This window comes from Corynebacterium meitnerae (assembly GCF_027570075.1).
Taxonomy (GTDB): Bacteria; Actinomycetota; Actinomycetes; order Mycobacteriales; family Mycobacteriaceae; genus Corynebacterium; species Corynebacterium meitnerae.
The window spans coordinates 1-57,255 of record NZ_JAKMUS010000013.1 but is presented as its reverse complement, the minus strand read 5'-3'; the positions used below and the strand labels follow the sequence as shown (position 1 = coordinate 57,255).

The 57,255-nt window shown below is 60.1% G+C and carries 55 protein-coding genes (1 of these 55 only partly in view); 24 read left to right on the top strand and 31 right to left on the bottom strand.

Annotated features, from left to right (window positions below; genetic code table 11):
- A protein-coding gene (locus L8U60_RS08520; protein WP_269965943.1) for an energy-coupling factor ABC transporter ATP-binding protein crosses the window boundary here: on the bottom strand, positions 1-81 show its beginning. Its footprint begins 612 nt before the window's first position; the window shows 81 of its 693 coding nt (coding positions 1-81); it begins with the start codon at positions 79-81; the stop codon falls past the left edge of the window.
- Between the two features lie 9 nt (positions 82-90).
- Positions 91-678, bottom strand: a complete 588-nt coding sequence (locus L8U60_RS08515; protein WP_269965942.1) for a biotin transporter BioY — start codon at positions 676-678, stop codon at positions 91-93.
- 78 nt (positions 679-756) lie between these two features.
- Between L8U60_RS08515 and L8U60_RS08510 the strand changes: the two genes are divergently transcribed.
- The 6 genes from L8U60_RS08510 (at position 757) to L8U60_RS08485 (ending at position 6,415) form a co-directional block, all read left to right on the top strand.
- Positions 757-972, top strand: a complete 216-nt coding sequence (locus tag L8U60_RS08510) for a DUF3046 domain-containing protein (protein ID WP_269965941.1) — start codon at positions 757-759, stop codon at positions 970-972.
- 192 nt (positions 973-1,164) lie between these two features.
- Positions 1,165-2,274 (top strand): recombinase RecA, encoded by a 1,110-nt coding sequence (recA, locus tag L8U60_RS08505; RefSeq protein WP_269965940.1) that lies wholly within the window; start codon positions 1,165-1,167, stop codon positions 2,272-2,274.
- Between the two features lie 3 nt (positions 2,275-2,277).
- The gene (locus L8U60_RS08500) at positions 2,278-2,877 is read left to right on the top strand and encodes a regulatory protein RecX (protein WP_269965939.1); all 600 of its coding nucleotides are present in this window, start codon (positions 2,278-2,280) and stop codon (positions 2,875-2,877) included.
- A 107-nt stretch (positions 2,878-2,984) separates the two neighbouring features.
- Positions 2,985-4,511: a tRNA (N6-isopentenyl adenosine(37)-C2)-methylthiotransferase MiaB gene (gene miaB / locus L8U60_RS08495; RefSeq protein ID WP_269965938.1), complete on the top strand. Its 1,527-nt coding sequence runs from the start codon at positions 2,985-2,987 to the stop codon at positions 4,509-4,511.
- 10 nt (positions 4,512-4,521) lie between these two features.
- Positions 4,522-5,151 carry an Rv2732c family membrane protein gene (locus L8U60_RS08490; protein WP_269965937.1) on the top strand — a complete coding sequence of 210 codons (630 nt, stop codon included), beginning with the start codon at positions 4,522-4,524 and terminating at the stop codon, positions 5,149-5,151.
- A gap of 217 nt (positions 5,152-5,368) precedes the next feature.
- The gene (locus L8U60_RS08485; RefSeq protein ID WP_269965936.1) at positions 5,369-6,415 is read left to right on the top strand and encodes a Fic family protein; all 1,047 of its coding nucleotides are present in this window, start codon (positions 5,369-5,371) and stop codon (positions 6,413-6,415) included.
- Here L8U60_RS08485 and L8U60_RS08480 read toward each other — a convergent pair.
- Together L8U60_RS08480 and L8U60_RS08475 are read right to left on the bottom strand one after the other, a co-directional pair.
- Entirely contained in the window at positions 6,407-7,465 is a 1,059-nt protein-coding gene (locus L8U60_RS08480; protein WP_269965935.1) for a GNAT family N-acetyltransferase, read from the bottom strand. The two genes, L8U60_RS08485 and L8U60_RS08480, sit on opposite strands and share 9 nt — an antisense overlap.
- Before the next feature lie 2 nt (positions 7,466-7,467).
- A complete protein-coding gene (locus L8U60_RS08475) occupies positions 7,468-8,808 on the bottom strand; it encodes a DUF349 domain-containing protein (protein ID WP_269965934.1) in 1,341 nt (446 codons plus the stop codon).
- Positions 8,809-8,944: 136 nt separating this feature from the next.
- On the opposite strand from L8U60_RS08475, the gene L8U60_RS08470 reads away from it, so the two are divergent.
- Genes L8U60_RS08470 through dapF form a run of 3 tightly spaced genes read left to right on the top strand, consistent with a single transcriptional unit; the run spans position 8,945 to position 11,320 of the window.
- On the top strand, positions 8,945-9,553 hold the full coding sequence (locus L8U60_RS08470; protein WP_269965933.1) for a hypothetical protein: 609 nt from the start codon (positions 8,945-8,947) through the stop codon (positions 9,551-9,553).
- Entirely contained in the window at positions 9,546-10,466 is a 921-nt protein-coding gene (gene miaA / locus L8U60_RS08465; protein ID WP_269965932.1) for a tRNA (adenosine(37)-N6)-dimethylallyltransferase MiaA, read from the top strand. Before L8U60_RS08470 ends, miaA begins: the two co-directional genes overlap by 8 nt.
- The gene (gene dapF, locus L8U60_RS08460; RefSeq protein ID WP_269965931.1) at positions 10,463-11,320 is read left to right on the top strand and encodes a diaminopimelate epimerase; all 858 of its coding nucleotides are present in this window, start codon (positions 10,463-10,465) and stop codon (positions 11,318-11,320) included. The genes miaA and dapF overlap by 4 nt, the downstream gene beginning before the upstream one ends.
- Here the strand turns inward: dapF and L8U60_RS08455 are convergent.
- Positions 11,285-11,794 (bottom strand): hypothetical protein, encoded by a 510-nt coding sequence (locus L8U60_RS08455; protein ID WP_269965930.1) that lies wholly within the window; start codon positions 11,792-11,794, stop codon positions 11,285-11,287. The genes dapF and L8U60_RS08455 overlap by 36 nt on opposite strands.
- A gap of 9 nt (positions 11,795-11,803) precedes the next feature.
- Positions 11,804-12,577, bottom strand: coding sequence for a hypothetical protein (locus L8U60_RS08450; protein ID WP_269965929.1), 774 nt, complete (start codon positions 12,575-12,577; stop codon positions 11,804-11,806).
- A gap of 89 nt (positions 12,578-12,666) precedes the next feature.
- Here L8U60_RS08450 and hflX point away from each other — a divergent pair, with 89 nt between their 5' ends.
- The 3 genes from hflX (at position 12,667) to L8U60_RS08435 (ending at position 16,859) form a co-directional block, all read left to right on the top strand.
- On the top strand, positions 12,667-14,235 hold the full coding sequence (gene hflX / locus L8U60_RS08445) for a GTPase HflX (RefSeq protein WP_269965928.1): 1,569 nt from the start codon (positions 12,667-12,669) through the stop codon (positions 14,233-14,235).
- 3 nt (positions 14,236-14,238) lie between these two features.
- Positions 14,239-15,564, top strand: a complete 1,326-nt coding sequence (locus L8U60_RS08440) for a uracil-xanthine permease family protein (RefSeq protein WP_269965927.1) — start codon at positions 14,239-14,241, stop codon at positions 15,562-15,564.
- Positions 15,565-15,767: 203 nt separating this feature from the next.
- Entirely contained in the window at positions 15,768-16,859 is a 1,092-nt protein-coding gene (locus tag L8U60_RS08435; protein ID WP_269965926.1) for an HNH endonuclease signature motif containing protein, read from the top strand.
- A gap of 71 nt (positions 16,860-16,930) precedes the next feature.
- Here L8U60_RS08435 and L8U60_RS08430 read toward each other — a convergent pair whose 3' ends face one another.
- The 5 genes from L8U60_RS08430 to lexA form a co-directional block, all read right to left on the bottom strand.
- The gene (locus L8U60_RS08430) at positions 16,931-17,200 is read right to left on the bottom strand and encodes an HPr family phosphocarrier protein (protein WP_269965925.1); all 270 of its coding nucleotides are present in this window, start codon (positions 17,198-17,200) and stop codon (positions 16,931-16,933) included.
- 64 nt (positions 17,201-17,264) lie between these two features.
- Positions 17,265-19,277 carry a PTS fructose transporter subunit IIABC gene (locus L8U60_RS08425; protein WP_269965924.1) on the bottom strand — a complete coding sequence of 671 codons (2,013 nt, stop codon included), beginning with the start codon at positions 19,275-19,277 and terminating at the stop codon, positions 17,265-17,267.
- Between the two features lie 6 nt (positions 19,278-19,283).
- A complete protein-coding gene (locus L8U60_RS08420) occupies positions 19,284-20,270 on the bottom strand; it encodes a 1-phosphofructokinase family hexose kinase (protein ID WP_269965923.1) in 987 nt (328 codons plus the stop codon).
- 143 nt (positions 20,271-20,413) lie between these two features.
- Positions 20,414-21,193, bottom strand: coding sequence for a DeoR/GlpR family DNA-binding transcription regulator (locus L8U60_RS08415; protein ID WP_269965922.1), 780 nt, complete (start codon positions 21,191-21,193; stop codon positions 20,414-20,416).
- A 111-nt stretch (positions 21,194-21,304) separates the two neighbouring features.
- Complete coding sequence (gene lexA / locus L8U60_RS08410) at positions 21,305-21,979, bottom strand: transcriptional repressor LexA (protein ID WP_269965921.1); 675 nt, start codon at positions 21,977-21,979, stop codon at positions 21,305-21,307.
- A 233-nt stretch (positions 21,980-22,212) separates the two neighbouring features.
- Between lexA and L8U60_RS08405 the strand changes: the two genes are divergently transcribed.
- Positions 22,213-22,584 (top strand): hypothetical protein, encoded by a 372-nt coding sequence (locus L8U60_RS08405; protein WP_269965920.1) that lies wholly within the window; start codon positions 22,213-22,215, stop codon positions 22,582-22,584.
- A 60-nt stretch (positions 22,585-22,644) separates the two neighbouring features.
- Entirely contained in the window at positions 22,645-23,109 is a 465-nt protein-coding gene (nrdR, locus tag L8U60_RS08400) for a transcriptional regulator NrdR (RefSeq protein ID WP_269965919.1), read from the top strand.
- Here the strand turns inward: nrdR and hrpA are convergent.
- The 4 genes from hrpA to L8U60_RS08380 all read right to left on the bottom strand — a co-directional run bounded on the left by hrpA (position 23,106) and on the right by L8U60_RS08380 (position 31,764).
- The gene (hrpA, locus tag L8U60_RS08395; RefSeq protein ID WP_269965918.1) at positions 23,106-27,032 is read right to left on the bottom strand and encodes an ATP-dependent RNA helicase HrpA; all 3,927 of its coding nucleotides are present in this window, start codon (positions 27,030-27,032) and stop codon (positions 23,106-23,108) included. The two genes, nrdR and hrpA, sit on opposite strands and share 4 nt — an antisense overlap.
- Before the next feature lie 33 nt (positions 27,033-27,065).
- Entirely contained in the window at positions 27,066-28,028 is a 963-nt protein-coding gene (locus L8U60_RS08390; RefSeq protein ID WP_269965917.1) for a hydrogen peroxide-inducible genes activator, read from the bottom strand.
- Between the two features lie 61 nt (positions 28,029-28,089).
- On the bottom strand, positions 28,090-30,642 hold the full coding sequence (locus L8U60_RS08385) for a DEAD/DEAH box helicase (RefSeq protein WP_269965916.1): 2,553 nt from the start codon (positions 30,640-30,642) through the stop codon (positions 28,090-28,092).
- Between the two features lie 45 nt (positions 30,643-30,687).
- Positions 30,688-31,764, bottom strand: coding sequence for a PAC2 family protein (locus L8U60_RS08380; RefSeq protein ID WP_269965915.1), 1,077 nt, complete (start codon positions 31,762-31,764; stop codon positions 30,688-30,690).
- Positions 31,765-32,008: 244 nt separating this feature from the next.
- Between L8U60_RS08380 and L8U60_RS08375 the strand changes: the two genes are divergently transcribed.
- Positions 32,009-33,193, top strand: coding sequence for a DUF4192 domain-containing protein (locus L8U60_RS08375; RefSeq protein WP_269965914.1), 1,185 nt, complete (start codon positions 32,009-32,011; stop codon positions 33,191-33,193).
- Here L8U60_RS08375 and galE read toward each other — a convergent pair.
- The 6 genes from galE to L8U60_RS08345 all read right to left on the bottom strand — a co-directional run bounded on the left by galE (position 33,190) and on the right by L8U60_RS08345 (position 38,705).
- A complete protein-coding gene (gene galE / locus L8U60_RS08370; protein WP_269965913.1) occupies positions 33,190-34,152 on the bottom strand; it encodes a UDP-glucose 4-epimerase GalE in 963 nt (320 codons plus the stop codon). The genes L8U60_RS08375 and galE overlap by 4 nt on opposite strands.
- A 4-nt stretch (positions 34,153-34,156) precedes the next feature.
- On the bottom strand, positions 34,157-34,849 hold the full coding sequence (locus L8U60_RS08365) for an iron-dependent transcriptional repressor DtxR (RefSeq protein WP_269965912.1): 693 nt from the start codon (positions 34,847-34,849) through the stop codon (positions 34,157-34,159).
- A 145-nt stretch (positions 34,850-34,994) separates the two neighbouring features.
- Positions 34,995-35,999, bottom strand: a complete 1,005-nt coding sequence (locus tag L8U60_RS08360; RefSeq protein WP_269965911.1) for a sigma-70 family RNA polymerase sigma factor — start codon at positions 35,997-35,999, stop codon at positions 34,995-34,997.
- A 162-nt stretch (positions 36,000-36,161) separates the two neighbouring features.
- Entirely contained in the window at positions 36,162-36,596 is a 435-nt protein-coding gene (gene dtd, locus L8U60_RS08355; RefSeq protein WP_269965910.1) for a D-aminoacyl-tRNA deacylase, read from the bottom strand.
- Between the two features lie 15 nt (positions 36,597-36,611).
- Complete coding sequence (locus L8U60_RS08350) at positions 36,612-38,147, bottom strand: class I SAM-dependent methyltransferase (RefSeq protein ID WP_269965909.1); 1,536 nt, start codon at positions 38,145-38,147, stop codon at positions 36,612-36,614.
- 57 nt (positions 38,148-38,204) lie between these two features.
- On the bottom strand, positions 38,205-38,705 hold the full coding sequence (locus L8U60_RS08345; RefSeq protein WP_269965908.1) for a DUF3099 domain-containing protein: 501 nt from the start codon (positions 38,703-38,705) through the stop codon (positions 38,205-38,207).
- Between the two features lie 57 nt (positions 38,706-38,762).
- Here L8U60_RS08345 and L8U60_RS08340 point away from each other — a divergent pair, with 57 nt between their 5' ends.
- Positions 38,763-39,017 carry a DUF3039 domain-containing protein gene (locus tag L8U60_RS08340; protein ID WP_420840183.1) on the top strand — a complete coding sequence of 85 codons (255 nt, stop codon included), beginning with the start codon at positions 38,763-38,765 and terminating at the stop codon, positions 39,015-39,017.
- Positions 39,014-40,753, top strand: a complete 1,740-nt coding sequence (locus L8U60_RS08335) for a DEAD/DEAH box helicase (protein ID WP_269965907.1) — start codon at positions 39,014-39,016, stop codon at positions 40,751-40,753. Before L8U60_RS08340 ends, L8U60_RS08335 begins: the two co-directional genes overlap by 4 nt.
- A gap of 57 nt (positions 40,754-40,810) precedes the next feature.
- On the opposite strand, the gene L8U60_RS08330 is transcribed toward L8U60_RS08335, so the two are convergent.
- Positions 40,811-42,412 carry an RNA polymerase sigma factor gene (locus L8U60_RS08330; RefSeq protein ID WP_269965906.1) on the bottom strand — a complete coding sequence of 534 codons (1,602 nt, stop codon included), beginning with the start codon at positions 42,410-42,412 and terminating at the stop codon, positions 40,811-40,813.
- A gap of 258 nt (positions 42,413-42,670) precedes the next feature.
- On the bottom strand, positions 42,671-43,447 hold the full coding sequence (gene ppgK / locus L8U60_RS08325; RefSeq protein ID WP_269965905.1) for a polyphosphate--glucose phosphotransferase: 777 nt from the start codon (positions 43,445-43,447) through the stop codon (positions 42,671-42,673).
- 64 nt (positions 43,448-43,511) lie between these two features.
- Between ppgK and L8U60_RS08320 the strand changes: the two genes are divergently transcribed.
- The gene (locus L8U60_RS08320) at positions 43,512-44,378 is read left to right on the top strand and encodes an inositol monophosphatase family protein (protein WP_269965904.1); all 867 of its coding nucleotides are present in this window, start codon (positions 43,512-43,514) and stop codon (positions 44,376-44,378) included.
- A gap of 55 nt (positions 44,379-44,433) precedes the next feature.
- On the opposite strand, the gene L8U60_RS08315 is transcribed toward L8U60_RS08320, so the two are convergent.
- Positions 44,434-45,483, bottom strand: coding sequence for an LLM class flavin-dependent oxidoreductase (locus tag L8U60_RS08315; protein ID WP_269965903.1), 1,050 nt, complete (start codon positions 45,481-45,483; stop codon positions 44,434-44,436).
- Positions 45,480-46,094 (bottom strand): NADPH-dependent F420 reductase, encoded by a 615-nt coding sequence (locus L8U60_RS08310; RefSeq protein ID WP_269965902.1) that lies wholly within the window; start codon positions 46,092-46,094, stop codon positions 45,480-45,482. Before L8U60_RS08310 ends, L8U60_RS08315 begins: the two co-directional genes overlap by 4 nt.
- A gap of 289 nt (positions 46,095-46,383) precedes the next feature.
- Here L8U60_RS08310 and L8U60_RS08305 point away from each other — a divergent pair, with 289 nt between their 5' ends.
- On the top strand, positions 46,384-46,677 hold the full coding sequence (locus tag L8U60_RS08305; protein WP_269965901.1) for a DUF4193 domain-containing protein: 294 nt from the start codon (positions 46,384-46,386) through the stop codon (positions 46,675-46,677).
- A 23-nt stretch (positions 46,678-46,700) separates the two neighbouring features.
- Here L8U60_RS08305 and L8U60_RS08300 read toward each other — a convergent pair whose 3' ends face one another.
- Entirely contained in the window at positions 46,701-47,252 is a 552-nt protein-coding gene (locus L8U60_RS08300; RefSeq protein WP_269965900.1) for a DUF3093 domain-containing protein, read from the bottom strand.
- A gap of 154 nt (positions 47,253-47,406) precedes the next feature.
- Between L8U60_RS08300 and dut the strand changes: the two genes are divergently transcribed.
- The 4 genes from dut to dxs all read left to right on the top strand — a co-directional run bounded on the left by dut (position 47,407) and on the right by dxs (position 52,135).
- A complete protein-coding gene (dut, locus tag L8U60_RS08295) occupies positions 47,407-47,862 on the top strand; it encodes a dUTP diphosphatase (RefSeq protein ID WP_269965959.1) in 456 nt (151 codons plus the stop codon).
- 86 nt (positions 47,863-47,948) lie between these two features.
- Positions 47,949-48,794, top strand: a complete 846-nt coding sequence (locus tag L8U60_RS08290) for a DUF3710 domain-containing protein (protein ID WP_269965899.1) — start codon at positions 47,949-47,951, stop codon at positions 48,792-48,794.
- On the top strand, positions 48,794-50,068 hold the full coding sequence (locus L8U60_RS08285) for a class I SAM-dependent RNA methyltransferase (RefSeq protein ID WP_269965898.1): 1,275 nt from the start codon (positions 48,794-48,796) through the stop codon (positions 50,066-50,068). Before L8U60_RS08290 ends, L8U60_RS08285 begins: the two co-directional genes overlap by 1 nt.
- A gap of 135 nt (positions 50,069-50,203) precedes the next feature.
- Positions 50,204-52,135 (top strand): 1-deoxy-D-xylulose-5-phosphate synthase, encoded by a 1,932-nt coding sequence (gene dxs / locus L8U60_RS08280; RefSeq protein WP_269965897.1) that lies wholly within the window; start codon positions 50,204-50,206, stop codon positions 52,133-52,135.
- On the opposite strand, the gene L8U60_RS08275 is transcribed toward dxs, so the two are convergent.
- Both L8U60_RS08275 and L8U60_RS08270 read right to left on the bottom strand, forming a co-directional pair.
- Positions 52,132-53,328, bottom strand: a complete 1,197-nt coding sequence (locus L8U60_RS08275; RefSeq protein ID WP_269965896.1) for an HRDC domain-containing protein — start codon at positions 53,326-53,328, stop codon at positions 52,132-52,134. The two genes, dxs and L8U60_RS08275, sit on opposite strands and share 4 nt — an antisense overlap.
- Before the next feature lie 45 nt (positions 53,329-53,373).
- Positions 53,374-53,937, bottom strand: coding sequence for a DUF3000 domain-containing protein (locus L8U60_RS08270; protein WP_338026477.1), 564 nt, complete (start codon positions 53,935-53,937; stop codon positions 53,374-53,376).
- A gap of 219 nt (positions 53,938-54,156) precedes the next feature.
- On the opposite strand from L8U60_RS08270, the gene hemQ reads away from it, so the two are divergent.
- Positions 54,157-54,858 carry a hydrogen peroxide-dependent heme synthase gene (gene hemQ, locus L8U60_RS08265; protein ID WP_269965894.1) on the top strand — a complete coding sequence of 234 codons (702 nt, stop codon included), beginning with the start codon at positions 54,157-54,159 and terminating at the stop codon, positions 54,856-54,858.
- Positions 54,859-54,862: 4 nt separating this feature from the next.
- Here the strand turns inward: hemQ and msrB are convergent, their stop codons facing one another.
- From msrB to L8U60_RS08250, 3 genes are read right to left on the bottom strand one after another with little or no spacing between them, the layout of a single operon-like run.
- Positions 54,863-55,279 carry a peptide-methionine (R)-S-oxide reductase MsrB gene (gene msrB, locus L8U60_RS08260; protein ID WP_269965893.1) on the bottom strand — a complete coding sequence of 139 codons (417 nt, stop codon included), beginning with the start codon at positions 55,277-55,279 and terminating at the stop codon, positions 54,863-54,865.
- Positions 55,276-56,508, bottom strand: a complete 1,233-nt coding sequence (locus L8U60_RS08255; RefSeq protein ID WP_269965892.1) for a glycosyltransferase family 87 protein — start codon at positions 56,506-56,508, stop codon at positions 55,276-55,278. Before L8U60_RS08255 ends, msrB begins: the two co-directional genes overlap by 4 nt.
- A gap of 23 nt (positions 56,509-56,531) precedes the next feature.
- Positions 56,532-57,176: a dihydrofolate reductase family protein gene (locus tag L8U60_RS08250; RefSeq protein WP_269965891.1), complete on the bottom strand. Its 645-nt coding sequence runs from the start codon at positions 57,174-57,176 to the stop codon at positions 56,532-56,534.
- Positions 57,177-57,255 lie beyond the last annotated feature (79 nt).

Below are 57,255 nucleotides of genomic sequence, written 5' to 3'. Positions count from 1 at the left end.
AGTGAGAGTCAGAGACACCGGCTCAAGGATTGTTCTTCCTTCGTAGACGACACCAGCGCCGTCGAACGTGATAGTGGGCACGAGCCAAGCTTAACGGCGACGGAGTTGCGGGAACGCCGCGTGTACGGCGAGCGCGATCGCCACCATGACTGCGAGCTTGGCCAGATCGGGGACGATGAACGCTCCCTGTGCGGCGACCGCGGTGCCGAGGTTCATGTCTGCGCGCCACATGAGACCGAAGGTGCCGAAGAAGTACTGCAGGAAGACCGCGACGAGACCACCCGCAACGAACAGAGTGACCATGACGGCCTTGTTGTTGCGCGGTGCGCGGTAGGCAATGTAACCAGCCGCAGCCGCGCCGAGCAGGTAACCGAGCAAGTATCCGATGCTGGGACCGGCGAAAGCCTGGATGAGCGTGCGGCCGCCAGCCAGGACGGGGAACGCGAGGCTGATGAGCAAGAAGAGACCGGTGGCCAGGAAACCGCGACGGCCGCCAAGCACAAGGCCCGTGAGGATGGTGGCCACGTTTTGCAGCACGATGGGCACGCCTGCTGCACCGACAGGGATGGACACGAAGCCGAGCACGCAGATGAGTGCCGCGAACATAGTGATGAGTGCGAGATCCTTCGCAACAGCGGCGCTCGAGCGCGGGGAAGATGTAGTGACAGTTTCTGACATGGCGAACACAATAACGCACTTTCTTGAACACTGTTCAATAGGGGGGGCTGAGAAACGTAGGCGCGTATGGTGGTTGCCATGCGCTTGACCGAGTTTCAGCAACGCGTTACCGACGAATTTGGGGACGCAAAGGGCCAGTGGGTGGTGTCTTCCCACGTCTTTCCGGGGGAGGGGAAGACGGCTGAAGGGCTGATCGAAAGTGGGGTCGATCCCCGAATCGTGTGGGAAGGGCTGTGTGAAGCCTTTGATGTGCCAGAAGAGCGTCGCTTGGGGCTCGACCGGCCTGGAAAATAATCGAACAAAAACTTTCTTTCGAACATTCGTGCGTGTATGTTCGGGGGTGGTGTCCGATATCGCATTAATGTAATTCGCAGCAACGGGGAACCGGATGCGGGGTTAGAGCGGTCTAAGTAAGTACACCACTTATTTTCAAGACCTAACCCTGTGCGGGGAAACGGTGAATAAACGAAAGGACATAAGACACCTATGGCAACGAAGAAGAAGGCCGCTTCGGCCGCAAACGATCGCCAGAACGCGCTCGATGCAGCAATGGCGATGATTGAGAAGGACTTTGGCAAGGGCGCCATTATGCGCCTGGGGGATGAGAAGCGTCCGCCGATCCAGTCCATCTCTTCCGGCAACACCGCGATCGATGTGGCGCTGGGTATCGGTGGCTGGCCGCGCGGCCGTGTTGTGGAGATTTACGGTCCGGAGTCTTCCGGTAAGACGACGGTGGCACTCCACGCCATTGCAGAGGCACAGCGGGCCGGCGGTATCGCGGCATTCATTGATGCGGAGCACGCCCTTGACCCGGATTACGCCCGCAAGCTCGGCGTGGACACGGATAACCTGCTGGTTTCCCAGCCGGATACCGGTGAGCAGGCGCTCGAGATCGCCGACATGCTGGTGCGCTCTGGTGCGATTGACATTATCGTCATTGACTCGGTGGCGGCACTGACGCCGAAGGCCGAGATTGAGGGCGAAATGGGTGACAGCCACGTTGGTCTGCAGGCCCGTCTTATGTCTCAGGCTCTTCGCAAGATGACGGGTGCGCTGTACAACTCGGGCACGACGGCCATCTTTATTAACCAGCTGCGTGAGAAGATCGGTGTCATGTTCGGCTCGCCGGAGACCACCACCGGTGGTAAGGCGCTGAAGTTCTACGCTTCCGTGCGCTGCGATGTGCGCCGTATTCAGACGCTGAAGGATGGACAGGATTCCATCGGTAACCGCACCCGCCTCAAGGTGGTGAAGAACAAGGTGTCGCCGCCGTTCAAGATCGCCGAATTCGACATCATGTACGGCGAGGGCATTTCGCGTGAGTCTTCGATCATTGACATGGGTGTGGACAACGGGATTATCAAGAAGTCCGGTTCCTGGTTTACCTACGAGGGTGACCAGCTGGGCCAGGGCAAGGAGAAGGCCCGCACCTTCCTCAAGGAGAACCCGGATCTGGCGGATGAGCTGGAGCGCAAGATCTTTGAGAAGCTTGGCGTTGGCGAGTTTGCTGGCCAGGATGAGCTGACGGATGACCCCGTGGACATGGTTCCCAACATCGACTTCGACGATGAGGATGCTGCTCCAGCTGGAGAATAATCCGTGAGGGAGAGAAAACAGCCGGACCCGGAGAAACTTCGCGCGCTGCAAAAGGCCCTCGAGGAGTACTCCGGGGCCGAGCCGCTTATTCACGAAAACAGGGAGAAAGCCCTCTCCCGCGTCCGCGAACGTGCACTCCTCCTTCTGGATTCACGCGCGCGGTCCCGCCAGGAGTTGCGTGACCGGCTGGTGAAGGCTGAGTTCGAGCCTGAGCTGGTCGATGAGGTGCTGGACTCCTTCCAGCGAAATGGCCTCGTTGATGATCTGGCATTTGCGCGTGAGTGGGTCCGTCAGCGCTTTGAGCGTCGTGGAAAGTCCGCGGCCATGTTGGACGTGGAGCTTCAACGCAAAGGCGTGGGGGAAGCTGACAGGGCTGAGGCGTTGAGCGCGATTGATCGGGATGATGAGCGTGAGGTTGCGCGTGCTTTAGCCGCGAAGAAGGCGAAGCAGGTCAAGCGCATCCCGGCTGATAGGCATCAGCGGGATAAGGAGCTGCGTCGCATCGTGGGGGTATTGGCGCGCAGGGGATTCAACTCCGGCATGTCGCTAGAACTGGCCCGTGAGGCTCTCGATGAGCGATGTGCTGAGCTCGAAGAGGACTAGCCGTTAGCCCTTAAGAGAGGACGACCCCTTGGAGTCTTCGCATGCCCACTAGGTTACCCGCGGCGACAGTTAGGAGACTTCACCGAGCGGGAATAGACTGTCCCACCGTGACCACCGCGACTGAAGCTTCTCAAACCCACCCACGCACGTACGAGGTGCGCACTTTCGGCTGCCAGATGAACGTGCATGACTCCGAAAGGCTGTCAGGTCTGCTCGAAGAGGCGGGCTACACGGCGGCGCCGGAGAATGAGGAAGCGGACCTCATCGTCTTCAACACGTGCGCGGTGCGTGAGAACGCTGACCAGCGTCTGTACGGCACACTCGGGCAGCTGCGCGAAGTGAAGCGCAACCACCCAGGTATGCAGATTGCCGTTGGTGGCTGCCTCGCACAGAAAGACCGTGACACCGTTATTGATAAGGCCCCGTGGGTCGATGCGGTGTTTGGCACGCACAACATGGCGGCGCTGCCGGCGCTGCTGGACCGCGCGCGGGTGACCGAAGAGGCGCAGGTTGAGATCGTTGAGGCGCTCGAGCATTTCCCGTCGGTGTTGCCGGCGAAGCGCGAATCCTCGTATGCCGGTTGGGTCTCTGTGTCCGTTGGCTGCAACAACACCTGCACGTTCTGTATCGTGCCGGCGCTGCGCGGTAAGGAACAGGACCGACGCCCCGGTGATATTCTCGCCGAGGTCAAGGCACTCGTAGATCAGGGTGTCAGCGAAGTGACGCTGCTCGGCCAGAACGTCAACGCCTACGGTGTGAATTTCGTGGACCCGGAGCTGGACCGTGACCGCTCGGCCTTCTCGAAGTTGCTGCGCGCTTGCGGTGAGATCGAGGGGCTTGAGCGCGTCCGCTTTACCTCCCCGCACCCGGCGGAGTTCACCTCCGACGTGATCGACGCGATGGTGGAGACCCCGAACGTCTGCCCGCAGCTGCACATGCCGCTGCAGTCTGGTTCGGACAAGGTGCTCAAGGACATGCGCCGTTCCTACCGTTCGAAGAAGTTCCTGGCCATTTTGGATGAGGTGCGGGAGAAGCTGCCGCATGCATCCATCACCACCGACATCATCGTGGGCTTCCCGGGTGAGACGGAGGAGGACTTCCAGGCCACTCTCGAGGTGGTGGAGAAGGCGCGATTTACCTCCGCGTTCACGTTCCAGTACTCGCCGCGTCCGGGCACTCCGGCCGCGGAGATGGCCGACCAGATTCCCAAGAAGGTCGTGCAGGAACGCTTCGAGCGTCTTCTCGCGCTGCAGGAGCGCATCAGTGGCGAGGAGAATGCGAAGCTCGTGGGAACCGAGCAGGAGCTTCTCGTCCAGGAGAGTAATGACAAGAAGGAGACCGGCCGCATGTCCGGTCGCGCGCGCGACGGCCGCCTTGTCCACTTCACGGTGGAGGGCAACATCGACCGTGCCGTGCGTCCTGGCGATATTGTGAATGTCACGGTGACGGATGCTCGCCCGCACTATCTCATCGCGGACTCGGGCATTCACGCGCACCGGCGCACTCTCGCGGGTGACAATGCTGAGGCCGGCCAGGTGCCCACCACCGCACCAGTTGGCGTTGGTCTTGGCTTGCCAAAGATTGGTGCGCCCAGCCCATCACCCGCCGCGTCAGCGTGCGGTTCTTGCGGATAAGGAGCACAGAATGCTTAACGACGACACCCCCACCCCCGAAAAACACCTCGCCACCCGCCTGGATCTGGGGTGGCGTGCGTGGGTTCTCGCCGCAGTCGCCGCAGTGTATGTCGTGACGTTGTTTATGCCTTATGCCGCTGGCATCCCGGGCTGGCAGATGCTCACTTTCACCGAGCCGGCTGATGCCCAGATCGCGCTGGCCGAGCGCGTGTTTACGCTCGTGTCCTTCGCGTCCTTGGTTGTGTTCAGCGTGCTCGCTTTGGTGCTGCGCCACACCTCCCCGGCGATGCTCGCCTGGATGACGGGCGGTATTGGTCTTGGTGCCGCGTTGCTGGGAACGTGGATGCGTCAGACCGGCACTGCCGGTGGCTCCACAGGCGCCGGGATGTACCTGGCCATCGTGTGCCTGGTCATCGCCGTGCCCGTTCTCACTTCAGCGTGGTTGCGCCGCGACCCGGAGCAAGAGCGTTACGAACAAGCCCGCCGCGAGAACCCCGAGGCTAACCCGGTTGCGGACGTCCAGTCCGCCGCCACCCAAGCCCATTCACATGCTGGCTCCGCGCAGGATCTCCCTGCGCACCTCATCGATGACCGCCGGGCCCAGGCCCGCGAGCGCCACCAGAATTCCAAAGGCGCGTAGCTTCCTAGCATCAGTGGAACGATGCCATCGGAGCCTTTCATCGATGTCCTACTGGAGATAGGATAGGGCCTTATCCTATCCTTGAGTCATGTCGTGGCCAAGGTTCCGTACTGAAACTTTGCCGTGGGAACCCCGCGGCGAGATGTCGCGTCGCGCTCGGGCGAAGGCACCGACAACATATGAAAGCGCGCTTGTTCCCTCTATAGCGCAGGAGAGTTTGGAACTTACGGCTGATCTCCAGGCAGTTGTTGAGCAAGCGACGATTGCTGTTGCTCGTTTTGACGCCACGGTGGCACACCGACTCATCCCTTTTACTCCGCTACTGCTACGTACGGAGTCGGTGGCGTCGAGCAAGATCGAGCGTTTGACGTCGTCGGCACGCAAGGTGCTTGAAGCGGAGCTGACGGGAAGTAAACATGGCAATGCTGGTCTCATCGCGAGCAATGTTCAGCAGATGGAGGTGGCGAAAGAACTCACGGTTGAAAAAGCCAACGATCTTTTGGAGCTTCATAGGATCCTGCTTGAACACAGTGCGCCGGCCATCGCCGGCGTGTTGAGGAATGAGCCGGTGTGGATTGGGGGCGCGGACCAGTACCCGTTGGATGCATACTTTGTCGCGCCGCATCAGCGTCTTCTTCCGGACGCGTTGGATGATTTTCTAGCGTTCCTCGCGCGCGTGGATCTTCCAGCGCTGGCCCATGCGGCGGTGGCTCATGCACATTTTGAAAGCATCCACCCGTTTGCCGATGGCAATGGCAGGACTGGACGGGCGCTTATTCATATTGTGTTGCGTCAACGCGGGTTGACAACGGAGACGTCGTTGCCGATCTCAGCATCCCTCTTGGCTGATGTGGATAGTTACTTTGAAGCGTTGGATGCTTATCGGGACGGCGACATCGCATCGATTGTCAGGCTCTTCGCCCAGGCTGCCATCGAAGCGACACGGCGGGGTGAATGGCTCGTGGCGCAGCTGGATAGCGTGCGTGAGGAATGGGAAGGGCTGGTCACTGCGCGTAAGGATGCGGCGGACTGGAAAGCTCTGGGTGTTCTCATCCGGCAACCTTTGGTCACCGTTGCCGGCTTAACAGCAGAGCTCGGGATTACTCCGGCAGCGGCGCGTGCCACGCTCGTTCGTCTTGAGGGAAACGGCATCCTTATCGGTGCACAGATGTCGAATAAAGTGCGTGCCTGGCGTGCCCCGGATGTGCTCGATCTGTTGGATGAATTCGGGGATGGTATGCGGCGCGGCACCGCGTCAGTGTGAGTGTGTGAGCTTCTGCCAGGCGGTGGAGCTGGACATGATCTCCGCGTTAGCGGCGTGGAGAAGGCGTTCGACGGGTTCGCTCCCGCTGGGCACGGAGGCGTAGCAGGTTTCTACCTTGGACCATTCGGCGCGGGCGGCGGAAAGGGCACTGGAGATCAGTTGTGTGGCTGCGCCTTGGCCGCGTGCATCGGGGAGGACGTAGACGAGGCCGAGTTCCATGAGGGTGTCATCGTCGACGTCGTAGTGGACGGCTTCAGCCAAGCCGATGAAGTGATCGCCGGCACGTAGGAGCGCGGTGAGTTGGTTGCCGCCGCGGTCGCGGAGACGGGCGCTGGCATCGCGGATGCGGGCTTCGGTCCAGTTGACGGTGTCGAGGGTGAGTTCGCCACGCGGGTAATCCTGGGAGGCCGAGGTGATGAGGGATTGGAACCCGGCGAGATCATCAGCTGCAAAGTCCATGTTGCGGACGATGGTGCAGGTGGGGGAGTCAAGCAGGCCAAGACCATCAAGTGCGAAGGTTGCCTGGGTTTCCCGGTACGCGCGGGAATAGCCGGCAGTGGCAAGGAGTTCAGCTGCGGGGGAATCAGCGCCCGGGGAGTGGGTGTCCCAGAGGTGGCGGGTGGGACGGTGGGTGGTGGTGGAGAGGGCGTCGATAAGCGATAAAGCTTCTACCCACGGCTCACGCGGAACGGGCTCGCCGGGCAGTGGTGCGATGGCGGCGTCGAGCGTGATCGTGGCCTCGATGATGCCGGTGTCTTCGAGCAGTGGCAGCGAGACGAAGACCCAGGCGGAGATATCCGCCAGGTCGGAAGCATGGAGTTCCGGGTAGCCATGCGCGCCGAGCGGGCGCGGTGCAGCCACATCAGTGAGCGCGAAGAGGAAGGCCTGAGACTCGGCCGACCCTTCGAGGCGTTTGACCATGTGGGAGGCGGTGAGACCGGAATGAGGGTCGCCGGTGATGTCCTGGATGGCCAGGGTGGCGGAAAACGCGTAGGCGCCGACAACCTCTTCGGCGTCGGCGCTACGCGGACTGTATAGGAGGGCGTGCAAGGCTAGCTATCGATGGCCTTGGCAGCGACATCAGCGAACTCCTGCCACTGCTCCGCCTGAGCGCGCAGCTCAGCGGCAGCCTTGGCATCGCCCTTGGCCTCAGCAGCCTCGGCCTTGGCGCGGAAGTCATCGGCCTTGACCTGGAACTGGTTAGCCTTGTCCTGCTGGACCGGGTTGGCCTTGCGCCACTGCTTCTCCTCAGCCTCGGAGACGCGCTGCTCGATCTCGCCGATCTTGTTTTCGTACTCGCGGACCTTATTGCGAGGGACATAGCCGATCTCGTCCCACTTATCCTGCAGCTCGCGCAGCTTGGCCTTGGCGGCACTCAGGCCCTTCTCCGGGTCGATGAGCGGGCCGTACTCGGCGATGAGGTCGTCCTTGGCCTTGGCGTTGGCTTCGAATTCGCGGTCGCGCTCGTTGTTGACTGCGTTGCGCGCGGCGAAGAAGTGGTCTTGGGCAGCGCGGAAACGCTTCCACAGTTTGTCATCCACATCGCGCGGGGCACGGCCGGCGGCCTTCCACTCGGTCATGAGATCGCGGAACGCGCGGGCGGTCTCACCCCAGTCGGTGGAATCCTTGATTTTTTCGGCGCGCTCGATGATGTCTTCCTTCGCGGCCTTGGCGGCAGCGCGGCCACGGTCGAGCTCAGCAAAGTGAGCACCACGGCGACGGTTGAAGGAATCACGTGCCTTGGAGTAGCGCTTCCACAATGCGTCATCGGTCTTGCGGTCAATGCCGCGGATGGTCTTCCACTCATCCAGGATGGCGCGGATGCGGTCGCCGGCGGCCTTCCACTCGGTGGAGTTCGCGGCTAGGTCCTCCGCCTCAGCAGCAAGAGTCTCCTTGCGGGAAATGGCCTCAGCGCGGCGCGTTTCCTTGGCCTCCTTGGCCTTCTCACCGGCAACGTCAGCGTGTTCCAGCACAGCCTTCAGCTGAGCCTCGAGGGCGTCAAGGTCGCCGACAACTGCCTGCTCATCCAAGGAATCAATGAGCTGCTGGGCCTGGGTGCGCACAGACGAAGCATCTTCCGGGCGGGTGGCCAGACGGTTTTCCAGGAGGCTGACCTCCGTAGTCAGATCCACGAAGCGCTGTGCGTAGTGCTCGAGACCTTCCTCCGGGGTACCGGCCTGCCAGGACCCGACGGCGCGCTCCACACCACCGCGGGTGACGTACACGGTGCCTTCCTGGTCAACGCGCCCAAACTTTGCGGCCTCAGCGGCGTCCACAGTGGGTGCCGCCGGTGCAGCATGAACAGCTGCCGGCGCTGCTGGGCGTGGCCCCGGCTTGGGGGTGCGAGCAGGCATAGCGCCAGGGGTAGGGATCTTGCCAGGGGACTGCGTCATGGTGAGGCATCCTTTCACTTTCATCTGTGTGCCGCGCGACACGGCTGCCGCAATGTTTTGCAACTTTACCGTCCCCGGCGCGGCCGTGTGCGCCCTTGGCCGCGAGGAGTGTTTGCGGGCCGATAGGCTACAGGGCGTGAATCAGTGCGCGAATCAGTTCAATGTGCTCATCATTCCGGGTTCCCCGGCGCTTGTTACTGAGCTCGCCCCGCGGGATGAAGCTGGCCGGGAGCTTGCGTGCACTATCCGTGAGCTCATCGAAAAGGACTCACGCCCGATCCACATCGTGGGGTCGCGCGATGAGCGTTGGTACACGCATCACACCGGTTCGTTTGCGGCGTGGGGTGCACCGCAGGTCAATGTCGGCGGGGGTAATTACGCCGCGGAGCTCGTCGCCCGTTATTGCCTTGGTCCCGCCGCAGCACGCGTGACGGCCTCGCGCGGGACGCTGAATCCGCTCGACCTGGCCGCACTCACCGTTGTTGTCCTCGACGGATCAGCGGGGCTGACGCCACGCGCGCCGCTCGCGCTTATCGATGGCGCTCAGTCGACTCACAACCAGATGGCCCGGTTCCTGGAGGGTACGGCCGAATTACCCGACAAGCTCGCGGAGCACGGCGTGATTGAGCCCGAACTGTGGGAGGAACTCGCCGCGCAGCCCGCAGAACACAAAACACTCATCGCCGCTGATGCCTCACTGGGGGTCGGCCGCTTCGTTGCAGCATGGGAGGTGCAGCATGGATAAGACTCCGGTGGCGGTGGTGGGACCGACGGCGTCGGGGAAGTCGCGCCTAAGCATTGCCCTTGCTCACGAGCTCGATGGTGAGGTGGTCAATGTTGATTCGATGCAGCTCTACCGTGGCATGGACATTGGCACCGCGAAGCTGACTGTCGCTGAGCGTGACGGTGTGCCGCACCACCTGCTGGATATCTGGGAGGTCACGCGCACCGCATCCGTCGCGGAGTATCAGGCGCGCGCGATCCAGGCCGTCGAGGACATCGCCGCGCGTGGCAAGGTCCCCATCCTCGTGGGCGGTTCCATGATGTACGTGCAATCGCTTATCGACGACTGGCAGTTCCCACCCACCGACCCCGTTGTTCGTGCCAAGTACGAACAACGGTTAGTGGAGATCGGCGTGCAGGCTCTTCATGCGGAACTGGCTACGGTTGATCCGCAGGCCGCGAGCATTATTGAAGACAATGATCCGCGCCGTACCGTGCGTGCCCTCGAAGTGATTGAGCTGACCGGCAAGCCGTTCCAGGCCTCCCAACCCCCGAAGGACGCCCCGCCACGGTGGGGGACGCGCATCTTGGGGCTGCGCACGACAGCGGAGTGGTTGAACCCGCGCATTGAACTGCGCACGCACCAGATGTTTGAGCGTGAATTTGTTGAGGAAGTGGAAGGCCTTGTGGCAGAAGGTCTTGTTGCGGATTCCACTGCCGGGCGGGCGATCGGCTACGCGCAGGTGTTGGCGTACCTGGCGGGGGAGTGCACCCTCGATGAGGCGATCGAGTCGACCATTATGGGCACACGGCGCTACGTGCGCCGCCAACGTTCCTGGTTCAACCGGGACAAGCGCATCACCTGGCTTGATGCCTCTTTGGCGGATGAAAAACCGTCGGCACTGCTTCAGGCGGCGCTAGAATCGCTCGGGTGAGTAATAGCACAGGGACCCTGGCGTTCATCAAAGCGCACGGGACTGAAAACGACTTTGTCGTAGTCATCGATACTGACGATGCACTTGAACAACGCGGCGTGTTCACCGCTGACCTCGTTGCCGCGCTCTGCGACCGACGCTCCGGAATTGGTGCGGACGGCTTCCTCCGTGTTGCTCGGGTGAACGACCGCTGGTTCATGGACTACCGCAACGCGGACGGCTCCATCGCCGAGATGTGTGGCAACGGTATCCGCGTCTTTGCTCACGTGCTCGCTGCATTCGGCCTGGAAGACCGCACTGAGTTTGAAGTAGATACCCGCGCCGGGATCAAGCACGTGACCATCCACGAGTTCACGCCATCGCACGCCGTGGTCGAAGTGGGCATGGGGCGCGTTGAGGTCACCGGTGTCTCCACCGCGCGCATGGGGGAGTTCTCCTTCGCTGGCCTGGGCGTGGATGTGGGTAACCCACACCTGGCGTGCGTCATTCCGGGGATGACCCCCGATCAGCTTGCCGCCAAGGAGTTCACGCGGCCAGTGTTTGACGCCGAGTTCTTCCCAGACGGCGTCAACGTGGAGCTCCTCACCGAGCTTCACGACGGCGCGGTGCACATGCGCGTCTGGGAACGCGGCGTAGGGGAGACCCGCTCCTGCGGCACGGGCACTGTGGCAGCAGCACGCGCGGCGCTCGCGGATGCAGGCATTGAAAACGGCACTGTCACCGTTAACGTCCCGGGCGGTGCTGTGACAGTTGCGATTAACGGGGATGAAGCCACCATGACAGGCCCGTCCGTCATAGTCGCGCGCGGCGAGGTGGATTTAGTCAGCGTCGCGGGCAGCGCGCCGGGCATCTGACCAAGCGATAGCTAGTTCACTAGCACGCTGGTCGGCGATGGTGATGAGTTTTTCTAGTTCGTGGCGCGAGAGATCGTCGTGAAGCAAATGTGTCTCCACGCGGGCGAGAAAGCGACGGGATGAGTCGAGGCGGAGCTGGAAATCCTCGATCTCCGGGATGTCGCTATTGGGAAGGGCGAGTGCTCGGTAGGTGATCGTGCGCTGCTCGAGGGCGTCGAGGGTGGCGCCGGTGACAAAATCGTCGTACCAGTCGATGATTTCCCGGATGTCGTCTCGCGCGACACTGAGAGACGCTTTGAGTGCTTCAATCTCCGGGTCCACAGTGGAATTACGGAATCCCACGAACGCGACAGCAGCCAGCACAATGCCCAAAACAAGGCCCGGTAGCCCCAGGCGGGTAGCCAGCAAAATGGCAACAACCATCGCGAGCGTCAGCCAAATGGCCGCCTCGCGGTTGCGGTTGTTGCCGGTCATGTCGTGCTCCTAGTGGCCGCCGCAGCCACAGCTTCCGCCGCCTCCACCACAGCCGCCACCGCCACCGCAGCCGGCTGCCATCGCGACAGAGGCCGCCAGAACAGCAGTGCCAGCGACCACGGAATTGCGCTCTGGCAGCTCGCCGCCGAACGCGTCGGCGGGGACAACAACATCGAAGGGGAATGCGCCATCCACGGACAGGTGGATGAAACGCTCACCGGTCAGAGCATTGGTGCGCAGCTCTGCCTCCAACACTCGGGCGGAGAAACGCGCCGCAGCATCCGGGGTGGCGGGCTTGCCACCGGCGACGATCTCAGCGCCCTCAGACACGATCGTGCCCAGGGTCTCACCAGTAGCGGACAGGTAATCATCCACGCTTGCATAGTGCTGCACCTCCACGCCGAGGGCGGTGAAGCCCATTTCTTGCCATTGGAGGGTGGCTTCGTCGACAAGCAAAGGGCCCTGCGCGATGTTCGCGGTGACCGAGGTGATGACATTGCCCATCGGATCGACGATCTCGCAGAAGCCAACCACGTCATTGACCATGCTCACGTGCGCATAGCTGCGCGTGGTTGACGCAAACCCGGCGAAGGTGGCGAATGGCTCCACAGCCAGGATGTTCAGCTGCGCGCCGGACGGATCTGCGAACTGAATCAACTGCCCGCCGCGGACCTCACCGGTCACCTCCAGCTGGTTCGATGCGATGGCAGCTTCCACCGCATCCTGCCAACGCGTGAAGTTCATGCCAATGCTGGAAAGATCTTTCGTGATCGTGTCGCTCATAGGCCTGACTTTAGCGTTGCAGTGTGGCAAGGGAACAATCCGGCGACACGTTTGGTTGCTTGTGTCCACCATGAGACAATGAGGACTCAATGGCACAATCCTTTTCTTCTTCTTCTTCCTCCTCGGCTGCGGCCGAGCAGACGAGCCACGATGAACTGTTGGCGGAAGCGTTTCGTGATCACAAGCCTCCCTCGCGCGATGCGGCAGATGCACTTGTCGACGAAACCTTCGACACCCCCACCGTCGGCTCCCTCGACCTAGCGGAGCGCAATTCTTTCCGTCGCGTCATCCGCGATACGGAGATCCGCTCCGAAGACCACGAGGACATCTACGAGGTTGAGTACCGCAAGCTCCGCCTGGAGCAGGTCATCCTGGTGGGCATGTGGACTGAGGGGACCACAGCTGAGGTTGCGGCGAACATGAATGAGCTCGCCGCACTCGCTGAAACTGCGGGCGCGGAAGTGGTGGAGATGCTCTACCAGAAGCGCGATAAGCCGGACCCGGGCACCTACATTGGTTCGGGCAAGGTGAGCGAGCTGCGCGATATCGTGCAGGCGACTGGCGCCGACACGGTGGTGTGTGACGGTGAGCTCTCGCCCGGTCAGATGGTCGCGCTGGAGGAAGCGCTCAAGGTTAAGGTGATTGACCGGACCATGCTCATCCTGGACATCTTCGCACAGCACGCGAAGTCCAAGGAAGGTAAAGCGCAGGTCAGCCTCGCGCAGATGGAATACCTGTATACGCGTACCCGTGGTTGGGGTGGCAACCTGTCGCGCCAGGCCGGTGGCCGCGCGGGCTCCAACGGTGGTGTGGGTCTGCGTGGTCCGGGTGAGACCCGGATTGAGGCGGATCGCCGCCGCCTGCGCACGGAGATGGCTAAGCTGCGTCGTGAGCTGGCGGGCATGAAAACCGCCCGCGATATTAAACGCGCGCAACGGCAGCGCTCCACGATCCCGAAGATCGCTATCGCTGGCTACACCAACGCCGGCAAGTCCTCACTGATCAATGCGATGACAAACGCGGGCGTGCTGGTGGAGGACGCGTTGTTTGCCACCCTCGACCCGTCGACGCGTCGCGCGGAACTGGCTGATGGCCGCACGGTGGTGCTCACCGACACGGTGGGCTTTGTGCGTCACCTGCCCACGCAGTTGGTCGAGGCGTTCAAGTCCACGCTGGAAGAAGTCGCCGGCGCGGATTTGATGCTGCACGTCGTCGATGGCTCTGACCCCTTCCCGTTGAAGCAGATCAAGGCGGTCAACGAGGTCCTGGCAGAGATCACCCGGGACACAGGGGAGGACATCCCGCCGGAGATTGTCGTGGTGAACAAGATCGACCAGGCGGACCCGGTGATCTTGGCTGAGCTGCGTCACGCTTTTGCGGATTCGAAGCACCCGGTCGTGTTCGTGTCCGCGCACACGGGCGAGGGCATCGGGGAACTCGAAGGCCGCATTGAGATGTTCTTGAACACCCTCGATGCGCATGTCACGCTGCTCATCCCGTACACGCGCGGAGACATCGTGTCGCGTCTCCACGAAGAAGGCACAGTGCTCTCCGAGGAATACAAGGAACAAGGCACGCTTATCGACGTCCGCCTACCCCGCATCCTCGCCCACCAGTACGCAGAATTTTCTGTGGACGACACCGGTGCTAATTTCTAGCTGGTGAGCTCATTTTCTAAAGGTATTTCGTGGACTCTCCACGGCGACGGTAAACACATCAAGCCAGGTGGCGTTGTTGCCCCTGATGAGCGGCTAAGTTGGTCGCGCACTGTTGGTATTGGCATGCAGCACGTGGTGGCCATGTTCGGTGCCACGTTGCTCGTGCCCACGTTGACGGGCTTCCCCGTCAACACGACCCTGCTGTTTTCGGGTTTGGGCACCATCATCTTCCTACTGCTGACGCGGAACCGCCTGCCTAGCTACCTCGGTTCTTCCTTTGCGTTCATCGCTCCGTTGACTGCTTCGCAGCAGCACGGCATCGGTGCGCAGCTCGGTGGAATCCTGGTGACGGGCCTGGCTCTTGTCGCTGTTGGTTTGATCGTCTCGTGGGCGGGCAAGCGTGTCATTGATGCGGTGATGCCGCCAGTGGTCACCGGTGCCATCGTGGCTTTGATCGGTCTGAACTTGGCTCCGACCGCTGTGGCGAACACCCAGACTCAGCCGGTCGTTGGTTTGGTCACGCTGTTTGCCATCCTCGTAGCTACGGCATGTTTCCGCGGCATGGCGTCGCGCCTGTCCATCCTCATCGGCGTGGTCACTGGCTGGGTCTTTGCGGCATTGACTGGCAATCTTGCCGAGGACGCAGGTGACACCATCGCCGCTGCACCGTGGATTGGCCTGCCGCAGTTCCACACCCCGGAATTCCACCTGTCGGCCATCTTGGTGACGTTGCCGGTACTCGTCGTCCTCATCGCTGAAAACGTGGGGCACGTGAAAGCGGTTGCGGAGATGACCCAGCGTGACTTGGATGACCTAGCTGGCCCAGCCCTGATCGGTGACGGCCTGGCAACCACCCTCGCCGGCGGCTTCGGTGGTTCCGGTACAACCACGTATGCGGAAAACATCGGTGTCATGGCCGCTACCCGCGTGTACTCCACCGCCGCCTACTGGGTTGCTGCTGCCTTTGCCATCATGCTGGCGTTCATCCCGAAGTTCGGTGCACTCATCTTCACCATTCCCGCAGGCGTCCTGGGCGGCGCATGCTTGGTGCTCTACGGTCTTATCGGCATGCTTGGCGTGCGCATCTGGCAGGACAACAAGGTTGACTTCTCCAACCCGATCAACCTGACCACCGCTGCTGTCGCCCTCATCGTCGGTATTGGCAACCTCACCTTCGAGGTCGGCAACGTGACCCTGGAGGGCATCGCGCTGGGTTCCATCGGAATCATCGTGCTCTACCCGGTCATGCAGTGGGCATACCGCACGATCGGTGAGGGCCACTTGCTGCCTGAGCAGGAGCCACAAGAGCTTGAGGTGCCGCGCAACTAGACGCTTGTTATTCGCCACCGGTTTGATTCCGCGGTAAGTGCCTAAAACTTTTTTGGGTTTTTGTGGAACCGGCCTGTTTCTGCTGGTCCTCCGCTTCCTGCGCGGGCTTGAGCCCGTGCACCCTGTGGATAGATTTTTGGGTTATCCACAGGTTTTTGGGGCCCTGTTCGCGCGTTGTTGCGTTTGCGTTTAGCGTTGCCGGCATGAACGTATTCGGATCACTGGTGGCGGGTTTAACCAACCCGATCGAGGCCCTGGCAGACTTTGATGCCCAGGTACTCCTCGATGCTGGCTGCAGCCCTGCCCGTGTTCGCGAATTAGTAAAAGTCCACAAGGCCTTCTACGGCAAGACCAAGTTCACCCGTAAGCAAGCCAACGCCATCAAGATCGCGCGCTCGACGAAGAAGTCCATGGATCAGCTGGCCTACATCGAGGGCCGCCTCGTTGGGGTCACCGACCCCAACGAGAAGTGGGACCTCCGCCTTGCCCTTCTGTCCATCCCGGGGAATTACGAGACGCTCAAGCGCCGTTCCAAAGACATCGTGCCCGAGGTGGACAAGCCAGCTCCGGAATCATCAGTTGGGTTTGGTCGCTCCCGTGACGAGTCCCGCCCGATGAACGTCATGGGTCCAGAACGAGACATGGCAGCCATCGAATACGCACTACGCCAAGACCTCAAAGACGGCCCCGCCGGCCCGCAGATGTACGAAAAACTCATGCGCCTCCTGGGTCTTCGCCCCGACGCTGAAGACGAGACCCCAACCCGAATCGCTCCTGCAGTGCCCCGCCCCTTGATCCTCATCCCACTGGAGGAACACATCACAATCATGGGTGGTGACGGGGACGAAGTCATCCTGGGGCTGACTGATGGCACGACGATGACTGGTGCGGAGTTTTTGGCCCAGAATTTTGGGGACGTCCTAGAAGTAGCGATGTTTCACCCGCAGGAAGGCCCGGTTAACCTGTACGACACGCAGCGCTTCGCCAACCAGAAACAACGCGACCTGGCACGTGCCACGATGCCGACGTGTCCTGTGCCGGATTGTAGGCATGCAGCCGATAACTGCGAGGTCCACCACATCAAAGCCTGGTCCAAGGGTGGGTTAACCAATATGGATAACCTGGCGATGCTGTGCAGGTACCACAACCGCACCAACGACGATGACCCTTCCAAGCCCCACCACGGGCGGGTGGAAAACATCCGGGGAACACCGATGTGGAGATCACCGAACGGATACCTGGTGCCCAACACCGTCCACCCATTCGGGGCGATGACACTGCTGTACGGCAGATAGCCCACCACCTCATCTAATAGCCGGCTCGTCCGGCTATTTGGTGTGCCCAAAAGGCTAATGAGAGTGGGTGGTTATTCGTCGTCAAGATTCGATGCGATGAGTCCAGCGATTTCTTTAACGGCTTCCTCATTATCGGACGTGACTGTCACCTCGTCGCCGTGTTCGGCGCCCATGGCCATGATCATCAGCGCGGAGGCAGCGTCGGTTTCATCGCCTTCATCCCCGCCGACGAGGGTGAGGATGATGTCTTCGTCGTAGCCACCAGCTGCCTCAGCAATAACGGTGGCGGGGCGGGCGTGCAGCCCAACGGTGGAGCCAACTGTCACGGTGGTGGAAGCCATGTGGTTGTCCTTTCGACGATGATGGGGAATCCGTTCTGGTGTCCCATCGTAGAGAAACTTGTGTCTAGGTAGTGGTAGGGGCGGTGGTTTGCGCGTCTGTGGCATCGACGGCATCGGCGGCATTGTTGCGCCAGAGCTGCTTGGCGGCCAGCACAGCGACGGTGCTCACCAACACGCCGACGGCGAGGGCGATGAACATGCCCCACCACGGCTCATAGGCGAAGATGACAAAGATTCCACCATGTGGTGCGCGTGCGCCAACCCCCAGAGCCATGGAGGTAGCGCCGGCAGCAGCGCCACCCAGCATCATGGAGGGGATGACGCGGAACGGATCTGCAGCAGCGAAGGGAATAGCGCCTTCAGAGACAAAGGACAACCCCAGAAGCCAGGCTGATTTGCCATTTTCTTGTTCCGCCACGGTGAACAGTTGAGAACGCAGAAACGTAGCAATGGACAGCGCAATAGGCGGGACCATGCCGGAGATCATCACCGCGGCCATGATTTCAAATGCTGCGTCCGTGCCAGCGGACAAACCGGCGGTGCCAAACAGATATGCTGCCTTGTTCACAGGGCCACCGAGATCGAAGCACATCATGAGGCCGATGATGATGCCCAGGAGGATCGCTGAGGTCCCCGTCATGGAGTCGAGCCATCCTTGCAAGCTCGTCATCAACGCCCCCAGTGGACGCCCAAGCAACAAGAACATGACCAGCCCGACACCAAGTGATGCCAGCAACGGAATGATCACCACTGGCATAAGGGATGCCAGCCAGCGCGGTACGGACCATGATCCAATCCAATACGCAATCGCACCAGCCAACACGCCGGTGACCAGTCCGCCGATGAAACCTGCGCCCAGCATGACGGAGATAGCACCGCCTATGAATCCTGGCGCAATGCCAGGGCGTCCTGCAAGGCCGTAGGCGATGTAGCCAGACAAGGCAGCCACAACGAATTGCATCCCCATCTGCCCGATGGCAAAGAGGATGGCGCCGAGATAGAGGGGCCAGCCGGAGCGGTCGAAGGTGGTGGGGGAGCCGTCGATAAGCATTTCATTGCTTGGCAGATTCGTGGGGGAGTACTCGACGGGAATGACCTGCCAGCCGTTGGCCACGTCGTAGCCGCCGACGAGGAAGCCGAGGGCAAGCAACAGGCCGCCGGCCGCGACGAACGGCACCATGTAGGAAACGCCGGTCATGATGGCCTGCTGAATGCGCGTGAGCCAGCTCGTTCCAGGCGTGGTGGTGTCAGCGTTGACCTGCGCATCCGGAACACGGCGCGCGTTCGGGTTATCCGCAGCTGCGATCGCTTCATCGATCATCGCATTCGGCTCATTGATGCCACGTTTCACAGGACTGTCCACCACGGGCTTGCCCGCGAAGCGCTTAGGATCGCGGATCGCCACATCGTGGGCGAAAATCACGGCGTCAGCGCGCGCAATGAAATCCGCGTCAACTGGGTTACCGCCCGATGAGCCTTGCGGTTCGACGCGCAGCTCAACATCGTTGCGGCCGCGCGCAGCCTGCTCGAGTGCATCCGCTGCCATGTACGTGTGCGCGATGCCCGTCGCACAGGAAGTCACTGCGACGATGCGCTTTTTCTGCTTATCGACGTTCGCCGCCCCCGCATCAAGCACCTCATCGACAGCTTCTACGACGTCCTCCGGAGTGCGAGCTTGGCGCAGAGTATCGATGAAATCCCCACGAACAAGTGCCCGGGCGAGCTTGGACAGGATCTTGAGGTGTGCCTTCCCGCCGCCTTCCGGGGCGGCAATGAGGAAAACAAGATCTGCATCCCCGTCAGGACCGGCAAAGTCAACGGGACGAGAAAGGCGAGTAAATGCCAAGGTCGGTTCGGTGACAGCGGTAGTGCGGCAGTGAGGGATTGCCACGCGACCATTGACACCGGTGCCTGCTTTAGCTTCGCGAGCAATCGCTGCATCAGCCAGCTCCTGAGGTGAACTAGTACGCCCTGCGGAGGAAACGAGGGCAGCCAGGTGCTCAATGACATCGCGTGGTGCAGCGCCACAGTCTGCATCTAATGCCACAAGTTCAGTGGTGATGGTGGGGGAAGTCATAAGGGATTACTCCATCTCCTCGCCGGTAGCCCTAGAAACAGCCTTCGCAATCGTGCGCGCGAGATCAATATCATCCGGTGTCGGAATAGCTGTGCCGGGATTCGAAGCTGCAGCGGTGCCATACGCCACCGAATAACGCAGGGCCTCTGGGTAATCCATTCCGCGCATCCGTGCAAATACGTAGCCAGCCAAAGCACTGTCACCGGCACCCACCGTGGAACGGATTTGTGCTGGTGGCGGCGTAGCGGACCAGACACCGTCGGCGGTAACCAGGCAGGCGCCAGCGCCGCCGAGAGTGACCAGAAGCTCCGATACACCCCGGGCAACGACGGAGCAGGCCGCATCTACTACTGGCCTGAGATCCCCGCGAGAAGCGGCTTCCTCAAGCATCTGGCCGTCCACATCTGCGAGCTGACCAAGCTCATACCCGTTGGGCTTCATGATGTCGGGGCTAATACTTTCAAGTCCCTCACCCAGCGCGATGAGCGGTTCATCGGACGTATCTACTGCAATGAGTGCTTCGGGATGAGCGCGTCGCGCCGTAGCAACCAGCGTGGAGTACCAATCACGCGGCGCACCCGGTGGGAGCGAACCCGCAAACACCACAACATCAGCCTGAGCCGCGTTAGCTTCCACGGCCTCTTCAAGCTCTCCAATAACCTCCGGGTTTAACTGGGCGCCAGATTCATTGAGCTTGGTGGTCACACCTGCTGTGTCAGTGATGGTCGTGTTGGTGCGCACACACCCATCGACTGCGACAGTGTGCAGCGGTATGTCAGCCTCATGGGTGAGCATGACAAAGGGATCCCTGTCGTTGGCGGGTGCTAGAGCCAGAGTCTGCTCGCCCGCTTTGAGCAGCGTGTGGGCGACATTAATACCTTTGCCGCCGGGTTCACGTGAACTTGAGATCACGCGGATCACCTCACCAGCAGTGAGCTGATCAACAGTGTAGGTGACATCAATGCTCGGGTTTGGCGTGAAAGTGAAGATCACGGAAGGAATACCCCTAACAGGTTGTGGATGGGGTGGAGCGGGAAAAACTCCTCCGCCCGAGTATGCCCGATAGCGTTTGTGTAAGACAGTAAACCCGGACCTAAACCCACACGCATAGCGAGAATACGCACATAGAGGTGGGATTAACCAGCCAAAACAACCTCGATGCCGCGTTCTGTGAGTTCTTCAACGTAGGACGCGGGTGCGTCGGTGTCCGTGATCACGACATCAATGGAATCAAGCGGTGCAAAACTGACGAGGTAGTCAGTTCCCAACTTCGAAGAGTCACACAGAACAACAACCTTTCGTGTGTTTGTCACCATGGCGGACTTCACCGCTGCTTCCTGGGCATCAGCAGTGGAAAGACCGTGATCCACGGTTAGCGCGTTGGTCCCGATGAATGCGACATCTGCCCGGAGGAGTGCCAACGTGCGCAAGGCAGTGTCACCAACAACAGCCTGCGTAATGGCGCGCACGGTGCCGCCCAACAACTGGACATTAAGGACGCCCTGGCTGGACAAGTCCAATGCGATGGGTAGGGAATTAGTAACAAACGAGAGCGACGGTGCTTCAGAGCGCTCCTTGATCAAACTGGCGAGAATGTTGATGGTGGTGCCGGAATCAAGAAAGACAGAACCGCCAGGCGCGGGCAGAAAATCAAGTGCCGCTTGCGCGATGGCGGATTTAGCGGTGGCCGCCGAGCGGTAGCGCGTCTGAAGAGGGAACTCAGTGGTGAGGTAGGACTGATTCGACACAGCGCCACCATGGACACGCTGAACGACACCATCACGGTCGAGCACCGCGAGGTCACGGCGAATTGTTTCAGCCGTGACATCGAAGCGTTCCGACAGCTCGGTGACATTCACGCGTCCCTCAACTGCGGTGAGGGACGCGATCTGGCGGCGACGCTCTTCGGCGTACATGGGACTTCCTTGAATACGGGGGCTGCTAACACCCCTCATTATGTACGTGTGGCGTTGGAAACGTTGCCCGGGTCCCTGTGGCTACGCCCGATTCACCCCCGTGAGGGTGGATTAGAGCTTGCGGAAAACAGAGACGACAAGGCCCATGATTTCTGCTTCATCGCCCTTGATGGGTGAGAAGGCGTCGTTGTGAGGCAGGAGCCAGACGCCGGTGGAGTCCTTGTGGAATTCCTTTACCGTGGCTTCGCCATCGATCAGCGCTGCGACGAACTGGCCCTCTTCTGCGACGGGCTGGGTGCGTACGGCAACCCAGTCACCATCGAGGATGCCGGCATCGCGCATGGATTCACCAACAACCTGGAGCAAGTACAAGTCCCCGTCACCAACGAGCTCCGATGGAAGCGGGAAGTACTCCGTGACATTTTCCTCCGCCAGGATCGGATTGCCGGCGGCTATCTGCCCCACGACGGGGATGTAGCGTGGCGCAGCCGCATCCTCGGGGACATCCGCATCCTTCTTGTTCTTCTTGCGTCCGGTGTGGGGGAGGTGGCGCAGATCGACAGCGCGTGGCTTGTTGGGGTCCCTGCGCAAGAAGCCCTTCTTCTCCAGCTCTTTCAGCTGGTAGGCCACAGACGAAGTGGACTGCAATCCAGCAGCGTCACCGATCTCGCGAATGCTTGGCGGGTAGCCGCGCAACACCACTGCATCTTGGATGACTTCGAGGATGCGACGCTGGCGGTCGCTCAGTGTTCGAACGTCAGGTTTCTTGTCTTCTTGCCTAGTCATCTCGTTGTTGGTCCTTCCTCTGGGGCACTGAATTGGTGCCGTATGTGTTCCCTTAACTCTTGTTTCTACCACGATTAAGCAAATTTGTTCGATATTTTTGCGCTACGTCTGGACAAACTTTTCTCCGGTTGCTATAAATCGAACATAGTAACTATCGAACATTCAAGCGAAGCAGTCAATCGAACATGTCTTACCGGTTCGTAGAATCGTAGGCAGTACAGAAAGGAATCATCATGACCATCTCTATTGCACGTCCTCACAATGCTGATATTGCCCGCAATGAGCTTCGTCGTACCGTGCAGCCGGCAGACGTTTGGGATATTAATTCCATGCGGGGCGCTCGCCGTTATGCTGCTCATGTTCGAACGTTGGACGCATCTGATCGAAAGGGTGCGCTAACGCACCGGGGGAGTTCGGTGGCGCGGGAGGATGCTTTCGAAAACATGGAGACTCGCCGTGAGAAGCGTGGTGCCATCGCCATGGGGGTTTTGTTGGGCATTGGGCTGTTTGTTGGCTCGGCACTTGGTGGTGCATTCTCCAGTGGTGACGTGGACCCGGCGTCCATCGCACCGGTTGACGTTGTCGCCAGTGTCGAGGCACGTTGAGCCACGACCGGAGCACAGTAGCTAGATACCTTCTGCAAGGGGAGAGTAGAATCCTATCCTGTGCATTGCCCTTTCTGTCATAACGATCATTCCCGTGTCTCGGACTCACGTCTGGTAGACGCGGGTTCTGCTATTCGCCGCCGCCGTGAGTGCACCGCGTGTGGGGGCCGATTCACCACGATTGAGAAAGCGGTCCTTACTGTGGTGAAGCGCAACGGCGTGAGCGAGCCTTTTGATAGGGACAAGCTGATTGTCGGTGTGCGTCGCGCATGCCAAGGGCGCGATGTGTCGGATGACGCGTTGAAGCGTCTCGCCCAAGAAGTAGAAGAGATTGTGCGCGCTCAAGGCAGTTCACAAGTTCTGTCCAACGACATCGGTCTGGCCATCCTTGAGCCACTGCGAGCGCTCGATGAGGTGGCCTACCTGCGCTTCGCATCGGTGTACAAGTCCTTCGAAAGCGCAGATGACTTTGAGTCGGAGATCCGTCTCATGCGACGCCGCGACCGCGATATTGATGAGCTTTAAAGCTTGTCTACCATTTTCTCAATACGTCGTGGGCTGACCGGCTTGGATGTGCCCAGCCGCTGAGCAAAGAGGCTGACGCGGAGCTCCTCAATTCGCCAGAGGATTTCTTTTACCGCCTTCGACCTGGCCGCGCCCTTGGGCAGGCGCGCTAGTTTCGCATCAAGATACGCCTTGACATCAGCGATGACCGCTTGGCGGTCCGCATCTCGGTCTGGATCCCGGTTCATCTCTTCAAGACGGACCTGTACAGCCGATAGGTAACGCGGCAAGTGCTGGAGATGCTCCATGCCATGAATAGTGATGGCATTCTTGGGCAAGAGGAAGGCCATTTGTGCCTTGATGTCATCAATCGCGGGGCCACTCCACTTTTCAAGCTCAGCTGCTATGTTGATGTATTCGGCAACACCACCAGCGATGCCGACGACGGCGCGTCGCACAGCACCAGGCACTTCTGGTTTCACTTTGCTCAGCAGAGTGTCGAATTCTTCCGGGGTGCGCACTGGTCCACCGTGAGTGAACATGAGGTCGCGGATGGCAGCAATGCGGGCATCTTCGACGAGGCCAGCCGCGCCACCATGGGGGTATTTGTCTACCGCCACGCGTTGGCGCAAGGGCAGCCCCTTGATCATCTGGGGCGCGGAGACGGAAATCTGGCGCATGAGCATGGCCAGGGTTGCGGTGACCATGGATGCGTCGGCAGCAGCCTTGGTGGGGAAGACCTTGACGCGCACGCCATCCTTGGTTGCTTCCAACGCGGGGAAAGCGTCGACGTGGTTGCCTTCAATCTTCGTGGTCACGGTTTCTGGTACGGCACCAAGGGTGTCGGCTGTCCACTCAGTCACTGAGTCGGTTTCGGCCTTCTTGGTGGCCTTGGCCACGGAAGATGTGATCTGGCCGGCGCGGCGCTTCTTCAGTTCCGCGAGGCTCTTGTCATGGTCCGTGATGGTGCCACGCCTATCGACGGACGCAAACGTTATCTTCAAATGCTCCGGCAGCGCATCTGGTTGGAAATCAGAGGCGTTGATGCCGTGACCACCAAAGGATCGCAGGATCTCCGCGAGCTGCTCTGCCATCGGGGACTCGAAGGGCACGAGCCTGTCCATGGCGCGGGTGGCGAACTCCGGTGCCGGCACCAAGGTCTTGCGCAGTGCCTTGGGCAAGGAGCGGATGAGCTCCGTCACCAGCTCTTCGCGTACGCCGGGAACGAGCCAATCGAAATCGGTGTCTTCCAGCCCCGCAAGCAGTGGAACCGGAATGAGTACGGTGACGCCGTCTAAAGGATCACCGGGCTCGAACTTGTACTGGAGGTCGTAATTGATGCTGCCTTGGCGCCACTTGTCGGGGAAGGCGGCTTCGGAGGAGTCGGCGCCGATGTCGTCGATAAGCTTGGCCGGATCGAAGTCGAGGAAGTCCGGTTCATGGTGGCGCTTCTTCTTCCACCAGGCGTCAAAGTGGCGGCCGGTGCCGATGTTGTCGGGGATGCGGGCATCGTAAAAGTCGAACAATGCGTCTTCGTCGACGACGAGGCCACGGCGGCGAACCTTCTCCTCAATCGCACTAGCTTCCTCAAGCAGCTGGGCATTGTGCTTCAAGAATGTGTGATGTGCGTTCCATTCATTGCCGATGAGCGCATGGCGAATGAACATGGTGCGTGCGGCCTCCATGTCCACGCGGTGGTACGGCACACGTCGATCAGCAACGACAGTGACGCCGTACAACATGGACTTTTGGTGCACCATTGGCGCTGCCCGCTTGGTGGACCAGAAAGGTTCGGAGTAGGAGTGCTTGAGCAGATCAGCGGCAACCTTTTCCACCCACGCTGGATCAATCGCAGCGACATCGCGTGCCCAGAGACGTGACGTTTCCAACAACTCTGCGGCCATGACAAACTCTGGGGGTTTCTTTGCCAGCACGGAGCCGGGGAAAACCATGAAGCGAGTGCCGCGAGCCCCCTTGAATTCCTTGGAGTTTCCGTCGCGTGCACCGATGTTGGACAACAAACCGGTGAGCAAGGACTGGTGCACAGACATCGGGTCGCGTTCACCGGCATCGGCGTGGCGCAGGTTAGTCCATCCCAGCTGTTTTTGGGCTTCACGCAGCTGGCCGACGAGGTCGAACCACTCGCGAATTCGCATGTAGTGGAGGAATTCCTTCTTCATGCGTTTGCGGAAAGCGTTGCCGGACAGTTCGTCGCGGGCGTCCTTGATGTAGTCCCACAGGTTCAATGCCGCGAGGAAGTCAGACGTCTTGTCCTTGAATCGGGCATGGGCTTGATCCGCCTGGGCCTGGAACTCCAGCGGGCGTTCGCGGACATCTTGGATGGTCATCGCGGCGACGATGACGGTGACATCAGCCAACACACCAAGACGGTTGGCTTCCACCAGCATGCGCGCCATACGTGGGTCAACGGGGATACGCGCAATGTCACGGCCAACGGGTGTGAGCACGGGGAGGTCGCGGTCTTCCTTATCGGTGATCGCCCCGAGTTCATGCAGGAGCATGAGGCCATCGCGCACGGCCTTCTTGTCAGGGGACTGGACGAAAGGAAACTCAGCGATGTTCCCGAGACGTAGATTGATCATCTGCAAGATGACGCTGGCCAGGTTGGTGCGCAGGATCTCCGGGTCGGTGAACTCGGGCCGTGAATTGAAGTTGTCTTCGGAATACAAGCGAATGGCAATGCCGTCCGCAATGCGGCCCGAGCGGCCGGAGCGCTGGTTGGCGCTGGCCTGAGAGATCTCCTCGATGGGTAGCCGCTGCACCTTTGTGCGCGTGGAGTAGCGGGAGATACGCGCCAGGCCGGTGTCCACGACGTAGTGAATACCAGGCACGGTGAGCGATGTTTCCGCAATGTTGGTGGCAAGCACGATGCGGCGGCCCGAATGCGGTGAGAACACGCGGTGCTGTTCCGCATTAGACAGTCGGCCGAAGAGGGGAGTGACTTCCACATTGCGCCAGCGCTGTTTCTCAATCACTTCCATCGCGTCGCGGATGTCGCGCTCGGAAGCGAAGAAGCACAAAATGTCGCCATCGCCTTCAGTCATGAGCTCTTTGAGAGCACTGACAAGCCCGTCAAGCATGTCAATGTCCACGACCTTGGTGTCGCCCTTCTTACTGGTCACTTCAGTTTCGAGGGGGCGGTAGCGAATCTCAACGGGGTAGGTGCGGCCAGAAACCTCAATGATGGGAGCGGGAGTGCCGTCCTTGTCAGCAAAGTGCGCCGCGAATCGTTCCGGATCGATCGTGGCGGAGGTGATGATCACCTTCAGGTCAGGTCTGTGTGGCAGCAGCTTCTTCAGGTAGCCAAGCAGAAAGTCAATGTTGAGGGACCGTTCGTGTGCCTCATCGATGATGATGGTGTCGTAGGCATTCAGGTAGCGGTCACGCTGCATTTCGGCGAGCAGAATGCCGTCTGTCATGAGCTTGACGGCGGTGGTGGCGGATACGCGGTCGTCGAAACGAATGGCGTAGCCCACGGATTCACCGATGTCTTGGCCAAGTTCGTCCGCGATACGTTCAGCTACTGTTCGCGCAGCAATGCGGCGTGGCTGCGTGTGGCCGATGAGACCACGGCGTCCCCGGCCAAGATCGAGCAGCATTTTGGGGATCTGGGTGGTTTTACCGGAGCCGGTCTCACCAGCGATGATGACAACTTGGTTGTCACGGACCAGCTCCATGATCTTCTCACGTTGCTGCGAAACAGGGAGACTGTCCGGGTAGGTGATCGCAGGGACATGTTCGTCGATCGCTGCGACTGTGCGCGCTTGCGCGTCCATGTCTTTGCTTATCTGCGCCAAAGCCCCCGCCGAACGCGCTTTCCTCAACCTGCGTTGGAACCGTCGGACGGCTGCCAAGGGCAGCTGATCGAGCCGGGCATACAGGTCGCCGCGGGTGAGGTCGTTGGGGGATTGTGCGTTCGTCATATTCACCGCGGAAGTCTACCGGCAGTGGTGTATTTACTCGATTCGCAGGCCCAAGGGTGCGGCACTGGTGAGGGTCTTTTCATACGATTCGGTGATGGCCTCGCCCAGAGCAGCGAATTCTTCTGCGCGTGCGGAGGACTTTCGGTAGACAAGTCCCACGCGTCGTTCGGCGGTGACGGAAGGAGCAAACTGTGCCAAGGCGATGCCCGGGCGTGTGAATTCAGCGTGCACAGCGGAGGCGGGCAACAAGGTACATCCTTGACCGGCTGCGACGAGCTGGATGATGGTGCTCAGAGAAGCAGCGCGGCTTAAGGAGTCACTGTTGTAACCAACATCTACTTGGGCGAGGCGGCAGAGGTCCATGACGTGTTCGTGCATGCAGTGGCCGTCGTTAAGCAGCAAAAGGCGCACGTCATTGAGCATCTCCAGGGTGAGGTCCTCGCGGCCTTCCCATTCGTGCCCCTCAGGCAGTGCGGCGACGAAAGGTTCGGTGTAGAGCTCAATTTCGGTGAGACCTTGTTCTTTCGACGGAAAGGCGATGAGGGCAACATCAATCTTTCCGTCGCGCAGATTCTCCATCAGGTGCGGTGTTGTTGCCTCAATGATGGTGGGCTCAAGTTTGGGGAAGCGTTCCTGAATGATGGAGAGGAATTCGGGGAGCAAATACGGCGCGATAGTTGGGATCACGCCAATGGAGAGCTGACCGGTCAGAGATTCACGCCCACCGTAAATCTGTGCTTCGAGGACATCAGCTGCTTCCAGCACAGCGCGGGCGTAGGGGACAAGCTTCTGGCCGACGGGAGTGACAATCACCTTGCGCGTAGAGCGTTCAATGAGCTGAAGGTCGAGGCCTTTTTCCAACGTGGACAAGCCTTGGGAGAGCGAAGGCTGGGTGATGGAGAGTTTTTCTGCTGCAGTACCGAAGTGGCGGTTTTCCACGAGCGTGACAAACATGCGCAGCTGGGCAAGGGTGGGCAAGAAAGCTTTATCGGCCATGCCTATGACAATAGGATTAGCAATAGGTTTTTGTGCCGAAATTAAAGAAAAACTTTCACACTCACACGTGGCGCATGACCAAGGAACTCAGACGCACCTCACCAGCCGCATCGGATGCGTCAAGGTCCACGGTGCCGTGCAACTGGAATGCATTGTCACCCTCAGGGTCTTTGATGATCTGAGTGACAGTCCACTCGCGGCCCTCTGTTTCGGTGAGGGAGAAGAACTCAGGGCCACGAGCATCGCCGTCGAGCTCCACATCGTCGTACTCATCGAAGTAGTCATCCATGAGCGCCGGCCAATCCGGCTGATCTGCCAGATCCATGTAATCCAGCATGCCGGCCAGGTCCTTCTCCTTCTCGTAGGCAAAGAGCTCAACCAGGCGGAAGAAGTAATTGCGCACCATGATGGTGAAGGCGCGGCGGTTGGCGGTGAGAGCCGTGGGATCTTCCACACCGAAAGCCAGCTCGCGCTCCAGGTCGTCGCGGCTGATGGGGGTGGATTCGTCGTTCATGTGGGCCCATTCGTCGATAAGTGAAGAATCGACCTGGCGGATGAGCTCACCGAGCCACACGATGATGTCATCGAGCCGCTCCGTCATATACGCATCGGGGATGGAATGCGACAGTGTGCGCCACGCGTCGGTGAGGTAGCGCAGGACCACGCCTTCGCTGCGCGCGAGACCGTAGGTGGCAATGACATCGGAGAACGTCATCGCGTGCTCAATCATGTCGCGCACAACGGACTTGGGGGAGAGCTCGAATTCTTTCGCCCACGGGTTGCCCTGCGCGAAGGTTTCAAAAGCCTCTTCCAGTTCGTCTTTGAGTGGCTGGGGGTACGTCACATCCTCGATGAGTGCCATGCGCTCGGTGTAATCCACGCCCTCGGCCTTCAGTGCTGCGATCTCCTCGCCGCGCTCCTTCGTTTGCTGGGCCTGCAACAGCTGGCGCGGATCATCCAAGATTGCCTCGAAAGCGGAGATGACATCAAGGTCATAGCTTTCCGACGCCGGATCCAGCAGGGAAAGAAACGCCAAAGCGAAGGGCGACAACGGCTGGTTCAGAGCGAAATCCCGATCCAACTCTGCGGTGAGGGTGTACGGCCGGAATGCAGGCGAGTCAGGGGTCCGCTCCACCACACCGGCGGCGATGAGACCGCGGAAAAGATCCAGCGCAGTGAGGATGTCCTTGTTCTGTTTCGCGCGCGTGTCGTGGTTGCCGCGCAGCAGGTTCTTCATGTGCTCGTAGCCGTCCCCGGGGCGCGCAACAACATTGAGCAGCATGGAGTTAGACACCTGGAATTGGCTGGTCAGCTCCTCTGGCTCGGCTTGGGTAAGGCGCTGGAAGGTGCTCTCGGACCACGAGATCTCCCCATCGCGGGCTGACTTCTTGCGGATCTTCTTCAGCTTCTTCGGGTCATCCCCAGCCTTGCGACGTAGCTTCACGTTCTCAATCTCGTGCTCAGGGGCCTCGACGATCACGGTGCCTTCTGTATCAAAGCCGGCGCGACCAGCACGGCCAGCGATCTGGTGGAATTCACGCGACTTCACAATGCGCTGGCGGGTGCCGTCGAATTTAGCCAGGCCAGTCATGAGCACCGTGCGAATCGGGACATTGATGCCCACGCCGAGGGTGTCCGTGCCACAGATGACCTTCAAGTGTCCGGCCTGGGCAAGGCGCTCAACCAAGCGGCGGTACTTGGGCAGCATGCCCGCGTGGTGGATACCAATACCGCGGCGCAGCAGCTTGGACAGTGTTTTGCCGAAGGTGGTGGTGAAGCGGAAATCGCCGATGGCTTCCCGGATCTCTTCCTTCTCCTCGGCCGAGACCATGGGGATCGAGGTGAGGGCCTGCGCGCGTTCTGTGGCTTCACGCTGGGAGAAGTGCACGACGTACACCGGAGCCTTGCCGTCTCCCAGCAGCTCCTCGATCGTCTCGTGCACAGGGGTGAACACGTAGTGGAAGTCCAGGGGGACAGGACGCTCGGAGCCTCCGACGAAGGTCGTGTCACGGCCGGTGCGGCGGGTGAGGTCCTCCTCCAACCACGCCGTGTCTCCGAGGGTGGCGGACATGAGGAGGAACTGAGCCTGAGGCAGCTCCAGAAGCGGAACCTGCCATGCCCAGCCGCGCTCTGGGTCGGAGTAGTAGTGGAACTCATCCATCACCACCTGGCGGATATCGGAGTTCTTGCCTTCGCGGAGCGCGATGTTGGCCACGATCTCAGCAGTCGCGGCAATGATCGGTGCGTGCCCGTTGACGGTGGCATCACCCGTCATCATCCCGACATTTTCCGGGCCAAAGATCTCACACAGCGCAAAGAACTTCTCACTCACCAAAGCCTTAATCGGCGCGGTGTAAAAGGTGCGCTGACCACGGGCCATGGCAATGAAGTGGGCGGCATTGGCCACCATGGATTTACCGGAGCCCGTCGGAGTAGCCAGGATGACGTTGTCGCCGGCTAGCACAGCGAGGGATGCTTCCTCTTGTGCCGGGTAGAGGTTGATGCCACGCGATTGGGTCCAGTGGATGAAGGTGTCCCACACAGCATCGTCGAAAAGCGATGCGGGAACGTCATCCAAGTCCTTCAGCTTGTCACCGAGTGTTTCCGGAACCACCGCTTGTCCTGCTTCTGTCAACCTGATTACCCGGCTTTGTTGCCGCTAGTCCTTGTCGTTGTCATTGCCCGATGGAGAATCACCGTCCGCCGAGTCATCGGGCTCTGCGTGATCCCCATAAGTATCCAGTTCCGCCTGCGGGTCATGCTCCCACATCAGATCCTCCGCGGCAGGACCCAAACCACGGCCACGATCCCGGTCATCGATGGCGGCGAGGAAGTTCTCAAACGCCTCACCAATTTCCTCACCACTAGGCACCTGGGCTTCGCCCGGCATCATCTTCTGAGGATTCTTCTTGCGGTAGGACTCCATCTCCCGGTCATAGTGCTGCTCGAGTTGATGAACAACCTGCGCGATCTCCTCAGAGTCACGTGTCTGCTGCGCCAACTGAAGCTCAACACGCGCCACATCCTGCTCAATCGAGCGCAGCGGGAACTGCAGCTTCGACGTGTCTGAGATGGACTGCAGCAGCTGGAACACGGCCTGCGGATACGGGGATGCAGACACATAATGCGGCACATGAGCGGTGTAACCAGCCACGCGGTGACCACGGGCATGCAGCTCACGCTCAATCATCACCGCGGCTGCACCGGGCATGGACACCATCCCGTCGTAGGTGAACATTGGTCCCACCAGTTCCCGGTCATTCCCGTGTGCGGAAACAACGAGCGGGCGCGTGTGAGGTGCGCCCATCGGCGCGGAGTACAGCGAAATGACCTTATCGACGTTGAAGTGATCCGCCAGATCAGCCACCGACTTGGAAAATGCTTCCCAGCGAAGATCTGGTTCCGGGCCGGAGAGAAGCAGGAAAGAGGAGCCCTTGGAATCGCGCAGAACACGCATGTCCAGCTCAATGGATTCCATGTCTGTGATCTCGTGCTCGCTCATGGTCACCATCGGGCGGCGCGAGCGGTAATCAATCAACTCGTCATTGTTAAAGGTTGCTACGGTGCGAGAATCCAATGCCGCCTTCAGGTGCCCGGCGGCACCTTCCACTGCATGGCCAGCGTCCGCGTAGCCCTGCATAGCAATAATCAATGTCGGCCCGGAGGACGCACCGCCATCAACGGCGGGAGCTGGGTATTCCAGCTCATACATCTGACGCTTGTCATCTGACGTCATTGAAAACATCCTCCTTCTTACGTTCATGGGCTGAACGCATCACCATCTACAACGATGAGTGCCGTTGGTTTCATTCCCACCTTACGGACCCACCAGTAGACCGCGGGCGATATCCCGGCCATTCGTTGTGAAAAGCCGGTGTTCTACGGTGCACCTGTGGAATTTTCCTGAGATTCCACAGGCTCCCGGCACGAATTCTCGGCGCAATGGAACCAATGCGGGGTGTGAAGCAGTCAAAGAAGATATGACACATTCACACAACCCGCATAGGGAACACAATTCGTCCGATTCATTCTTCGACCCATGGCTGTCTGACATTCCATTGGTGAACAGCCCATCCAACATCATCGCCACGATTCCAGGAACGCTGGGCTACTACCCCCAGGAATCCGTTCTTCTCATCGGTCTTGTGCCTGATGAGGACCATCCACATACACCCGTTTTGGGGCCGGTTCTGCGTGCTGACCTCGTTCATGCTCATCACATCCGCGAGACAATAGTCACGCACCTCAACGGTGCTTGCTTGATGTACTTCGCAGTGATTGTCACCCGCATTCCGGACTCAGACAGTGCACGCACGGCCATCGAGGAGCTAGATAGCCTTCAATGCGCAGGAGGGCACCCGCTTATCAACGTCTGCTGGCACGTCAGCGAAATCGCCCAAGGCACCCCGTACCGGATGATCTTCGGCCCGGAGGTTGACCCAGACTGCAGTGAATGGGAACGCGGCATCGTTGGTTCGGTGATTGCCTCCCCGGCGATGCAGGCGATGCGTGACAATGGCACTTTGCCGGCTCTGACACGGGAGGACACCTTCGCGTTCTTCGATTGCGTGAATGACTGCTGCACGAACCAAAAGGTTGTGAAGAAGACGCAGGCGTTGACTGCCGCTGCCCGCAAGGAGAGCGATGAGCTGTGCCGCAAGCTGGATCGATGCGAGCCCGGTGCCGCCGATGTCGTGCGGGCCGCTGCCAGTGCTTTACGCAATGTGAAGCCATTGCCACTGGTGGGGGATGATGCGCACCCGACGCTTGAGGAGGTGTTCACAGATGAATCTGAACTCCGTGCCCTCATTGTGTCCCTGAACCGGGCACCACTACGGGACTGCCTCATCGGGCAGGCGATCGACCACCCCGAAACCGCAGCGACGGCGTTGATCACAGTCGCACGGAATTTTCGCGGTGTCATCCGCGCGAACGCGCTGAGTCTCTGGGCACTCGTGGCTATTAGCCGTGGCTTGTCTTCGTGGGCATCAACGGCACTCACGTGCGCGCAAGAGGAGATGCCCCAGCACTCGATGTCCGCGATCTGCCTTCAAGTGATGGCGACTGGGCAACAGCAGCAGTTGGTCACCACCATCCTGGATGGTTGCGAGGTCGCTTGCGCGGCGTTGCTCGCCCGCGAGGGAGAGGGGGAGCAGGCAGCCTAGCCGCGAGCCTGGGTGTACTCCCACGCATCAGCCACGATGGTGTCCAGGTTGGTGCGCGTGGGGGACCACCCAAGATCATCCTTCGCGCGTGCGGAGGATGCGATGAGCGTTGCCGGGTCGCCCGCGCGCCGGGGAGCCACTTCAGCCGGAATGGGATGTCCGGTGACACGGCGGCAGGACTCAATCACTTCCTTCACCGAGTAGCCATCACCCGAACCAAGGTTGAAGATCCGGTGTTTACCGGCAGTGTTTGTCTCCAGGGCGAGCATGTGTGCATCGGCCAGATCACGGATATGGATGTAATCGCGCACGCACGTGCCATCCGCCGTCGGCCAATCATCGCCGTAGATGAGGATCTTTTCGCGCTTGCCCTGCGCCACCTGCAGGACCAGTGGAATGAGGTGAGTTTCGGTGGCGTGGTTTTCACCGTAGCCACCGTAAGCACCGGCGACGTTGAAGTAGCGCAAGCTGGTTGCTCCTAAACCGTATGCCGCTGCATAGGACGTGATGGCGTAATCAATAGCCAGCTTCGTCGCGCCGTATGGGTTGGTGGGGGCGGTTGGCATGTCCTCCGTAATCGGCACTCGCTCCGGCTCGCCGTAGGTGGCGGCGGTGGAAGAGAACACGAGGGAGTTCACACCATGTTCGCGCATGGAGTTGAGCAGCTTCAGCGAGGTCTCAAAATTATCGCGCCAGTACTCATCTGGCTTCTCCACGGATTCACCCACGAGGGAGCGTGCCGCGAAGTGAAGAACACCATCAACGTTGCTGCCGGAGAGGACATCATCGATGACATCGTTGATATCACCCTCGACGAGCTTCACACCTGGGACAACCGCATCGCGGTTACCGGTGGAGAAATTATCCACAACGGTGACATCATGGCCAGCGTCCACGAGGACCTTCGTGCACACGCTTCCCACGTAGCCGGCGCCGCCGGTGACAACGAGCTGAGCCATGGTTCTAGCCCTCCAGCTTCTTCACGCGCAGTGCGTGAACGAGATCCGGTGTCAGCTCAACTTCACCGTCATTGTCAGTGATCACAGTGACGGCACCGTTCGGCTTAGCAGCCAGAGTGACCTTGGAACCACGGTTAATGCCAAAACGGCAGATCGAGGAGTACTGCTCAGAATCCAGCTGCAGAATCTCATTGATCTGGACAACCTCAGCCTTCACCGGGTTGCTCAGGTCCAATTCATTAACGCGCACGCCGAGATCATTTTCCTGCGTGGCCTCATACCCCAACTCATCCAGCGCGGGGATCGGGTTGCCGAAGGGGGAGCGGGTTGGGTCCTCCAACACGTCGATAAGCTTGCGCTCCACCTCTTCACTCATCACATGCTCCCAACGGCATGCTTCGGCGTGCACCTTGCTGAGATCCAGGCCCAAGACATCCGTGAGCAGGCGCTCAGCCAAACGGTGCTTACGCATCACCGACGTAGCCAGCTCGCGGCCGCGTGGAGTGAGGGACAAGGAGCGGTCATGCTCAACGATGATCAGGCCGTCACGCTCCATTCGGGCCACCGTCTGCGACACCGTGGGACCGGACTGGTCCAAACGTTCAGCGATCCGCGCACGAAGAGGAATAATGCCTTCTTCCTCCAGCTCATAGACCGTGCGCAGGTACATCTCGGTGGTGTCAACCAGATCTCTCACAGTAGATATCCTTTTAGGCTCATCACAGGACAAACTTCGGCCCATGGTAGCCGAATCGGGGTTATGTCGGGGCGTATGACAGGCGAACACCCGGCCGTTTTCACCCCGATAAGGGCCGACCGGGTGAAGCGAATGTATTTGTCTTTTACAGCGCGTAATCACGCAGGCGATCTGCGCGTTCACCAGCGCGAAGCTTGCTCATCACTTCGCGTTCAATCTGGCGGACCCGTTCGCGGGACAGACCAAACTTGCGGCCAATCTGGTCGAGGGTGCGCGGCACGCCATCATCGAGGCCGTAACGCAAGCGAATCACGTCCTGCTCGCGCTGTTCCAGGCCACCGATCACGTCATTGATGTCATCGTGGCGCAGGGCTGAGACCACAGCATCTTCGGCGTCTGCTGCTTCCGCATCCTCAATGAAGTCGCCCAACGGTGCTTCCTCATCCGCACCCACCGGCATATCCAAGCTCACCGGATCGCGGGATTGACGCAGCAGCATCTCGATCTTGGCTTCCTCGATGCCGGATTCCTCCGAGAGCTCCTCATTCGTTGGCTCACGGCCTAGGGACTGGTACATCTCACGGCGAATGCGCGACAGCTTGTTCACCTGCTCCACCAAATGGACTGGGAGGCGGATCGTGCGGGACTGATCAGCCATACCGCGGGTAATAGCCTGGCGGATCCACCATGTGGCGTAGGTGGAGAACTTGAAGCCCTTGGCGTAATCGAATTTCTCCATCGCGCGGATGAGACCCAAGTTGCCCTCTTGAATGAGGTCCAGCAGCGGCATACCGCGGCCGGTGTAGCGCTTGGCCAAGGAGACGACGAGACGCAGGTTTGCCTCAAGAAGATGAGAACGAGCCTTGCGGCCCTCCTTCGCCAAAATCTTCAAATCGCGGGTCTTCGCGCGGGTGAGTTTGACCTCAGGATCATCGAGCAAACGCTGGGCGTAGAGCCCAACCTCGATCTGCTGGGCAAGCTCCACCTCTTCTTCGGCGTTCAACAGAGCGGTCTTGCCGATGCCGTTGAGGTATACACGAACGAGGTCTGCCGACGGGTTGTCATTTGTTTGGTTTCGACGGCTCCCGCGATCGACCTTCTCCTCGTTGCCATCGCTGTTTTCAACACGATCCACATCGGGTTGGGTCATTGTGATCGGGCTCCTTCAAAGTCTCGCGAATCTACCCTAATAACGCCGGACTACGCAACTTTGTTCCCTGTTTCGAGAAACTTCTATTTATGCTGCTCATATCGGGTCCGGTGAGGGTGCGGACGCGTGTAAAACTATGTGTTGGACTCTAGCAGCAAACACTCAACATTCAACAAGAACCGTGAAAGGTCCCGAGTTCACTGAAGCGACGTCCATCATCGCGCCGAAGCGACCCTGTTCAACGTGAATGCCACGCTCCGCCAAGGCCTGCGCGATCTTGGCAATCACGGGTTCAGCGACATCACCCGGCGCTGCTTCAGACCACGAAGGGCGGCGACCTTTCTTCGTTTGTCCCATGAGGGTGAATTGGCTGACCAACAGCACGGGTGCGCCGGCATCTTCAACGGAGACTTCACCATCCAAAATGCGAAGCTCCGCGATCTTGCGGGCCATCACCTCCCACGCATCGTCGCTGTCATTGCGACCCACGCCAACGAGGGCAAGGATGCCACCGGTATCGGGGCAGTCAATGGCACCCACAACCTCACCATCAACGGTCACGGATGCTTGGGTAACACGAGTTAATACAGCTTTCATGGTGTGAGAGCTCCTTTAAGCGTGTACGAGGTCAATGAGGTCAGCGGGCAAAACACAGCCATGGCGGATGAGGTCAACGATGATGCCCGCGGCTTCACCAGCGAGTACTTCTTCCTGCTCATCAGCAAGACCATTCGCTGCCGACCACAAAGACACGATTTCCCGTAGCGGCAACCCATGGGGGTTCAAACCGGAAACAATGGAAGCAACAGCATCGTCGATGTCATGGGTGAAGCGAGGGCCGTCCGTACGCGTCAAACGCTTCACCTTCGGGGTAAAGCCCATGCCACTGTCCGCATCGGCGAGACTGACATCCTCCAACGCAATACCGGGGCGCACGGCATAACGGGACTCCAAGATGTCCTCCTGGGTGGAACCGCGCAGCCACTCCATCCGAGTGAAGTATTCCTCCACCTCAGGACCCAGCGGATCAGTAAAAGGTTGATCCAAAGTTTCAAAGGTGAGCTCGCTCGGTGCATCACCGATATCCCGAATAAAGATCCAGCCGAAGCCCACGGCACGAACGCCTGCATCACGGAAGTGCTTCAGCCATGCTTGGGTGCGCTCAATCCCCTCCACCGAGCGTGGATCAATGGATTCATCCTTCAGCCACGTGGACACATACAAAGCGGGATCAACGACATCACGCTGACACACCCACGCAGACACTCCGGTTTGGGGGAACCACGATGCAACACGACGCTCCCACGGCTCATCTTCGGCGTGAATCCACGCACCCAGAATGAATGCAGTGCCATTCGGTGCGAGGTGCTCAGGCACATGGTTGACCACGAGTTCACTGGCGCCATCCAGATTCAGACCAGAATCCCGATACACGTGGCCGATTGCCGGCAGACCCACCACGAACGGTGGGTTAGCCACGATGCGCTCAAATTTCTCGCCCTTAACAGGTTCAAACCAGGCACCTTCACGGATGTCCACGTTGGTGACGCCAGCGCCAGCCATCGTTGCGCGAGCAAAGTCGAGTGCACGCGCATGAACATCCGTCGCCACCACGCGCTCCGCGCAGCCGGACTGCGCCAAGGCCTGCACGCCTGAACCAGTACCAAGGTCCAAGACAGATTCCACGGGGGTCAGTGGGGTAGCGGACAGCAAAGACAAACTCGCTGCACCAACACCCAAGACGTGATCAGGGCCCGGAATATGCTGCGTCACCGACGCATCACAATCGGAGAACACAAACTGGTCCTCGCCCGCGATCACGTGTGGGCGGACATCCACCGCGACAACAACATCACCGGAAGTGGTTGGGGTGATCCACGCGGCGTCGATAAGCACCTCAATGAGTCGCGGCGACAGTATTTCAGCGAGCTCCGCCTGGGAGAAAGGATGGCGCACGAGGAAGAAGCGAATGAGTTCTGACAAACGTGAACCGTCGCATGCAGCCAAGACCGCGCCGGGTTCACCGCGGTAGAGCGCATCGGTCGCATCCGGGCCGAGATGAGCGGCGATGGAATCGGCAGTGAGCCCTGCTTCCCGCAACTCGCGGGTCAACTCACGGGCAAAGTCTGCGGGAAAAGCTGCGGACACGAAGGCCCCTTTCTACGAACTGGACGGTGCACGGCGCGGGTGTGCAGTGTTGAAACCCTACGCACCTTCAACATGGTCGATTGTGCCTGGATCTGTGCCATCCATGCCATCACTGCCATTACCCTCGGCACTCCCAGATGTGAGCTGGGCTTGCTGTTGAGCGACAAGCATCTGATGACGGACCGCAGCGGGCTTGTATACATTCTGCGTGCGGGTATCACGCTTCTCATTGCTGTCATTCGCCACGACGACAGAAATCCATGGCAATGGAATAGAGATACAAAAGAAGAGGATGGCGAGCCACCAGTTGTTCCACCACAGCACCGCGGCGATGGAGAGCAATACGAATGGGATGCGAAGCCCCTGCATGATCAGATACTTCGTCTCGCGCGAGCGGCGATTTTCTGCAGCGGAACGTTGGGCACTGGTGATCAACTGCGCACGGCGGTGAAACAGCTTCTTTCGCGGCTTGGAACGCGCTGTTGGCTGAGCATCGCTGGGATCGGGTACGGCAGCATCGACGATTACGTGTTCTTCATCATCGTGTGCCGTGCTCATAACCCACAAGGGTAGACCGCTGCCCATGGCTTATGCGACTTACCATGTGAATGAGGCATGATGGTCTCTGTGACTCAGACAACCACGAAAACGATCGAACGGCCCGATGTCCGCGAAGACACCTCGCAGGACAACGACACTCCGAAGTTTTTCCACTACGTAAAGAAAGACCAGATCGTCAACTCCGCTGTCTCCGGCGCTATGGTTGTCGCCCTGTGTGGGGAGACGTTCCCCGTGCGTAAACAGGCGAAGCCAGGTTCGCCCGTGTGCCCAGACTGCGAGCGGATTTTTAAGGGGCTGCGCAGGAAGTGACCCACGCCGCCACGGGGCCGACTCTTCGTCTCTGGCAGCAGGAGGCCCTTGACCAGTTCTTTGCGCACAAGCCCAAGGATTTCCTTGCCGTGGCTACGCCAGGCGCAGGTAAGACCACTTTTGCGTTGACGCTTGCCAGCATGCTGCACGCGGAGAAAACCGTGGAGCGCATCATCGTTGTTGTGCCCACTGAGCACCTCAAAGTGCAGTGGTCGCAGGCGGCAGCGCGTTTCGGCTTATCGCTCGACCCGGCGTTTAGTAATTCTTCTGCGGTCAATCCTGCCTACGACGGGGTAGTGGTGACCTACGCGCAGGTGGGCATGCACCCGTTCAAACACCATGCGGTGGCGAGTGCCCGGCGGACGTTGGTGATTTTGGATGAGATCCACCACGCCGGCGATGCAAAGAGCTGGGGCGATGGTGTGCGTGAGGCCTATAACGATGTTGAGCATCGACTTGCGCTGACAGGTACGCCTTTTCGTTCTGATGATTCGCAGATCCCGTTTGTCACTTACACCGAGGATGGTGAAGGGCATCTGGTTTCCCGCGCGGATTACACCTACGGCTATGCCGAGGCGCTCAAGGATGGTGTTGTCCGCCCCGTCGTCTTCCTTGCCTACAGCGGTGAGGCGCAGTGGCGGGATTCTGCCGGTGAGGAGTACTCAGCTCGTCTTGGGGAGCCGCTCGATGCGGCGCAAACAGCCCGTGCCTGGAAGACCGCGCTGGATCCAAAGGGCGATTGGATCGCCGCAGTGCTTCAAGCCGCGCACACACGCTTGCAGAAAATCCGCATGAATATGCCGGATGCGGGTGGGCTCGTGATCGCTACAGACACCACCACCGCGCGTGCGTACGCAAAGATTTTGAAAAATATCAGCTCCACGCCAGTCACCGTGGTGCTTTCCGACGAACCAGGGTCTTCCAAACGCATCGACGAATTCTCCGCTTCCCAGGATGAATGGATGGTTGCGGTGCGCATGGTGTCCGAAGGCGTGGACGTTCCCCGCCTCGCGGTGGGTGTGTACGCCACCTCGGCGTCCACACCGCTGTTCTTTGCGCAGGCTATTGGTCGTTTTGTGCGTTCCCGCATGCCAGGTGAGTCAGCGTCGATCTTCCTTCCCTCTGTCCCCGTGCTCTTGCGTTTGGCGGAGGACATGGAGGTCTCTCGCGACCACGTTTTGGGCAAACCCCACCGTGAACAGGGCTGGTCTGATGAACTACTGGAACAGGCTAATCGTCAGCAGACCGAACCAGATGAGACACCCAGCTACGAGTCCATCGGCGCTTCCGCTGAGCTAGATTCCCTCATCTTCGATGGCTCCACCTACGGCACGCCCACCCTCGCCGGCACGGACGAAGAACAAGATTTCCTTGGTCTGCCAGGTCTGCTTGATGCGGAGCAAGTGAAAACTCTGTTGCGTAAGCGTCAGGCGGATCAGCTCGATGCCCGTGAAGCCGAGGAGAAGGCGCAACAAAAGGCAGCGCAGGAGGCTGCGGAGAGGCATGGGGTCGGGGGAGCGTCGATAAGCGAAAAGCCGTCGAGCGGTGTCGCGTCAGAGGACATTCCGGCCCTGCGACAGGAACTGAATACCCGCGTTTCTATCGTTGCATCGCGCACCGGACGCCCACACGGCGCGATTCATACCGAGGTGCGTAAGGCGTGCGGCGGGCCACCCACCGCACTGTGCACCGCGGAACAACTCCGCGAGCGCATCGCATACCTGCGAGATTGGTAACTCCCCGGGCCGAAATTCAAAGCGGCACCGGGGAGTCGGAGGGGGAACTAGAGCGATCTAGTCCAGGTAATCGCGCAGGACCTGCGAGCGCGACGGGTGGCGCAGCTTCGACATCGTCTTCGACTCAATCTGGCGGATGCGCTCACGGGTCACGCCGTAAACCTGGCCGATCTCATCGAGCGTGCGCGGCATGCCGTCGGTCAGGCCGAAGCGCAGACGCACAACGCCCGCCTCACGCTCGGACAGCGTATGCAGCACGTCCTGCAGCTGATCCTGCAGGAGGGTGAACGACACAGCGTCGACGGCGACGACTGCCTCAGAGTCCTCAATGAAGTCACCGAGCTGGCTGTCGCCCTCATCACCAATGGTCTGATCCAAGGAAATCGGCTCACGGGCGTACTGCTGGATCTCGAGGACCTTCTCCTCAGTGATATCCATTTCCTTCGCCAGCTCCTGCGGCGTCGGCTCACGGCCGAGATCCTGCAGCAGCTCACGCTGGATGCGGCCGAGCTTGTTGATGACCTCGACCATGTGCACCGGAATACGAATGGTGCGGGCCTGGTCAGCCATCGCGCGGGTAATTGCCTGGCGGATCCACCACGTTGCGTACGTGGAGAACTTGTAGCCCTTGGAGTAGTCGAACTTCTCCACCGCGCGGATCAAACCAAGGTTGCCTTCCTGGATCAGGTCCAAGAACGCCATGCCACGGCCTGTGTAGCGCTTAGCTAGGGACACCACGAGACGCAGGTTTGCTTCCAGCAGGTGGTTCTTTGCCTTGCGGCCATCACGGGCCACTGCACGCAGGTCGCGCTTCACAGCAGGGGTGAGCTTGGCGTCCTTATCGCCCTCATCAGCGGCACGCTGCATCTCATCCAGACGGTACTGGGCGTACAAGCCGGCCTCGATGCGCTTAGCCAGGGAGACCTCCTGCTCAGCGTCGAGCAGGGCGACCTTACCGATCTGCTTGAGGTACGCACGGACCGAGTCAGCGGAAGCGGTAAGCTGTGCATCCTTACGTGCCTGGCGCAGGGCAGCAGATTCCTCGATGTCCCAGACGGACGGTGCTGAATTTCCGTCATCCTCATCGTCATCACTGCCAGCCGGTGCGGACTCACCAGCAGCGCTTTCCTGGCCGAGTTCAGGGACGAATTCAGAGTCATCCTCTTCCTCGTCCTCCTCATCATCGGCGACGTCATCCTCATCGTCGAGGTCCTCTTCGTCATCGAGCTCCGGATCGAAGTCCTCGTCCAGGTCGCCGTCCATGTCATCGTCGATCAAATCATCTTCGACGTCATCCGCATCATCTGCCTCATCGACATCGAGCTCGTCTTCGAGTTCATCTGCCTGAGCAGCCTGTGCGGCAGCGGTCTTCTTCACCGTCTTCTTGGCAGCAGACTTGCGCACGGTCTTTTTCGCTGCCGTCTTCCGCGCAGTTTTCTTCGCCGTCTTTTTAGCAGTCTTCTTAACTGCTTTCTTCGTCGTCTTTTTAGCAGTCTTCTTTACTGCTTTCTTCGCTGTCTTCTTAGCGGTCTTCTTCGCAGTTTTCTTGGCGGTTGCGCGCGCAGAAGAAGCCGCTCCGGTGTCACCGGATGCCTGGGTAGCGCCGGTTGCGTCGGCGGATTCAGGACTCTTCTTGCTGGAAGGTGTGCTAGCTGCCACGTACGACCTTTCGTGCACTCATCACTGCTTACGGGTGTTGTCTGCCCCCACGGTACGCGTATTTACGCTGGCGGGGGTTCTGCCCCGTGGGGGTGGTCCAACAACCAAAGATGTTGAAGTCTATTCTGCCACCTCTTCGAAGTGGGCAGGAGGACCAGTGGTCAAAGGACAACCGTACAGCATATGCACGTACAGCAGGGCTTCGCCACTGTTTTGTGGTTTTTCTTTCAGGGTTTAGCGCGATGTGTTGGTTTCGCGCTACGGGGTGACATCCTTTGCCACCGCCATTGCCGCACCGACAATACCCGCACGGTTTCGAAGTTGGGCGGGGATAACCGGTGTGTCAACGGTGAGGTAGGGGACCCACTTGTCGGCTTTGCGGGAGATTCCGCCACCCACGACGAAAAAGCTGGGATTGAAAAGGCGTTCGTATTCCTTGAGCACCTTATCCACGCGCTTTGCCCACTGCTTGTAGCTGAGTTCCTCGCGGTCACGCACAGCCGAGGAAGCCTGGTGTTCAGCTTCTTTCTTGCCGACGTACATGTGGCCCAGCTCCGTGTTGGGAAACAGCACACCGTCCGTGATGAACGCGGAACCAATGCCGGTGCCAAAGGTAAGGAACAAAGTGGCGCCCGTTCGTGCAGCCTCATCACCAAAGGCAACTTCGGCAAGGCCAGCCGCATCCGCGTCGTTAAGCACTGCGATTTTGCGCCCCGGGAGGTGCTGGGAGAACAGCTCGTGCACGTTTGTGCCAACCCATGAGTCATCAATATTCGCAGCAAGGTGCGCAACTTGATCCTTGATCACGGTGGGCATGCAGATACCTACCCGACCATCCCAGCCCAGTTCCTGGACAATGTGCGCGACTGTTTCCGCAACTGCCTCAGGGGTGGCTGGCTGCGGGGTCTCAATCTTGATGCGGTCAGTGACAAACTCGCCGGTGTCCATGTCCACGATGGCGCCTTTGACACCAGAGCCACCGATATCGATGCCGCAGCCGTAGTTCCCGTGCTTTGGGAGATTCCCGTTATCCATACCGGCAGAGTTTACCTATCAATCTCACCTAAGGTTGAGCACGATGATTGGGATAGAAGATTGCATGAATAACACTTCGGCGAATGTTGAACACGACACTCGTGAGTTACTTACCGTCGCACTGGAAGCAGCCCGTGGCGCAGCTGAGCTGGTGCGTACCCGGCGTGCCGAACTTGTCGCGTCAGGCGCACTGGCGAGCACGGCCGAGACCAAGTCTTCTGATGTGGATCCGGTGACGGTGGTGGACAAAGAGTCAGAGGACTACATCACCCGTACACTCGCTGCCTTGCGGCCTGCCGACGGAATTCTCGGGGAAGAAGGCACCGCTCTTGATTCACAGTCCGGTATCCGCTGGGTCGTTGACCCCATCGACGGCACAGTGAACTTCCTCTACGGGATTCCCCAATACGCCATCTCCATTGCCGCTGCCGCTGGTGAGCAGATTCTGGCGGCTGTAGTGATCAATGTGGCCACCGGGCGGACGTATGTAGCGCGTGCCGGGCAGGGGGCGTTTGTTGAAACCGATGACGGATGGGACAGGCTGGCATGCTCACCCCAGGGGCACGACAGTATCGGCCACGCGCTCGTGGCTACTGGCTTCTCCTATACACCCCAGTGGCGTGCGCAGCAGGCCGACATCATCACAAAGCTTCTCCCACAGGTGCGTGATATCCGCCGTATGGGTTCCGCTGCGCTTGACCTGTGTGCATTGGCCGAAGGCACGGTCAATGCCTACTACGAGCACGGCATCCACCCGTGGGACTACGCCGCCGGTGCGCTCATTGCGTCCGAAGCTGGCGCGCATGTCCACCACCCAGGTCTTAGCGCCTCCGGCAAGGATGGCGGGTTGACTGCCGCTGCCGCGCCGGGTGTGTGGGAAGAATTCCGCGAATTATTGGTAGGCGCTGGGGCAGCTGAGCCACTCACGTAGCTCTGAGTGGAATGGATGTCGCGCCGCAACCCGGGCCCACGGCGCGTCTTCAGGGCTAACTCTCAGCGAGGATATCGCGCACCATCGGAATGACCTTGGTGCCGTACAGCTCGACGGATCGCATACGGGCAGCGTGCGGGATCTGGCCGACGGTGGAATACACCATGTCGTAACGCCCAAGATCGAGCGCGCGAACGGTGTTGGCGATCTTTCGGGCCACGGTTTCTGGGGAGCCCACGGTAAGTGCACCGTGGTTGATCTCTGCTTCGAACCTGTTGCGGGTCAGCGGTGGCCATCCACGTGTAACACCAATGCGGTGTTGGGAAGCGGCGTATTCCTCGAAGATGAGTTCCTTCGCTTCCTCATCACTGTCTGCCACGAAGCCAGGGGAGTGCACACCCACGGGGTGGGCCGTGGTGCCAAGCTGTTCTGTGGCCTGCTTATACAGGTCCACGTACGGTTTGAACCGCACGGGTGCGCCACCGATGATCGCCAGCATGAGGCGGAAGCCATAGCGCGCTGTGCGGATGACTGACTCCGGTGACCCACCCACGCCCACCCAGGTGGTCAGGCCGTTTTCGGTCTTGGGGTAGACATCGGCGTTCACCAGGGCCGGGCGGGTGTCACCGGACCATGTCACGGGGTGTTCCTGCACGAGTTCCGCCCATAGGTTGAGCTTCTCCTCAAACAAGCGGTTGTAGTCCTCCAGCTTGTAACCAAACAGTGGGAACGACTCAGTGAAAGAGCCACGTCCAAGGATGACTTCCGCGCGACCATTCGACAGCGCATCAAGGGTGGCAAACTGCTGAAACACGCGGACTGGATCGTCCGAGGACAAGACAGTCACGCCGGAAGCCAACTTCATGCGCTTCGTTGCGGTGGCGATGCCAGCCAACATCGTCGGAGGGGAAGAGATGGCGTAGTCCGGGCGGTGGTGTTCGCCGACGGTGAAGGTGTCTACCCCGATCTCGTCGGCAAGCACGGCCTCGTACAACGTTGCACGGATGGCTTCCGCGTGAGTGAAGAGCGTGCCATCTTCCTTACGGGGGATATCCCCAAATGTATCGAGACCGAACTCAATGTCTGCTGGGTCCAACGTGGTCATGTCAACTCCTTCTCATCAATCAGTGTGCGTAACGTCGCGGCGTCCACATTGGCGCCAAAAGCCGGCTGACCGGGCTGCAGTGCCACGCCGGCATCGAGGGAAGCTAGTGGTACTGCGTCAAAACCAAAGTCCTGCACGAGCGCTGAAACCTGGGCCACGTCTTCCGGGTGGTCTCCGGCCACCGCGATGGCCTTGCCTGTGCCCGGGCCTTCGTCCAGATCGTGGTAGCCCATGTGGTTGAAAGCTTTCACCACTCGTGATTGGGGCAGATGCTCCTGGACGAGCCGTGAAGAATTAGCCTCCGCCAACTCTGGATGATGGCCATCCGTTTCCCACCAGTAATTCATGGTGTCAACCACAAGCTTCCCGGCCAGCGCATCATCGGGCAGCTGGCGGAAATTGCGGAGGGGGAGCGCGAGGAACACAACATCAGCTGTCTCCGCAACCTCACGCGCGGTGCTCGTCCGCGCGCCGGGAACAAGGGCGCCCACGATCAAGCTGAGAGTGTCGGAAGCGCCGGAGCCGGCAAGTGTCGTCTCATGTCCTGCTGCAACGGCGTGCCTGCCTAGAACGGTGCCAAGCTTGCCCGCTCCCAGGATTCCGATGTGCATTCCTCTACCCTCTCCTTATGTGACGTGTCACCAACTCTAGCATTGTAAGCGCCCAATACAAGGTGTCTCATAAGCTGCCAAAAGCTCCTCGAATGTGCGTATTCATTCGAGTGTCTACCCCCGTGCGCGACACGCCGAAAGTGCCCTGTGGGCGGGAAACATGACATACAGGCAAACGTGCTTTAGTATCGCGTCGAAAGTACGCAAAGAAGGCCATCGCACCGACCAATTACCCACACTCGTAGGCGGTCGTGCAGGGCACAGAAAAGTATCAGAAGGAGACGCTTCAGTGGCCACTGATTATGATGCTCCCCGCCGGCGCCTCGATGACGAGATTGAGACGGACTCGCTCGAGGGGCTGAAGGCTGCCGAGGCTGCTGGCAGCAGCATGGATGATGACGGCGAAGTGGTGGACGCATTTGATCCGCCGACGGTGGACCTCACCGGCGAAGAACTCAATGTGTCTGTCGTGCCGAAGCAGGACAATGAGTTCACGTGTTCTTCGTGCTTCCTCGTGCAGAAGAACAGCCGTCTTGGCCACACCGAGGACAACGGCGCCAAGATCTGCCTGGACTGCGAGTAGATACTCGTCGCTTTTTAAGGGGGTTACTTGCCGAGCGGCTCTACAGCCGCGTCGGCCTGCTCCGGAACGAACGCGCGCAGTAGCGCTTCCGGGTTCTTGGTGGAGATCAGCCAGTACGGGGTGGGGTCCTCCGGATCATCAAGAACAAACAATGCGAGTTCCTTCACCCACGCGTGGTGCACCAAATAAGCAGCCGGATCAAGTTGGCGGCCGAGGGCATTCTGTTTCGCGGTCTTGGGGACGGCGAGGGAGCGGGAGACCACAGTATCTGGCAAGTTCGCATCACCGACAACGAGCCATCGCGTGCCATCCGCATCTTGTTCCACCTTCACCACTGTTGAGGACAAGTAGGTGAGGTACCACGCAAGAAGCGCGCCGACAACCACGAATGTGACAACGAAATACACCGTGGAACGGTTATGTCCCATCTGAAAGCCCATGAGCGCTGCAAAAGCGGCAGCGGGGATCCACCACCACACCGGAACCCATTGGCGCTCGGAGTACAGCACGGTACTTGCGTTAGCAGTGGGCGACGGGGCGGTTGGTGCATTGGCGATCTCGTTGTTCTTCGTCACGGCTTCCATGTTAGGCACCGCAGCCCCAAAAGCGAGTATGCGGGGGAAGTGTCCACTGCGGCTGTGATTCCTTGCGCACTCGCGCGCCGGTGATCGTGTGTGACGTAGTGTGGGGCCCGTGACAGAAACGACGAATAATTCTGGATTGAGCAGTATGGGCAGCATTGGTCCGATTCCTCTGAAGCGACTCGACCCCGATTTGCCGCTTCCGCAGCGCGCACACCGCGGTGATGCGGGAGTGGACCTGCACGCCACGGAGGACCTGACTATTGCTCCTGGTGAGCGCAAACTCGTGGGCACGGGTATCGCTTTGGCATTGCCGTTGGGCACTGTCGGATTGGTGCATCCCCGTTCGGGCTTGGCAGCAAAACATGGTGTGACCATCGTGAACACGCCTGGCACGATTGATGCGGATTACCGTGGGGAGATCAAGGTCTGCTTGCTCAACACTGACCGTGACACTCCTTTTGAGGTCACTCGTGGCATGCGCATTGCCCAGCTGGTTGTGCAGCGCGTGGAGTTGCCGGATTTCGTCGAGGTGGATGACCTAGATGAGACGGAGCGTGGCGCGGGTGGTTATGGCTCCACCGGTGTGGAGTCTTTCTCCTAAGCACTCAGTAGTGCTCAGCAGCATTCAGTAGCACTCTGCCTTCGTCGTAGAGACCAATAACAACAGTAATTAAAGCGAGGTTCATCATGGCACTGTGGCCATTTGGCAAGAAAAAGAAGCGCGAAGAAGCACCCGTCGAGGAGCAGAAAGAGACTGCCCCGCTTGTCGACGAATCCCAGGAGCCCGCTCCGGCCGGCTCCACCAACACCGATGCTCCGGCAGAACCGGCAGCTTCTGAGGCTGTTGAGGAGCAAGCCAACGCTGGTACGACTGACCCAGTGACCATTCCGCACGATGCGATCAATGGGGAGACAGGCCCGTTTGATGGTGACAGCGTGGACATCAATGAGTTTGACTTCAGTGATGTCTCTGACGGTGTGCTGAACCTGGGCTCTATTGCCTTGCCGCTGCCGAAGAACTCCCAGGTGCAGGTGGAAATGGGGGAGACCGGCCCGCGGATGCTCCACGTGGTGACAGAGCACGGCCGGATTACCCCGGTAGCCTTCGCCGCACCGAGCTCCGGTGGCATGTGGGAGGAGTCCTCCAACGAGATTGCCGAGGGAATGCGTACTGAGGGCATGCCCGCCACCTTTGAAACCGGTCCTTGGGGCCGTGAGGTTGTCGGCCGCGGTGACAATGGTGTCATCCGCATCATCGGCGTGGAAGGCCCACGTTGGCTGTACCGTCTCACGCTGGCCGCACCACATGGCAAGGAAGATGCCCTGGCCGAGGTAGCCCGCGGGGTTGTGGCGCGTTCCTTCGTCTACCGTGGCAACACCGCGATCCTGGCTGGTAACTCCCTGCCGGTGGAGCTCCCCGCACCGCTGGCGGCGCAGCTGCAGCAAGCCATGGATCAGCAGGCCCAGCAGATTCAGCAGGCCCAGCAAGCTCAGCAGGCTAATCAGCCGACACAACCGGAGAATGAGAACTAATGGCTGACCCGGTGGAGGAGCTCACCCGCGGTGGCACGGTGACGTTGACCCCGCACGCGATGGCCCATGGCGGAGAGGCCATTGCGCATGCGCCAGATGGGCGCGTCGTGTTTATTGGCGGCGCGGTCCCTGGTGACACCGTTCGCGTCACGCTTGAGCGCGTGAAGAAGCGTTGGGCACGCGGACATGTCGTGGAGATCCTCGAAGCATCCCCCGACCGCGTGGATAATGCCTGCCCAGCGGCAGCTGCGGGAGCTGGCTGCTGCGATTACTCGCACATCGCGCCAGCGGCGCAACAGCGCTTCAAACGTGAGGTTCTCACCGGACAGCTAACAAACCATGCGCAGCCGAGTGGGGTGCTCAATGGTTTTGATCTCGCCATCGATCTTGAGGAAGAAACGCTAGAACCCACCTTGGGTTGGCGCACCCGCGTGCGTCTTGGTGTCGGGCCTGATGGTCGCGCCGGGATGCGCAAGGCGCGTAGCAACGACATCGTTGCCGATGTTGCCTGTGCGCAAGTTGTCCCTGGCGCATTGGCCGGCATTGTCGGAACGGATGCGCGCACTTTTACCCCGGGGGCAGAGATCATCGTGGTTGTTGATTCCACCGGGCAACGCCATGTCGTTGAAACGGCGAAAGCGCAGCGTGGCCGTCGTGTTGAGCAGATTGAAACTGTGATTGAGGGCGACTTGGACGCCACCGAAATCGTGCCGGTGGATGTGGCTGGCCAGGTGCAGGAATTTGACTACGTGTTCCCGCCGACGGCGTTTTGGCAGGCACACCGCGCCGCACCTGCGACCTACTCGCGCTACATCACCGATTGGGCTGCCGATGAATATGAGCAGGCCACCGGCTGGGATTTGTATGGCGGGGTGGGGCTCTTTGTGCCGTCGATAAGCATGGCGATGGGTGGGCGACCACGCATCCACAGCGTTGATTACTCGGACGCAGCAACGCGTGGTGCGCAAAGCTGCCTGTCTGAGTTTGACGTTGATGTGCGCAACCAGAAGGTGGAAGCGGGGCTTGAGCATCTTGCGGATCCGGGCCTGGTTGTGCTCGACCCACCGCGCACAGGTGCTGGCACAGACGTCGTTAGCGCTATTGCCCAGCGCGATCCGCAGCGCGTCATTCATATTGGCTGTGACCCGGCAACCCTCGCGCGTGATCTTGCTGCCTGGGGTGATTCCGGATACGTGGTGGAACGCATGGCGCTCGTCGATGCGTTTCCGATGACGCATCACTTTGAGGTTTTGGTGAGCCTCGTGCGCGCATAGCTTTGGGTGCAAAATCTTTCGACGGTTTTGCTGGAATCAACACGGCGGCGTGTAAAGTTGGGCGAAACAATCGATGGCTATGACAAGCCAGCGCGAAAGCAGAAAACAGGCGATGTGAAGGAGCAGCGAAGAGACGTGAGCAGGCTTGAAGATCTTTCGCTTCCCGCTGACGTGAAGAACATGTCAGTGGAGGAGCTCGAGCTTCTGGCTGATGACATTCGCGAGTTCCTCATCCAGAAAGTCTCTGCCACCGGCGGTCACCTTGGGCCCAACCTGGGTGTTGTGGAGCTAACCCTTGCCCTGCACGCGGTGTTTGATTCGCCGCGTGACCCCATCATCTTTGACACTTCGCACCAGTCCTACGTGCACAAGATCCTCACGGGGCGGGCCGGACAGTTTGACACCCTGCGCCAGAAGGACGGGCTGTCGGGCTACACCAGCCGGATTGAATCGGAGCATGACTGGACGGAGTCCTCTCACGCTTCTGCAGCGCTGTCCTACGCGGACGGCTTGTCCAAGGCGAAGGTGCTGCACGGTGAGGCGGACAGCCGCGTTGTCGCCGTTGTCGGCGATGGTGCTTTGACCGGCGGTATGTGCTGGGAGGCACTGAACAATATTGCGGAAAGTGAACGCAACGTTGTCATCGTGGTCAATGACAATGGGCGCTCATACTCCAAGACCATTGGTGGTTTTGCCCGCAACCTGGACAATATCCGCTCCCAGATCGCGTCTATTCGCATTCAGCCTGGGTATGACGAGGTGATGGAACAAGGTAAGCGCACCTTGAAATCCATGGGTTGGGTTGGGGAGCGCGCGTTTGGCGCTTTCAAGGCGGTCAAGGACGGCATCAGGCATCAGGTGATGCCCACGCAGATGTTCCAAGACCTGGGCTTGAAGTACGTCGGCCCCGTTGACGGGCACGACTTGGGTGCCCTGCTCGGTGCATTCCGCTATGCACAACAGCACGATGGCCCGCTGTTGCTCCACGTGGCTACGGAGAAGGGCCACGGTTTCGCACCGGCAGTGAATGACCTTGCGGATCAGATGCACTCCACCGGTGTCATTGACCCGGTGACGGGTGAAGCGCTGGGGGAGTCACGTCCGGGGTGGACGAGTGTCTTCTCTGAAGAGCTTCTGCGCGCTGCGCATGAGCGTGAGGACATTGTTGCGCTGACTGCCGCCATGGCTGGGCCGACAGGGCTGACGCCGTTCGCAGAGAAATTCCCGTCCCGTTTCTTTGACGTGGGCATCGCGGAGCAGCACGCTGTCACCTCGGCCGCCGGTATGGCCTTGGGTGGCCTTCACCCGGTGGTAGCGGTGTACTCCACGTTCTTAAACCGTGCTTTTGATCAGTTGCTCATGGATGTTGGGCTGATCAACCAGCCGGTCACCCTTGTCCTCGACCGCGCTGGTGTGACAGGCAGTGATGGCGCAAGCCATAACGGTGTGTGGGACATGGCGTTGACGTCGATCGTCCCCGGTATTCAAGTGTCTGCTCCGCGTGATGCGGATCGCCTCCGCGAAGAATTCCGCGAAGCAATCGCCGTGGAGACAGGCCCCACGGTGGTGCGCTTCCCGAAGGGGGATGTCGGCCCGGGAATTGACGCCGTTCGCCGTACACCGGGCGGTATGGACATCCTCGTTGAACCGGAGAACGCTAGTGGTTCTGGTGATGACGAGTCAGTGGACGTCCTGCTCGTAGCCATCGGTGAGTTTGCTGGGCGTGCTGTGGAAGCCGCAGAGTCGCTAAACGCGGACGGCTACCGGGTTACCGTCGTGGATCCGCGGCGGATCATCCCCGTCAATCCTGAGCTGGTGGACATGGCTGCGGAGGCGGACCTCGTTGTGGTGTACGAAGACGGCATCATCCGTGGCGGCGTGGGCTCCGCTCTGGGTGAAGTTCTCTCCACCGCCGAGGTGGATACCCCGTTGCGTCACCTGGCGTTTCCGGATATTTTCCCCAGCCATGCGACACGCAATGAGCTGCTCAAGGACGTCGGGCTAGACGTGGACTCCGCCCGAGAATCCATCCGTGGTTGGGGCGAAGGTTTGGCCGACCGGGATTAGTCCCCGCCAAACTCCCCACCCAAGTTTGCACTGAATAGCGCAGCAGTGTTTTCAATCTGCCATGGCCGTGCGCCGAGTTCCGCCAGAAGCGCGGCGACGGAGTGCGTCTGGCGGGGCACGTCGTGTTCAGTGAGCTCCCACACAGCCTCCCGGAGGATCGCTGGGGTGAGCAGAATCTCGGGGCTCAGGTTCATGTCAGCCGCGACTGCGGTGATGGCGGAACGCATGGTTTGTAGTGCATCCCATGATTCAGGGTGGTGGCGTTGCCACGCGGACTTCCCAGGAGCACCGCCCGAGTTGGGCTGCTTCTTCGGCCACGTTGCCGGGTCGGATGCGTAGACCTTCTCCAATACGGTGAACCACCTGCGGGTGGAGCCGCGGCGGCGCTGGGGGAAGCCGTCGATACGCGCGAGCTGCCCTGGGTGTGCCGGAAGCTCTTTGGCAATGGCGATGATCACCTTGTTGGGCAAGATCATCGAAGGGGAGATGTCCTTGCGGCGCGCTTCGTCCTCACGGGCATTCCACACGGCCTGCGCCACGGCACGTGAACGGGCGCTGTGGAGTGCGGATGTGCCTTTAAGTGAGCGCCACGTGCGCTCGCTTGGCGTCCAATCAGCAAACTCATCCACGATGTGGGAGAACTCTTGCTCTGCCGCATCGGTTTTGCCCTGCATCTCAAGAAGTTCGGCCTGCGCATCGGCGAGGTCGCCGAGGTAAATCACATCTTCGGCTGCGTACTCAAGCCAATCTTGGGGCAGCGGCACAGTGGACCAATTCTCGCGCCCATGGCCTTTCTCCAGCTCAATGCCGCAAAATTCCAAGACCATTGCGCCCAGATTGGGCTTGTCGTAGCCGGCAATGCGCCCGGCCAAGGCGGTGTCAAAGAGGCGTCCGGGGTGAAGGTCAAGTTCAGCCAAACTCGGAAGATCTTCCGGGGCTGCGTGCACGATCCAGTCGGATTCGTTGAGCACGGGAGCAAGGACGCTGGAAAGCTCCCCACGGTAGCCCTCCGGCGCGAACAGAAATGTGCCTGCGCCCCGGCGATGAATTTGGACGAGGAACGCGCGATCGTCGTAACGAAAAGCAGAAGCGCGCTCCGTGTCGATGGCGAAAGGCCCGCGCCCAGAATCAAGGGCACGCGCCGCGCGTTCAAAGCCTTCTGGCGTATCGACGAAGTGGTAGCGCGCACACATGCTTAAAACAATAGTTGCCCCACCACGATGAGGCGCAGTGTGGCCCTAGCGACGGTCGAGCCCAGCAACGCCCTCTGGCGGAAGGCCAGCCACGTGGGCAAGCACCTTAGAAAACGCCTCGACGTGATGGGAGAGATCAGTACTGGCCGCCGTCCAAGAAGCGCGCATCTCAATCTGGTACGCACGCGGCGGACCGCCAATATCACCGAACCGGACTGATGCCGTGGAGGTTACGGTGCCACCGAGATCGGTGTAATCGGCATGGGTTTCCTCCAAGGACTCACCGAGCCACTGCCATGCCACGTCGGGTAGGAGGGGGTCCGAGGCGACGTCATCATCCATGTCCGCCTGGATGTACGCGACCAAGCGCATGGAGCCTTCCCAAGTCTCCTCGCTGGAAGGGGAGTACAGCAAGATGAGGCGACCAAACGCGTCCCCCTGGGAATCAGTGGGGATGGGGCCGTTCTCATCTAGGCCAGCAACCTCCAAGCCAATGGCGTGGCTGTACGGCGCTGGGCGCTGGGGTGGGCGGATTGTTCCCAGGCTGATCTCCGGCCGCAGCTGAGCGCGGTGCATGGATTCGACAGCCTCTGTGAACTCCGCCGGGATGGTTGCGGATTCTTGGGAGGCCTGCGGCTCAGGTGCCGCGGCGAGCGTGGGGTGGTCCGAATGTGTCACGCGTTCCAAGCTATCCAGTCACGCCTCCAATCCGTGGAGGCGCGCCGTTAGTCAGCCGTTAGTCAGCCGTTAGTTACTGGATCGTGCTAGACAGGGGAGGGATAGAACTTTTGGTGGATGCCCCGCTGTGGGAAGAAAGGACCTAAACCCATGACACAGCCAGACCTCGAACAACTGAATAACACCCAGCGCTACGCTCAGTGGGCTACGTTCCGCGTGATTCCCGGAGCACTTGGCGCCGACCGCGCAGACATCATCGCGGAGGCGAAGAGTTTCATTGCTGACTTGGAGGCGCAAGGCAAGGTTGTTCTTCGCGGTGTGTATGACATCTCCGGTATGCGCGCTGAAGCAGATGTGATGATCTGGTGGCACGCCGAGGAATTCCTCGACCTGCAGAAAGCCTTCAACGACTTCCGCCGCGACACGGTGTTCGGACGGTGCCTGGAAGTGTTCTGGGTTGGCGTGGGCTTGCACCGCCCAGCGGAGTTCAACCGTGGCCACCTGCCCGCCTTCATCATGGGTGAGGAGCCACAGGATTGGATCACCGTATACCCGTTCACGCGTTCCTACGACTGGTACATCATGGATCCGGACAAGCGGCGCCAGATGCTCATTGAGCACGGCCGTGCTGCGGCAGGCTATGAGGACGTTCGGGCGAATACGATGTCCGCATTCGCGCTTGGGGATTACGAGTGGATGCTCGCTTTCGAGGCACCCACCCTGGAGCGCATCTCTGATCTCATGCACAAGATGCGATACACCGAAGCGCGCCTCCACGTGCGGGAGGAGCTGCCGTTCTTCTCCGGTCGCCGGGTGAAAGACATGGCAGAGATCATCGAGATTCTGCCGTAGCTTTCTACTCGACCGGCTTTTCTTCCAGCGTCATGGCGATCGAGTTGATGCAGTAACGCAGGTCCGTCGGTGTGGCATAACCCTCGCCGGCAAAGACGTGGCCCAAGTGGGAGCCGCAGGTGGCGCACAGGACCTCGGTGCGGACCATGCCGTGTGAGGTGTCCTCACGCTCAATGACTTTGTCGCTGTCTGCGGGGGAGAAGAAGGATGGCCAGCCGCAGTGGGACTCGAACTTCTCGGTGGAACGGAACAGCTCTTCACCGCATGCGCGGCAGTGGTAGACGCCTTCGGTGGTGGTGTTGGTGTATTCACCAACACCCGGTGGCTCCGTGCCGGCCTGGCGCAGCACGTGGAATTCTTCTGGAGTGAGACGCTCGCGCCACTGCTGTTCCGTCCAGTCGCTGTAGTTGTTCTGTGTCATGGCTCGAGGGTCCCTCCATGTGCATGAGTCACCGCGGTCCGCTGCACGGGCACAGACACGGCCCACACGGCTGCGGCGATGATGAATGTTGCCCAACCGATGGTGGGCAGGAATGTATCCACCCACCGGCCGACAACGGGGTTGTCTTGTACAACCCAACTCAACGGGGAGAGGCACAAAATAATTCCCACCCACGCAGTGGGGGTGTGGAAAACGCTGGCTGCGCGCGCCACGGTGAAGACGGCCGGGAAAAGCATCATGGAGTAGTACGCCTGGCCCAGAGAGGACAGCAGGCACACGCCGGCAAGCAGGACCGCTGCGGTGGTGGTCGCCCACATCCATTCGTCGCTCCAGCGCCAGCGCGCCAACCCAACGACAGCGATAAGCACTGCCGCGGCAAAGAGGATGAACAGACCGCCATGGAGCCACGTGGGCATGCCAAAGTACACAGCCGCACCGGCGAGCGATGAGTTGGCGTAATCGCGAGTGATGCCCAGGTAGGGGACAACCACGTCGATGTAGTCACGGGCACCCGGGGTCAGTGGCCAAGCGATCACGTTGAACACCACAGGGACAATGCCCGCAGTGATCACCGCGCCCCAGTTCATGCGCAGGAGCGGTAGCAGGATGAGCGGGGCGAACATCGGCTTCACCAAGATGCACAAGCCCAGCACCGCGCCCGCCGCCAGCGATGGCCCGCGCAGCAGGAACGCAAGAAACGCCACGAGCCCGAGCAACAAAATGCCATTGATGTTGGAGAAGGTGAGCGTGTTGGTCGCGGCTTCCGTCGCAAAACCCAGCGCAATGGCGCCCGGGAGGATCGGGTGCTTCAAGCTAAAACCCGACAGGCGGGTGAGCCAGGCGAGCGCCGCGAGGATCGCTAGGGCATTCGCCAGAATGAACAGTGGCCGGACGATCTCCGTAGAGCTGAAAAGCCCCAGCGGGGACAACAGCAACGTCGCACCCGGGTTGTACAAGTAGTGCGGGTCGACGGTGGCGTAGTTCTCCGAATACACCGGCACGCGCTCCACGAACCGGCGGGCTGCCGACCACACGGTGGTGAAATCGTCCGTGATTGTGCCGGGGAGAGCCAAGGCCACGATGCGGTGGATGAACAGCAAGACAGCCACCGGCCACAGGGCAGCGTTGGCCACAGTTTCCCACCGTGGCCCCCGATCCAGGGCGGGGGCGGTCCACACAGTCTTCAGAGCATCAGCGCGGGTAGTCACCCCATTAACGTACTAAACCTCGGCTAGCACCCCTGCTGTACCCGCCGGTAGCGCGTGAACAGATAACCCCGATCCGTCACGGCCTCCTCCAAGGCGAAGCGCTCCGTGATGTCTCCCACGAGCCCAGCCGGCTCGCCGTTGATGTGGGGGTCGAGGGTGAGGTGGAGGACGTCGATAAGCGAATGTTTGAACATCTCCGCGTACAGCGACGGCCCGCCCTCGCACACAATGCGGCCGAAGCCCATCGCGCGAAGCTTATCGACGACCTCCGGCACCCCACCGCCCTCCACCACATCGCAGCCGACGGCTTCAAGTGCTTTTCGGCGCGGTGCGAGCGCGGGATCTGTCAGCGATTCCCGTGGGGCAACAATGATCGGGGGAGTGCCGCTGAACAGTTTCGTGGTGGTGTCGAAATCGAGCGAGCCTGAAACGACTGCCATCGGCGTGTCCGACGGCCCGTAGTCCTCCGCTTTAACCGTGCCGGAACCCACGAGGATCACATCGGCCCACTCGCGCAGCCCCTGGAGCACAGCTGCGTCTGTTTCGTTACCCAGCGCGCCGGATGTGCCCGCGGTGGTGAAGGAGCCGAACAACGTGGTGATGGCAACCGCTCGGACTTCCTCCTGCGCTGTGGCCGGGCCGACGATCGTGTTGACGGTGTGGTTCATCGTGACTCCTTTGCGGGCTGCATGCGATCAAAGGAAAACCCCGAGGCTGTCTTAGTGGAAGACAATCCCGGGGGAGAAG

What these genes read in the sequence shown, in the direction of transcription:
- L8U60_RS08515 (WP_269965942.1), bottom strand. Translation starts at nt 678, where the DNA reads ATGTCAGAAACTGTCACTACATCTTCCCCGCGCTCGAGCGCCGCTGTT.
- L8U60_RS08510 (WP_269965941.1), top strand. Translation starts at nt 757, where the DNA reads ATGCGCTTGACCGAGTTTCAGCAACGCGTTACCGACGAATTTGGGGAC.
- recA (WP_269965940.1), top strand. Translation starts at nt 1,165, where the DNA reads ATGGCAACGAAGAAGAAGGCCGCTTCGGCCGCAAACGATCGCCAGAAC.
- L8U60_RS08490 (WP_269965937.1), top strand. Translation starts at nt 4,522, where the DNA reads ATGCTTAACGACGACACCCCCACCCCCGAAAAACACCTCGCCACCCGC.
- L8U60_RS08475 (WP_269965934.1), bottom strand. Translation starts at nt 8,808, where the DNA reads ATGACGCAGTCCCCTGGCAAGATCCCTACCCCTGGCGCTATGCCTGCT.
- miaA (WP_269965932.1), top strand. Translation starts at nt 9,546, where the DNA reads ATGGATAAGACTCCGGTGGCGGTGGTGGGACCGACGGCGTCGGGGAAG.
- L8U60_RS08455 (WP_269965930.1), bottom strand. Translation starts at nt 11,794, where the DNA reads ATGACCGGCAACAACCGCAACCGCGAGGCGGCCATTTGGCTGACGCTC.
- L8U60_RS08450 (WP_269965929.1), bottom strand. Translation starts at nt 12,577, where the DNA reads ATGAGCGACACGATCACGAAAGATCTTTCCAGCATTGGCATGAACTTC.
- hflX (WP_269965928.1), top strand. Translation starts at nt 12,667, where the DNA reads ATGGCACAATCCTTTTCTTCTTCTTCTTCCTCCTCGGCTGCGGCCGAG.
- L8U60_RS08435 (WP_269965926.1), top strand. Translation starts at nt 15,768, where the DNA reads ATGAACGTATTCGGATCACTGGTGGCGGGTTTAACCAACCCGATCGAG.
- L8U60_RS08430 (WP_269965925.1), bottom strand. Translation starts at nt 17,200, where the DNA reads ATGGCTTCCACCACCGTGACAGTTGGCTCCACCGTTGGGCTGCACGCC.
- L8U60_RS08425 (WP_269965924.1), bottom strand. Translation starts at nt 19,277, where the DNA reads ATGACTTCCCCCACCATCACCACTGAACTTGTGGCATTAGATGCAGAC.
- L8U60_RS08415 (WP_269965922.1), bottom strand. Translation starts at nt 21,193, where the DNA reads ATGTACGCCGAAGAGCGTCGCCGCCAGATCGCGTCCCTCACCGCAGTT.
- lexA (WP_269965921.1), bottom strand. Translation starts at nt 21,979, where the DNA reads ATGACTAGGCAAGAAGACAAGAAACCTGACGTTCGAACACTGAGCGAC.
- L8U60_RS08405 (WP_269965920.1), top strand. Translation starts at nt 22,213, where the DNA reads ATGACCATCTCTATTGCACGTCCTCACAATGCTGATATTGCCCGCAAT.
- hrpA (WP_269965918.1), bottom strand. Translation starts at nt 27,032, where the DNA reads ATGACGAACGCACAATCCCCCAACGACCTCACCCGCGGCGACCTGTAT.
- L8U60_RS08390 (WP_269965917.1), bottom strand. Translation starts at nt 28,028, where the DNA reads ATGGCCGATAAAGCTTTCTTGCCCACCCTTGCCCAGCTGCGCATGTTT.
- L8U60_RS08380 (WP_269965915.1), bottom strand. Translation starts at nt 31,764, where the DNA reads ATGACGTCAGATGACAAGCGTCAGATGTATGAGCTGGAATACCCAGCT.
- L8U60_RS08375 (WP_269965914.1), top strand. Translation starts at nt 32,009, where the DNA reads ATGACACATTCACACAACCCGCATAGGGAACACAATTCGTCCGATTCA.
- galE (WP_269965913.1), bottom strand. Translation starts at nt 34,152, where the DNA reads ATGGCTCAGCTCGTTGTCACCGGCGGCGCCGGCTACGTGGGAAGCGTG.
- L8U60_RS08360 (WP_269965911.1), bottom strand. Translation starts at nt 35,999, where the DNA reads ATGACCCAACCCGATGTGGATCGTGTTGAAAACAGCGATGGCAACGAG.
- dtd (WP_269965910.1), bottom strand. Translation starts at nt 36,596, where the DNA reads ATGAAAGCTGTATTAACTCGTGTTACCCAAGCATCCGTGACCGTTGAT.
- L8U60_RS08345 (WP_269965908.1), bottom strand. Translation starts at nt 38,705, where the DNA reads ATGAGCACGGCACACGATGATGAAGAACACGTAATCGTCGATGCTGCC.
- L8U60_RS08340 (WP_420840183.1), top strand. Translation starts at nt 38,763, where the DNA reads ATGATGGTCTCTGTGACTCAGACAACCACGAAAACGATCGAACGGCCC.
- ppgK (WP_269965905.1), bottom strand. Translation starts at nt 43,447, where the DNA reads ATGGATAACGGGAATCTCCCAAAGCACGGGAACTACGGCTGCGGCATC.
- L8U60_RS08320 (WP_269965904.1), top strand. Translation starts at nt 43,512, where the DNA reads ATGAATAACACTTCGGCGAATGTTGAACACGACACTCGTGAGTTACTT.
- L8U60_RS08315 (WP_269965903.1), bottom strand. Translation starts at nt 45,483, where the DNA reads ATGACCACGTTGGACCCAGCAGACATTGAGTTCGGTCTCGATACATTT.
- L8U60_RS08310 (WP_269965902.1), bottom strand. Translation starts at nt 46,094, where the DNA reads ATGCACATCGGAATCCTGGGAGCGGGCAAGCTTGGCACCGTTCTAGGC.
- dut (WP_269965959.1), top strand. Translation starts at nt 47,407, where the DNA reads ATGGGCAGCATTGGTCCGATTCCTCTGAAGCGACTCGACCCCGATTTG.
- L8U60_RS08290 (WP_269965899.1), top strand. Translation starts at nt 47,949, where the DNA reads ATGGCACTGTGGCCATTTGGCAAGAAAAAGAAGCGCGAAGAAGCACCC.
- L8U60_RS08285 (WP_269965898.1), top strand. Translation starts at nt 48,794, where the DNA reads ATGGCTGACCCGGTGGAGGAGCTCACCCGCGGTGGCACGGTGACGTTG.
- L8U60_RS08275 (WP_269965896.1), bottom strand. Translation starts at nt 53,328, where the DNA reads ATGTGTGCGCGCTACCACTTCGTCGATACGCCAGAAGGCTTTGAACGC.
- hemQ (WP_269965894.1), top strand. Translation starts at nt 54,157, where the DNA reads ATGACACAGCCAGACCTCGAACAACTGAATAACACCCAGCGCTACGCT.
- msrB (WP_269965893.1), bottom strand. Translation starts at nt 55,279, where the DNA reads ATGACACAGAACAACTACAGCGACTGGACGGAACAGCAGTGGCGCGAG.
- L8U60_RS08250 (WP_269965891.1), bottom strand. Translation starts at nt 57,176, where the DNA reads ATGAACCACACCGTCAACACGATCGTCGGCCCGGCCACAGCGCAGGAG.